64 protein-coding genes and 4 tRNA genes (1 of these 68 running past the window's edge) are annotated in these 57,671 nt (G+C 26.0%); 41 read left to right on the top strand and 27 right to left on the bottom strand.

Going from position 1 to position 57,671, the window contains the following annotated elements:
• The 5 genes from WC356_01365 to WC356_01345 all read right to left on the bottom strand — a co-directional run.
• A protein-coding gene (locus WC356_01365) for an RtcB family protein (GenBank protein MFA5381784.1) crosses the window boundary here: on the bottom strand, positions 1-981 show its start. Its footprint begins 1,827 nt before the window's first position; the window shows 981 of its 2,808 coding nt (coding positions 1-981); its start codon is at positions 979-981; the stop codon falls past the left edge of the window.
• A gap of 82 nt (positions 982-1,063) precedes the next feature.
• On the bottom strand, positions 1,064-2,209 hold the full coding sequence (locus tag WC356_01360) for a type II secretion system F family protein (GenBank protein ID MFA5381783.1): 1,146 nt from the start codon (positions 2,207-2,209) through the stop codon (positions 1,064-1,066).
• 9 nt (positions 2,210-2,218) lie between these two features.
• A complete protein-coding gene (locus WC356_01355; protein MFA5381782.1) occupies positions 2,219-3,091 on the bottom strand; it encodes a type II secretion system F family protein in 873 nt (290 codons plus the stop codon).
• A 4-nt stretch (positions 3,092-3,095) separates the two neighbouring features.
• Entirely contained in the window at positions 3,096-4,646 is a 1,551-nt protein-coding gene (locus WC356_01350) for an ATPase, T2SS/T4P/T4SS family (protein ID MFA5381781.1), read from the bottom strand.
• Position 4,647: 1 nt separating this feature from the next.
• A complete protein-coding gene (locus WC356_01345; GenBank protein ID MFA5381780.1) occupies positions 4,648-5,157 on the bottom strand; it encodes a hypothetical protein in 510 nt (169 codons plus the stop codon).
• A 110-nt stretch (positions 5,158-5,267) separates the two neighbouring features.
• Between WC356_01345 and WC356_01340 the strand changes: the two genes are divergently transcribed.
• The 6 genes from WC356_01340 to WC356_01315 are packed head-to-tail and all read left to right on the top strand — an operon-like array spanning position 5,268 to position 8,430.
• Positions 5,268-5,678, top strand: coding sequence for a hypothetical protein (locus tag WC356_01340; protein MFA5381779.1), 411 nt, complete (start codon positions 5,268-5,270; stop codon positions 5,676-5,678).
• Positions 5,665-6,117: a hypothetical protein gene (locus tag WC356_01335; GenBank protein ID MFA5381778.1), complete on the top strand. Its 453-nt coding sequence runs from the start codon at positions 5,665-5,667 to the stop codon at positions 6,115-6,117. The genes WC356_01340 and WC356_01335 overlap by 14 nt, the downstream gene beginning before the upstream one ends.
• Positions 6,104-6,601, top strand: a complete 498-nt coding sequence (locus WC356_01330; protein MFA5381777.1) for a hypothetical protein — start codon at positions 6,104-6,106, stop codon at positions 6,599-6,601. Before WC356_01335 ends, WC356_01330 begins: the two co-directional genes overlap by 14 nt.
• Entirely contained in the window at positions 6,592-7,017 is a 426-nt protein-coding gene (locus WC356_01325) for a hypothetical protein (GenBank protein MFA5381776.1), read from the top strand. The genes WC356_01330 and WC356_01325 overlap by 10 nt, the downstream gene beginning before the upstream one ends.
• Positions 7,014-7,967, top strand: coding sequence for a hypothetical protein (locus WC356_01320; protein ID MFA5381775.1), 954 nt, complete (start codon positions 7,014-7,016; stop codon positions 7,965-7,967). The genes WC356_01325 and WC356_01320 overlap by 4 nt, the downstream gene beginning before the upstream one ends.
• Positions 7,968-7,971: 4 nt before the next feature.
• Positions 7,972-8,430 (top strand): hypothetical protein, encoded by a 459-nt coding sequence (locus WC356_01315; protein MFA5381774.1) that lies wholly within the window; start codon positions 7,972-7,974, stop codon positions 8,428-8,430.
• Between the two features lies 1 nt (position 8,431).
• Here WC356_01315 and WC356_01310 read toward each other — a convergent pair whose 3' ends face one another.
• On the bottom strand, positions 8,432-8,788 hold the full coding sequence (locus WC356_01310; protein ID MFA5381773.1) for a hypothetical protein: 357 nt from the start codon (positions 8,786-8,788) through the stop codon (positions 8,432-8,434).
• Between the two features lie 33 nt (positions 8,789-8,821).
• On the opposite strand from WC356_01310, the gene WC356_01305 reads away from it, so the two are divergent.
• The 5 genes from WC356_01305 to WC356_01285 all read left to right on the top strand — a co-directional run bounded on the left by WC356_01305 (position 8,822) and on the right by WC356_01285 (position 12,480).
• On the top strand, positions 8,822-9,349 hold the full coding sequence (locus WC356_01305; protein ID MFA5381772.1) for a CDP-2,3-bis-(O-geranylgeranyl)-sn-glycerol synthase: 528 nt from the start codon (positions 8,822-8,824) through the stop codon (positions 9,347-9,349).
• 4 nt (positions 9,350-9,353) lie between these two features.
• Positions 9,354-10,001, top strand: a complete 648-nt coding sequence (locus WC356_01300) for an HAD family phosphatase (protein MFA5381771.1) — start codon at positions 9,354-9,356, stop codon at positions 9,999-10,001.
• A gap of 43 nt (positions 10,002-10,044) precedes the next feature.
• A complete protein-coding gene (gene queA, locus WC356_01295) occupies positions 10,045-11,049 on the top strand; it encodes a tRNA preQ1(34) S-adenosylmethionine ribosyltransferase-isomerase QueA (GenBank protein ID MFA5381770.1) in 1,005 nt (334 codons plus the stop codon).
• A 161-nt stretch (positions 11,050-11,210) separates the two neighbouring features.
• On the top strand, positions 11,211-11,792 hold the full coding sequence (locus tag WC356_01290; protein ID MFA5381769.1) for a helix-turn-helix domain-containing protein: 582 nt from the start codon (positions 11,211-11,213) through the stop codon (positions 11,790-11,792).
• A gap of 67 nt (positions 11,793-11,859) precedes the next feature.
• Positions 11,860-12,480, top strand: a complete 621-nt coding sequence (locus WC356_01285; protein MFA5381768.1) for a DUF6036 family nucleotidyltransferase — start codon at positions 11,860-11,862, stop codon at positions 12,478-12,480.
• A 13-nt stretch (positions 12,481-12,493) separates the two neighbouring features.
• On the opposite strand, the gene WC356_01280 is transcribed toward WC356_01285, so the two are convergent.
• The 3 genes from WC356_01280 to WC356_01270 are packed head-to-tail and all read right to left on the bottom strand — an operon-like array spanning position 12,494 to position 14,377.
• A complete protein-coding gene (locus WC356_01280; protein ID MFA5381767.1) occupies positions 12,494-13,111 on the bottom strand; it encodes an ERCC4 domain-containing protein in 618 nt (205 codons plus the stop codon).
• Positions 13,112-13,137: 26 nt separating this feature from the next.
• Positions 13,138-13,824 carry a hypothetical protein gene (locus WC356_01275; protein ID MFA5381766.1) on the bottom strand — a complete coding sequence of 229 codons (687 nt, stop codon included), beginning with the start codon at positions 13,822-13,824 and terminating at the stop codon, positions 13,138-13,140.
• A 4-nt stretch (positions 13,825-13,828) separates the two neighbouring features.
• Positions 13,829-14,377, bottom strand: a complete 549-nt coding sequence (locus WC356_01270) for a hypothetical protein (protein ID MFA5381765.1) — start codon at positions 14,375-14,377, stop codon at positions 13,829-13,831.
• Positions 14,378-14,583: 206 nt separating this feature from the next.
• Between WC356_01270 and WC356_01265 the strand changes: the two genes are divergently transcribed.
• The 3 genes from WC356_01265 (at position 14,584) to WC356_01255 (ending at position 16,307) form a co-directional block, all read left to right on the top strand.
• Positions 14,584-15,009: a hypothetical protein gene (locus WC356_01265; GenBank protein MFA5381764.1), complete on the top strand. Its 426-nt coding sequence runs from the start codon at positions 14,584-14,586 to the stop codon at positions 15,007-15,009.
• 209 nt (positions 15,010-15,218) lie between these two features.
• Positions 15,219-16,139: a hypothetical protein gene (locus WC356_01260; protein MFA5381763.1), complete on the top strand. Its 921-nt coding sequence runs from the start codon at positions 15,219-15,221 to the stop codon at positions 16,137-16,139.
• A gap of 60 nt (positions 16,140-16,199) precedes the next feature.
• Positions 16,200-16,307 (top strand) — tRNA-Ile (locus tag WC356_01255).
• A 31-nt stretch (positions 16,308-16,338) separates the two neighbouring features.
• On the opposite strand, the gene WC356_01250 is transcribed toward WC356_01255, so the two are convergent.
• Complete coding sequence (locus WC356_01250; protein MFA5381762.1) at positions 16,339-17,028, bottom strand: hypothetical protein; 690 nt, start codon at positions 17,026-17,028, stop codon at positions 16,339-16,341.
• A gap of 69 nt (positions 17,029-17,097) precedes the next feature.
• On the opposite strand from WC356_01250, the gene WC356_01245 reads away from it, so the two are divergent.
• The 5 genes from WC356_01245 to WC356_01225 are packed head-to-tail and all read left to right on the top strand — an operon-like array spanning position 17,098 to position 21,740.
• Entirely contained in the window at positions 17,098-18,432 is a 1,335-nt protein-coding gene (locus WC356_01245) for an APC family permease (GenBank protein ID MFA5381761.1), read from the top strand.
• 27 nt (positions 18,433-18,459) lie between these two features.
• Positions 18,460-19,776 carry an amino acid permease gene (locus WC356_01240; GenBank protein MFA5381760.1) on the top strand — a complete coding sequence of 439 codons (1,317 nt, stop codon included), beginning with the start codon at positions 18,460-18,462 and terminating at the stop codon, positions 19,774-19,776.
• Between the two features lie 33 nt (positions 19,777-19,809).
• Positions 19,810-20,394 carry a hypothetical protein gene (locus tag WC356_01235; GenBank protein MFA5381759.1) on the top strand — a complete coding sequence of 195 codons (585 nt, stop codon included), beginning with the start codon at positions 19,810-19,812 and terminating at the stop codon, positions 20,392-20,394.
• 12 nt (positions 20,395-20,406) lie between these two features.
• Positions 20,407-20,931, top strand: a complete 525-nt coding sequence (locus WC356_01230) for a VTT domain-containing protein (GenBank protein MFA5381758.1) — start codon at positions 20,407-20,409, stop codon at positions 20,929-20,931.
• A gap of 41 nt (positions 20,932-20,972) precedes the next feature.
• Positions 20,973-21,740 carry a hypothetical protein gene (locus WC356_01225; protein MFA5381757.1) on the top strand — a complete coding sequence of 256 codons (768 nt, stop codon included), beginning with the start codon at positions 20,973-20,975 and terminating at the stop codon, positions 21,738-21,740.
• Between the two features lies 1 nt (position 21,741).
• Here the strand turns inward: WC356_01225 and alaS are convergent, their stop codons facing one another.
• Positions 21,742-24,405, bottom strand: coding sequence for an alanine--tRNA ligase (gene alaS / locus WC356_01220; protein MFA5381756.1), 2,664 nt, complete (start codon positions 24,403-24,405; stop codon positions 21,742-21,744).
• A 110-nt stretch (positions 24,406-24,515) separates the two neighbouring features.
• On the opposite strand from alaS, the gene WC356_01215 reads away from it, so the two are divergent.
• Positions 24,516-24,627: transfer RNA gene (locus tag WC356_01215), tRNA-Val, on the top strand.
• A 1-nt stretch (position 24,628) separates the two neighbouring features.
• On the opposite strand, the gene WC356_01210 is transcribed toward WC356_01215, so the two are convergent.
• Complete coding sequence (locus WC356_01210; GenBank protein MFA5381755.1) at positions 24,629-25,939, bottom strand: 2'-deoxycytidine 5'-triphosphate deaminase; 1,311 nt, start codon at positions 25,937-25,939, stop codon at positions 24,629-24,631.
• A 71-nt stretch (positions 25,940-26,010) separates the two neighbouring features.
• On the opposite strand from WC356_01210, the gene WC356_01205 reads away from it, so the two are divergent.
• On the top strand, positions 26,011-26,718 hold the full coding sequence (locus WC356_01205; GenBank protein ID MFA5381754.1) for an alanyl-tRNA editing protein: 708 nt from the start codon (positions 26,011-26,013) through the stop codon (positions 26,716-26,718).
• Positions 26,719-26,734: 16 nt separating this feature from the next.
• Here WC356_01205 and WC356_01200 read toward each other — a convergent pair whose 3' ends face one another.
• Positions 26,735-27,415 (bottom strand): DUF4013 domain-containing protein, encoded by a 681-nt coding sequence (locus WC356_01200; protein ID MFA5381753.1) that lies wholly within the window; start codon positions 27,413-27,415, stop codon positions 26,735-26,737.
• 267 nt (positions 27,416-27,682) lie between these two features.
• On the opposite strand from WC356_01200, the gene WC356_01195 reads away from it, so the two are divergent.
• From WC356_01195 to WC356_01185, 3 genes are all read left to right on the top strand, one after another.
• Positions 27,683-27,925, top strand: a tRNA-Glu gene (locus WC356_01195).
• A 13-nt stretch (positions 27,926-27,938) separates the two neighbouring features.
• On the top strand, positions 27,939-28,073 hold the full coding sequence (locus WC356_01190; protein MFA5381752.1) for a hypothetical protein: 135 nt from the start codon (positions 27,939-27,941) through the stop codon (positions 28,071-28,073).
• A gap of 40 nt (positions 28,074-28,113) precedes the next feature.
• Positions 28,114-29,016: a hypothetical protein gene (locus WC356_01185; protein ID MFA5381751.1), complete on the top strand. Its 903-nt coding sequence runs from the start codon at positions 28,114-28,116 to the stop codon at positions 29,014-29,016.
• Positions 29,017-29,163: 147 nt separating this feature from the next.
• Here WC356_01185 and WC356_01180 read toward each other — a convergent pair whose 3' ends face one another.
• Positions 29,164-30,081 (bottom strand): nucleotidyl transferase AbiEii/AbiGii toxin family protein, encoded by a 918-nt coding sequence (locus WC356_01180; GenBank protein MFA5381750.1) that lies wholly within the window; start codon positions 30,079-30,081, stop codon positions 29,164-29,166.
• A complete protein-coding gene (locus WC356_01175; GenBank protein ID MFA5381749.1) occupies positions 30,060-30,656 on the bottom strand; it encodes a hypothetical protein in 597 nt (198 codons plus the stop codon). The genes WC356_01180 and WC356_01175 overlap by 22 nt, the downstream gene beginning before the upstream one ends.
• 263 nt (positions 30,657-30,919) lie before the next feature.
• Here WC356_01175 and WC356_01170 point away from each other — a divergent pair, with 263 nt between their 5' ends.
• Positions 30,920-31,783 carry a hypothetical protein gene (locus WC356_01170; protein ID MFA5381748.1) on the top strand — a complete coding sequence of 288 codons (864 nt, stop codon included), beginning with the start codon at positions 30,920-30,922 and terminating at the stop codon, positions 31,781-31,783.
• Positions 31,784-31,831: 48 nt separating this feature from the next.
• On the top strand, positions 31,832-33,946 hold the full coding sequence (locus tag WC356_01165) for a hypothetical protein (protein MFA5381747.1): 2,115 nt from the start codon (positions 31,832-31,834) through the stop codon (positions 33,944-33,946).
• Between the two features lie 9 nt (positions 33,947-33,955).
• On the opposite strand, the gene WC356_01160 is transcribed toward WC356_01165, so the two are convergent.
• Together WC356_01160 and WC356_01155 are read right to left on the bottom strand one after the other, a co-directional pair.
• A complete protein-coding gene (locus tag WC356_01160; protein ID MFA5381746.1) occupies positions 33,956-34,282 on the bottom strand; it encodes a type II toxin-antitoxin system PemK/MazF family toxin in 327 nt (108 codons plus the stop codon).
• Positions 34,251-34,466, bottom strand: a complete 216-nt coding sequence (locus tag WC356_01155) for a hypothetical protein (GenBank protein ID MFA5381745.1) — start codon at positions 34,464-34,466, stop codon at positions 34,251-34,253. Before WC356_01155 ends, WC356_01160 begins: the two co-directional genes overlap by 32 nt.
• Positions 34,467-34,556: 90 nt before the next feature.
• Between WC356_01155 and polX the strand changes: the two genes are divergently transcribed.
• Positions 34,557-36,263, top strand: a complete 1,707-nt coding sequence (polX, locus tag WC356_01150) for a DNA polymerase/3'-5' exonuclease PolX (protein ID MFA5381744.1) — start codon at positions 34,557-34,559, stop codon at positions 36,261-36,263.
• Here polX and WC356_01145 read toward each other — a convergent pair.
• Positions 36,260-37,477: a Glu/Leu/Phe/Val dehydrogenase gene (locus WC356_01145; GenBank protein MFA5381743.1), complete on the bottom strand. Its 1,218-nt coding sequence runs from the start codon at positions 37,475-37,477 to the stop codon at positions 36,260-36,262. The two genes, polX and WC356_01145, sit on opposite strands and share 4 nt — an antisense overlap.
• Before the next feature lie 329 nt (positions 37,478-37,806).
• On the opposite strand from WC356_01145, the gene WC356_01140 reads away from it, so the two are divergent.
• Entirely contained in the window at positions 37,807-38,343 is a 537-nt protein-coding gene (locus WC356_01140; protein ID MFA5381742.1) for a hypothetical protein, read from the top strand.
• Positions 38,344-38,355: 12 nt separating this feature from the next.
• Here the strand turns inward: WC356_01140 and WC356_01135 are convergent, their stop codons facing one another.
• Both WC356_01135 and WC356_01130 read right to left on the bottom strand, forming a co-directional pair.
• A complete protein-coding gene (locus WC356_01135; protein ID MFA5381741.1) occupies positions 38,356-38,865 on the bottom strand; it encodes a hypothetical protein in 510 nt (169 codons plus the stop codon).
• 8 nt (positions 38,866-38,873) lie between these two features.
• Positions 38,874-39,518, bottom strand: coding sequence for a nucleotidyl transferase AbiEii/AbiGii toxin family protein (locus WC356_01130; protein ID MFA5381740.1), 645 nt, complete (start codon positions 39,516-39,518; stop codon positions 38,874-38,876).
• Between the two features lie 238 nt (positions 39,519-39,756).
• Between WC356_01130 and WC356_01125 the strand changes: the two genes are divergently transcribed.
• Positions 39,757-40,500, top strand: a complete 744-nt coding sequence (locus WC356_01125) for a ZIP family metal transporter (protein MFA5381739.1) — start codon at positions 39,757-39,759, stop codon at positions 40,498-40,500.
• On the opposite strand, the gene WC356_01120 is transcribed toward WC356_01125, so the two are convergent.
• The 4 genes from WC356_01120 to WC356_01105 all read right to left on the bottom strand — a co-directional run bounded on the left by WC356_01120 (position 40,497) and on the right by WC356_01105 (position 42,128).
• Positions 40,497-41,162, bottom strand: coding sequence for a fibrillarin-like rRNA/tRNA 2'-O-methyltransferase (locus WC356_01120; protein ID MFA5381738.1), 666 nt, complete (start codon positions 41,160-41,162; stop codon positions 40,497-40,499). The genes WC356_01125 and WC356_01120 overlap by 4 nt on opposite strands.
• An 11-nt stretch (positions 41,163-41,173) precedes the next feature.
• Entirely contained in the window at positions 41,174-41,359 is a 186-nt protein-coding gene (locus WC356_01115; protein MFA5381737.1) for a hypothetical protein, read from the bottom strand.
• A complete protein-coding gene (locus WC356_01110) occupies positions 41,343-41,942 on the bottom strand; it encodes a hypothetical protein (protein ID MFA5381736.1) in 600 nt (199 codons plus the stop codon). The genes WC356_01115 and WC356_01110 overlap by 17 nt, the downstream gene beginning before the upstream one ends.
• Before the next feature lie 48 nt (positions 41,943-41,990).
• Positions 41,991-42,128: transfer RNA gene (locus tag WC356_01105), tRNA-Lys, on the bottom strand.
• Between the two features lie 125 nt (positions 42,129-42,253).
• Between WC356_01105 and ppsA the strand changes: the two genes are divergently transcribed.
• The 11 genes from ppsA to WC356_01050 all read left to right on the top strand — a co-directional run bounded on the left by ppsA (position 42,254) and on the right by WC356_01050 (position 53,659).
• On the top strand, positions 42,254-46,213 hold the full coding sequence (gene ppsA / locus WC356_01100) for a phosphoenolpyruvate synthase (protein ID MFA5381735.1): 3,960 nt from the start codon (positions 42,254-42,256) through the stop codon (positions 46,211-46,213).
• 34 nt (positions 46,214-46,247) lie between these two features.
• Positions 46,248-46,907 carry a hypothetical protein gene (locus tag WC356_01095; GenBank protein MFA5381734.1) on the top strand — a complete coding sequence of 220 codons (660 nt, stop codon included), beginning with the start codon at positions 46,248-46,250 and terminating at the stop codon, positions 46,905-46,907.
• A 73-nt stretch (positions 46,908-46,980) separates the two neighbouring features.
• Complete coding sequence (locus tag WC356_01090; GenBank protein ID MFA5381733.1) at positions 46,981-47,292, top strand: hypothetical protein; 312 nt, start codon at positions 46,981-46,983, stop codon at positions 47,290-47,292.
• Positions 47,293-47,346: 54 nt separating this feature from the next.
• On the top strand, positions 47,347-47,472 hold the full coding sequence (locus WC356_01085) for a hypothetical protein (protein ID MFA5381732.1): 126 nt from the start codon (positions 47,347-47,349) through the stop codon (positions 47,470-47,472).
• A 295-nt stretch (positions 47,473-47,767) separates the two neighbouring features.
• Positions 47,768-48,025: a hypothetical protein gene (locus WC356_01080; protein ID MFA5381731.1), complete on the top strand. Its 258-nt coding sequence runs from the start codon at positions 47,768-47,770 to the stop codon at positions 48,023-48,025.
• Positions 48,022-48,144 carry a hypothetical protein gene (locus WC356_01075; GenBank protein MFA5381730.1) on the top strand — a complete coding sequence of 41 codons (123 nt, stop codon included), beginning with the start codon at positions 48,022-48,024 and terminating at the stop codon, positions 48,142-48,144. Before WC356_01080 ends, WC356_01075 begins: the two co-directional genes overlap by 4 nt.
• A gap of 200 nt (positions 48,145-48,344) precedes the next feature.
• The gene (locus WC356_01070) at positions 48,345-48,500 is read left to right on the top strand and encodes a hypothetical protein (GenBank protein ID MFA5381729.1); all 156 of its coding nucleotides are present in this window, start codon (positions 48,345-48,347) and stop codon (positions 48,498-48,500) included.
• Positions 48,501-48,557: 57 nt separating this feature from the next.
• Positions 48,558-49,955 carry an N-6 DNA methylase gene (locus WC356_01065; GenBank protein ID MFA5381728.1) on the top strand — a complete coding sequence of 466 codons (1,398 nt, stop codon included), beginning with the start codon at positions 48,558-48,560 and terminating at the stop codon, positions 49,953-49,955.
• On the top strand, positions 49,946-50,881 hold the full coding sequence (locus WC356_01060) for a hypothetical protein (protein MFA5381727.1): 936 nt from the start codon (positions 49,946-49,948) through the stop codon (positions 50,879-50,881). The genes WC356_01065 and WC356_01060 overlap by 10 nt, the downstream gene beginning before the upstream one ends.
• 54 nt (positions 50,882-50,935) lie before the next feature.
• Positions 50,936-51,829 carry a diphthamide biosynthesis enzyme Dph2 gene (gene dph2 / locus WC356_01055; protein ID MFA5381726.1) on the top strand — a complete coding sequence of 298 codons (894 nt, stop codon included), beginning with the start codon at positions 50,936-50,938 and terminating at the stop codon, positions 51,827-51,829.
• A gap of 12 nt (positions 51,830-51,841) precedes the next feature.
• Positions 51,842-53,659 carry an ATP-dependent DNA helicase gene (locus WC356_01050; protein ID MFA5381725.1) on the top strand — a complete coding sequence of 606 codons (1,818 nt, stop codon included), beginning with the start codon at positions 51,842-51,844 and terminating at the stop codon, positions 53,657-53,659.
• Here WC356_01050 and WC356_01045 read toward each other — a convergent pair.
• From WC356_01045 to WC356_01035, 3 genes are all read right to left on the bottom strand, one after another.
• Positions 53,656-54,870: a DEAD/DEAH box helicase gene (locus WC356_01045; GenBank protein ID MFA5381724.1), complete on the bottom strand. Its 1,215-nt coding sequence runs from the start codon at positions 54,868-54,870 to the stop codon at positions 53,656-53,658. The two genes, WC356_01050 and WC356_01045, sit on opposite strands and share 4 nt — an antisense overlap.
• A 74-nt stretch (positions 54,871-54,944) precedes the next feature.
• Positions 54,945-55,466, bottom strand: a complete 522-nt coding sequence (idi, locus tag WC356_01040) for an isopentenyl-diphosphate Delta-isomerase (protein MFA5381723.1) — start codon at positions 55,464-55,466, stop codon at positions 54,945-54,947.
• A 35-nt stretch (positions 55,467-55,501) separates the two neighbouring features.
• Complete coding sequence (locus tag WC356_01035) at positions 55,502-56,080, bottom strand: L-threonylcarbamoyladenylate synthase (GenBank protein ID MFA5381722.1); 579 nt, start codon at positions 56,078-56,080, stop codon at positions 55,502-55,504.
• A 132-nt stretch (positions 56,081-56,212) separates the two neighbouring features.
• Here WC356_01035 and WC356_01030 point away from each other — a divergent pair.
• Positions 56,213-57,671: hypothetical protein (locus WC356_01030; GenBank protein MFA5381721.1), on the top strand; the 1,459-nt coding region annotated here is incomplete at its 3' end.

Below are 57,671 nucleotides of genomic sequence, written 5' to 3'. Positions count from 1 at the left end.
TATCCATTTAGGTCCTTTTATTATCCAATTAGGTATTTCAAATTTTGTTTTAGTTTTATTTCCTAAAGGCATTCCAAGTTTAATTAGTTTTTCAATAAATTCCTTTGAATAAATATGTAATTCCCAATTATCTGCTTTGAAACTTTTTCCTTTTATACAGTGGTCTCTTAATCTGTGATATGTTTTTGAAGAATAACCAATTGATTTTAAATCAATTGACATTTTTTTAAGGTCTTCTTCTGTTCCATAAGCTACTGCATAAAATTTGTTTTTAGTTTTATAAATTGTTCCGTCTCCAAGAAGATATCCAAAAATTTTACTAAATATAGATAATTTTTTATCTTCTTCAATTCCTTTGTATTTTTTATATTCTACCCCTAAATGTGGGTTGCATAAAATCATATCTTTTATTGTTAAAATATCTATTGATTTTTTTCCATTTATAGTAAATATAGGGTGTTCTTCCGTACATTTTAGTATTCCAGCAGTTGTTTTTATTTTATATATTTCACCTTTATATTCTTTATACATAAAATTTTTAACTTTTGATTGGCCTTGTTTTGAAGAAACAAAATAATTTTGAAGAGTATTGAATAGATATGTATTTCCATTTGTTACTAATGAAATATCAGATAGAAAATTATAATCTTTTATTTTTAGATACCATCCATATGGTGTTGGAATTTTTGTATCTCCAGTTAAACAATTAATATCATATCCGACCCCTCCTGGAGGTATAACTCCTGTTTCTAAATCAAATGCAGCAACCCCCCCAATAGGAAAACCATATCCTTCATGGCCGTCAGGCATCACTAATGCATGTTTAATAATCCCTGGTAATGTTGATACATTTTTTATTTGATTAAATGTTCTGTCTCTTTTCATTTGTTCAATTAATTTTTCAGTTCCAATAATTTTTATTGGTACATTCATATTGCCTTCTTTTGGAATTTCCCATTCTGCTTCATTTATTTTTTTCATATTTTCACCTTTCAATGTTTTAGAAGTGTAATTTAATATTATAAAATAATATTATGAAATGCTTTCTTTTTAATATTATTGTTTAAAAAAATCCTGTCACTAAAGATCCCATTACAAAGCTTAAAGCAAATCTACTTACAAAATAAATTAAATAACTTATTCCTAAAGCAAAAGGAATATATTTAATACCAGAAATAGTTTTTTCTGCTCTTATTGTTGCTAATATAAAAGAGCTTGAAATAGAGATTACAGCTATACATATTAAAGAGAAAAGTTCTATTGTTTCTGAATTAAATGAGCTTTTTGTATCTCCTTCTTTATTTCCCATTAAAGATATTAAACCAGAAATACCCATTGAACCTCCAGTATTAAATTCATTTTGTGTTTGAACTCCAGATCCCATTTCAGTCATTGATATTTTTTCTGTAAATGTGCTGTATTCTGCACTTATTGAGAATAAAACAGGAGTAATTATAACAGCACCGAGCAAAATAAAGATTGCATATGCTGTTGTTGCACTTTTAATTTGCTCTTTTAATTCTCTTGTTTCTTTTAGATTCTTGGAAACATCATAAAGAAGTTGGGCCATTTCCCCACCAAGTTTATTACCTTCAATTAAAAGTTTAACTGATCTTTTTAAATTCTCAGATCTTATAGTTCTGCTCATTTCATCAAAAGCTTCTGAAAATGATTTTCCAGTATGTAATCTAATTTTGATTTTATTTATCTCTTTACCTAAAATACCAAATTCAGGCCAAACTGTTTCTGTAACCGCTCTTTCAACAGTCATTCCTGCTCTCATATTAGCAGATATCATTTGCAATATCTCTGGTAAATCTTTTTCTATGTCTGTTGCTCTTTGATTTGCTTTTAACATTAATCGTACAATTGCCCAAATAAAAAATAATATAAAAATAATAAATCCAAAAGAGATAGAGATTAATGTTTGAGTAAATACTTGGGAAATAATAAATACAAGAATTCCTATTGCAAGTGACTTTAAAATGCGAATTCCAAGGTACTCTCGCGTATCCGTATCTTCATCACTTTCTATTATTAATTTATCTATGTATTTAATAAAACTAGATGGAAATATTTTTGATATTGTTCTTTGTAATACATGTATTCCAGTATCTTTTTTAATTTCTTTTTTTTCAATTATTGTATTTTTTTCTTTAGGTTTTACTTTTGTAATTTGTTTTTTGTTTCTTAATTTCTTTTTTTTCATATTATCACATTAATATATCATAGGGATTCTGCTTCTAATTGAATAAATAAAAAATATATTAAATATTGCAAGGAACACAGGGACTAACCAGATGAATATCATAGGAATATTGATACTTAAAAATGAAAGAAATAAATTAATTAAACTAATTCCAAGTGCAGGTAAAACAATACCAATTACCATATATAACATAGTTAATGGGTTTAATTCTTGTGTATATTTTTTGATGTCTTCAACATGGCCTCTTCGTAATTCTTGAACTAAATCATCTAATTCTTTTACAATATCTGCACCAGTTACTAAAGTATTACCTATTTGCCATAATATTTTTCTAAATTTTTGAGAAGGAACTTTCCTTCCTGCTTCTTTTAGTGCTTTTGATTCATCCATACCAGTTTCAATTGAATCTACTATTTTTAAAAATTCTTTAGAAACTTCCCCATATTCTCTTGAAACGCTCCTCATACTTTGAAATAATGTCACTCCAGATTTCATTTCTATTAATAAATGTCTTAATGCAGGTATTAAATTTGAATCAATATCTCTAATTCTTTTTTTTGCATTTATTTTTGGATAAAGTACTAAGGAAATGAAACTGAAAATAAAAATTGTTATTGAAATGAGTATAACTAAAAAAATAATATTTAATTTAAGTGCTATATTTAATAAAGTAAGAATTAATCCTATTAATAAACTATTAATAAATGATACAATAAATATTATTGCACCATATTCTTCTGCAGTAAAATTTTCTATATTGGCTGAATCTAAATCTTTTCGTATAAATGGTAATTTTTGAATAGTCCAATATCCCAAGGAGGGCAGTTTAGATGCTAACGAACAAATTGTTTTTTCTGGTAAAACATTAAATGGAATTGCCAATATATTACCTCTTCATTTTTTCTTTTATTTCTTTAACAGTTGCTTCTTGATTATCATAATAATTTGCGACTATTTTTTCTATTTCATCAATATCAAAAATTTTGTTTTTAATCATGTATTCTAAAATCATTTCTTTTTCTTTTAATTCGTTTTCAATTCCTTTTTTATCTAATCCACTATATAGCATTAATTCATCTATTACTCTTTCTGATTTTCCAATCTTTTCTAATTTATCAGTTCTTGAATTCCAGCGATATATTACATTGACTTTGGATTTTTCTCCTTCTCCTATTGGAAGTATTTCTGCAACTTCAAATGTTCTTCTTATCCCTTTTTTTCTGTGTCTGTATTGAACTAATATTAAATGGATACTGGTTATTGTACTTTCTGGTAGACTTATTGGAGGGTTAATTAATCTTTTTCTTGTTAAATCTGCATTATCTGCATGAATTGTTCCATAAACAGAATGTCCAGTATGCATTGCTTCAAACATAACTTCTGCTTCTCTTTGTCTTCTTACTTCTCCAACAATTATTCTATCTGGTCTCATTCTTAGGGAATTGACCAGCAAATCAAGCATAGTGATTTCTCCTTTTCCTTCTAAATTCGGTTTTCTTGTAACCATTGGAACCCAATGTAAATAATCAGGTAAATATAATTCTCTTGTGTCTTCAATAGAGATTATTCTTTGATTTGGGGGAATAAAGTTAAGAAGTGCGTTTATTACTGAAGTTTTACCTGAGGCTGTTCCTCCAGCAACAATAATATTCATTTCATATTCTATGCACATCCATAATAATGCAGCTACTTCAATACTCATAGTTTTAGATTCTTCTGTGATCATTCTTGGTAAGGACCAAGGATTTTTTTCAAATTTTCTTAAAGTTATTGAATTACCTTTTGAAGCCACTGGATTTAATACTGCATTTGCTCTTTCACCACTTGGTAAATTTGCGTCTAAAATCGGAGTTAACGTTGTTATTTGTCTATTAACTTTCCTTGCAATAATATCTGCGTAATTCTTAATTTGTTGTTCGTTTGATATTTTTAAATTAGTTTTTAACCATCCATATTTTTTATGAAAAACTTGAATTGATTCTTTACTTGAATTAATTACGATTTCTTCTAAATTTGGATCTGCTAGTAATAAGTCTATTTCCCCTAATCCAAATAAATCATGTCTTATTTTTGCTGACAAAATTTCAACTTCTTTTTCATTTACTCCAATTATCTTTGTTTTTAATAAGTTTTTTATTTTATCCATAATTTCGTTTTCTATTTCTTCTTCACTGATATCTTTTTTTCCACCAATTTTTCTTTCAACTTCCCTAATCATTTCTTTTTTAATGTATTCTAATACTGCTTCTGTTGCTTTTCCAGTTTCTTTTTTTTGTATTTCATAAATTTTTATTTTTTCATCTTTGTCTTTCTTTATATGAATTGGTATATTAATACCGCAGTAATCTAATGAATAAAATTCTCCCTCTTCTTTTTGAGATATCTTTTTTTCTTCTTTTTTTATTTTTTTAATAACAGTTTTAGTCTTTTTTTTCATTTTATTTCCCCTTTTTTAAATTAATAATAAAATTTTCAAATGTTTTTAAATTTTTATCTATTTCTTTAATCTGATAATTTATCTCATCTAAATTTTGTTTAATTTTTGATATCTCTTTATTATTAAGTTTTTTTTCTTTTTTTGCTTTTTCTAATCTTTTTTTATTTTTAATTAAAATTGCGTTTGTATCTTTTTTTATGCATTTTATTCTTTCTTTTAAATTTATTATTGATCTTTCAGAACGTAACGCAAGTTGAAGATCCTCCTCTTTTTTTTCTTTTTTATTTATCTTTTTTTGTGGGTTGATTAGTTTTGTTCTGTTAAAAAATAATAATGAATAAGAAACTTCAATAAGCCCGCTTTCTTTTAGGATATCAAGAAGTTTGTGTATCTCTGAATCTGTGAATCCATATCTATTTTTTATATCTTTAACTGTTATATCCTCATTTTCTATCCATTTTAATATTTCATCAATTTTTGTTTCAATTTTACATGTGTCTTCATTTTCCATATAATTACCTTTTGATATAATACAAATCCTTCTGCAAATTAGTTTTTAATAGTTTCGTCATATTTTTTGAGGAAAGAATAATTTATAATATTTTCATTTTTAATATTGCTATGAAATTTAAAGGACAAGTGAGTATTGAATATGTTTTTATTGTTATGATTTCCTTGATAATAATTTTACCTGTTTTTTATATTGCAATGATGCAGGTGCAAGTTACCTTAGCTGTTTCAAAAGCTGAGATTGCTTGTGATAGAATAACTAGTGCTGCAGATTATTTAACTGCGAATGGGGAAGGTTCAAAAACAAAAATAACTATTGAATTACCTTATAATATTGATGTAAATAATTCTTTTTTAGAGGGTAAAGAGATAAATTATAGGATATTAACTTATACTAATGGAACAGATGTTTTTTCAATTGCAAAAAGAAATCTTACTGGATATCTTCCCACTTCTGGTGGTTCAAATATTATTTCCTTAGAATATGTTGGGGGCGAGGTGTTGATAAGTGAAGCCAATTAATCTCAATATTAAAAAAGGAACAATATCAACAGAATTTTTATTTGTTTTTATTTTTTTAATTTTAATTTTTTTAATTGTATGGGTTAAAATATATGATTTTGAATATGAAACTAAAATATATAAAGAACAAGTTGAAGTTAAAAAAGTATTAGATTCTTTTTCAAAACAATTAGATCTTGCTTCATACTCTGACGGATATTCAGTTGAGATGCCATTATTTTTTGATACTTCTTATATTATAGAAAAAAATTATTCTATATATGTAGAAAAAAATTATATTATTGCATCAATTGGTTCAAACAAATATTTTTCTGGGTTTAATAATATATATTTATTTAAAAAAGAAGGGGAGAATATTATAGAGCCCCCATTTAATTTAAATTTAGGAGAGTATAAAATTGAAAACAAAGAAGGAGTTGTATATATTGAAGAAATATAAAGGACAAACATTTTCATTTGAATTATTTATAGTTATTCCATTATTTTTTATAGTTTTATTTATTTTTTTTAATTTATATGAAGATTTGAAAAATGAAAAACTAGATAATGATATTATGGTCAAAACAATAGCAATTTTAGATACTTTAATTGAAAGTCCAGGATATCCAAAAAATTGGGGATGTGAAAATGTTAGTAGATTGGGTTTATGTGAGATTCGGGGAGAGATAAATAGCCAAAAACTTAAAGAATTTGTTAAACTTAGTGACGAACAATTATATAATTCAATTAATGCAGGAGAGTTCAATGTTTTTATAGATATTAGATATCTTAATGATACTTTACTTAATATTTCTGGTAATGAAACAAGAATAGGAACTTTTTTACCTTTGAATACTTCTAATGTTTCTCAAATAAGTATTATTAAAGAATATGCAACATATGAAAATGAGGAAGTAACTATTGAGGTTGGATTATGGAATTAAAATGCAAAAAAGGAATAAGTTTTGCAACTGATGCATTAATTTCTTTGTTAATATTAATAATTATAATTGGTGCACTTCCTCAGTTATTAAAAGAAGAGCAAAATAATACTGAAATTTTATTAATGAAAAGATACGTTGATAGTGCTTTAACGATGTTAGATAATAATGATAGGTTAGATGAAATTTTATGGTTAAATACACAGCAAGGAAAAATTTTTATTGAATCTGAATTAAATTCTCTTTTTGGGGAAGAATATGAGTATAATGCCAATATAATTATTGATACAACTGCGTATTCTACTGATTATAATGTACCTGGTGAGATTGTTGTCTCTTCAAGAAGAGTTTTTTTTGATACAAATGACTATAATGTAATAAAAAGAGGATATCTTGAGGTTGAGGTTTGGAAAAAATGAAAAAAGGATTTTTATTTTCATTGTCTATAAGTCTTCTTTTTTTAATTTTAATTAGTTTTTCTTCTTATATTCAAAAGGAGTCTTTAAATGATATTTCAGTTTTAAATAATATGGTTGCAGGAAAAAAAGTTTTATATGTTTTTGAAGATATATCAGAAGAGATTACATTAGAAAGTTTTGATTTGGAAATTATACAAAATGAAACAAACTTAACTATTAAAGATAAATTGCCTGCTGAATTTGATATATTAGGAAATTTAGAAGAATCTGCAGAATTTATTGAGGAGAATTATAATACTTCAGATATAGAAATTTTATTTTTAAATACACAAGGAGATGAATTTTCTTTTGGAGATTTAGATCCTTGGATAACTGTTGAACCTTGGAATATTAAATATGAGTATGAAGACTGGGGTAAAAGAGTTCTTATTCTTTCTTGTCCAACTCAAAATTGTTCAAAGATAACAAAATATATTCTAAATATTACTACAAATAATGTTTTTGATTATGCCCCAATTCCACAAAATAAAAATGATTATAAATGGGCCCCAGATCATTTAAGAAATTCATGTTCTGGGCAAACCAATTGTATGGAATTTGAATTGTATATAACTGATGGGATAGGGCAAGTTTATTCTTGTCCAGGTCCGGTCTGTAATGATGGGGCTTATGATTTAACAAAAACAAGTTCATTAAGAATTAAATCATCGCCCTGTTGGATTTATATTCAATTAGGAGGAACTGCTTGGGATAGAGATAATTATAGAGTGTATGAAATAAGAAGCCATGCTCCGAATAATCCTAATTTAGAATGTGAAATAGATTTTGATCTAGAAAATAAAATAGAATTTGAATCTTATGATTACACCATAAATTTACCATTAAGATTAAAAGTTAAAGAGGTTAATTATAATATTTCAAAAGAAGGAGACATCCAAAAGATAGAGTGATAAAATGGAATCTGATACAAAAAAAGCGCAAAGTGCAATAGAATATATAATGGTTTATGGTTGGACAATCTTACTAGTTTTGATTATTATTTCAGTTTTATTTTTTTCAGGGATGTTGAATTTTATTTTAAATTCTGAGAACACAGCAACAGGATTTAGTATAATTGAGGTAGATAAATTTGAAGTTTTAGGTGAGGATCAAGAATTAATTTTAGTTTTGTCAAATACTGCAGATTTAACTTTACAAATTCAAAATATTCAATTTAATAATGAAAATTTAGGTAATATTGCATATCCATATTCTATCTCTCCAGGTGAACAAGTGGTTATAAAAGGAGATATTAATTATTCTTTAAATGAAGGGGATTCATTCAAAAATATACCTTTAAAAATTTATTATGTTGTTTCTGAGGGGACTGCAGTTCATGTTGAAACAGGGATGCTTTCAGGAAAAGCTGTTTAATTTATTCACATTCTCCCCATTCTGTACCGCATTCATTACATATTTTAATTCCGGCACTGCAAGGAGTTAAAGCACAAGTAGTTGAAGAATTAGGAACACAAATTACTTTATTTTTATAACAATTTGTCCATTTTCCATTTCTACAATATATAACCCCATCACAATTATTTATAGTTATACAGTCTTTAGTTTCATTCTCAAAACATTCAATATTATTAATAGTAAGATTGTCTATTTCTTTATTTTGTTTTATTGTTTCTGTTTTTTGAATTCCTATAAATATTACAAAAAGAATAGAAACGGATATTACTAAAATAAACAGTATTTCATATAAATTCATTGATTTTATTGTTTTCATAACTAATTTAATACTTTTTATTATTATAATATTATGCTTATTCAATTATTTATATTTATTTTGCCTGCGTACGTAGCTAATTCTTTACCTGTTATACTAGGGCATGGTTCACCTATTGATTTTGGAAAGAATTTTTTTGACGGTAAAAGAATATTTGGTCCTGGTAAAACAATACGCGGATTTATTGCAGCTGTTGTTGGAGGATTTTTTATTGGAAGTGTTCTTGGTTTGCTAGTATTTAATACACCTTATAATATATTTAATTTTCAAATGAGTTATGTTTATTCTGGTATTTTATTAGGTTTTGGAGCTATTTTTGGGGATCTTTGCGGAAGTTTTCTTAAAAGAAGGTTTAATAAAAAAAGAGGGGAATCTTTGTTTTTTATTGATGAAATTGTTTTCCTTTTAATAGCACTTTTATTTGGAAGTTTAATTTTTTATGATTTAATATTTAAAATTAATTTTATAGATATACTTATTTTAATTATAATTACTTTTGTGCTTCATAAAATAGCTAATGTATTAGCTTATATTCTTAAATTAAAAAATGTACCTTGGTGAATGAATGATAAAAGCAATTATTTTTGATATGGATGGAGTTATTGTTAATTCTGAACCTCTTTGGAAAATTGTAAATTTTGAGATTTATAAAAAATATGAAATTTTTATGAATGATAAAATTTATGAAAAAGTTATAGGTAGAGTTGAAGAAGAAGTTTTTGGCCCTTTTTTTGAAGAAAAAGGTTTTTCAGGAAAAGAGTTAGAAGAAATAAATAAAAAAGCAATAAAAGAAAGAAGAGAATTGTTTATGAAAAAAGCGGAAAAAAGATTAGAACTGTTTAAAGGAGCAAAAGAAAAAATTATTGAATTAAAAAATAAAGGATATAAATTGGCAATAGCAACTTCTTCTTTTAAATCATTAATGGATTTAGTTGTTGATAAATTTGAAATCAGAGAATATTTTGATATTTTATATTCTGCTGAAGATGTTAAAAACGGAAAACCAGATCCTGAGATTTATCTAAAAACAATGAATAAATTAAATGTTAAACCTAATGAAACAGTTATTATTGAAGATTCAATAAATGGAATTAAAGCTGCTAAAGCTTCTGGTGCTTATTGTATTGCAGTAGAAACCACTAACCCTAAAGAAAAATTAATAGTGGCAGATAAAGTAATAAAAGAAATAAATAAATTAGATATACCTTTTTAAACCCCAAGAGCCCAATTTATATATACGTTTTTAAAGTGAGTTTATGGAATCAATAAATAATTATTATTATAATTTACCTACAGAATTAATTGCGCAAAAACCATTAGATAAAAGACATGAATCGCGTTTGTTAATTTATAATAAAAAAGAAGATTCAATAGAACACAGACATTTTTTTGAACTTGTTGATTATCTAAAAAAAGGAGACATTTTAGTTGTTAATGAAACCAAAGTTGTAAATACAAAATTGATTGGACAAAAAGAAACTGGGGGGCAGGCTTCAATAACCCTTATAAAAAAGAAAAATAATAAAGAATATGAAGCATTTGTTAAATGTAAAAATCCACAAATTGGGAATAAATTATTATTTCAAGATGGAGTAATTGCTGAGATTGCATCTCAAATTGATTTTCATTTTTTATTAAAATTTAATCAACCTATTGAAAAAATAATTAAACAAAAAGGAGATTTTACTTTACCTGGATATATACATAATGAAAATTATGATAGAAAAAAATATCAAACTGTTTTTGCATTAAAAGAAGGCTCTGTTGCAGCACCCACTGCAGGATTGCATTTTAGTAGTAAATTAATTGAACGTTTAGAAGCTAAAGGGATTGAGATAGTTAAAATTTGTCTTCATGTAGGATTAGGGACCTTTGCTGAGATTAGAGAAGAAGATTATAAAAAACATAAAATGCATTTTGAATGGTTTGAAATTGATAAAAAGGCAGCAGAAGTAATTAATAAAAGAAAAGGCGCTTTGTATGTTGTTGGTACAACTTCTTTAAGAACTTTAGAAAGTGCTACATTAAAAAATGGAAAAGTTAAGGCTTGCGCTAAAGAAACTAATTTATTTATTTATCCAGGTTATAAATTTAATTTAAAATTTGATGGTTTAATAACTAATTTCCATCTTCCACGCACTAGTTTACTTTTATTAATAGCAAGTTTAATAGGAGATAAATGGCATGAGCTTTATAATGAAGCTATAGAACAGCATTATAGATTTTATTCATTTGGAGATGCAATGTTCATACGATTTTGAACTCTGTTTTTTTGATAATTTTTTTGGCAATTTTTTAAGTAAGCTAAAATAGACAGTATAAAAATAATTATTTATTTAAAAAATTATTTAAAGTCAAGTAAATTTATGTGTTTCGATAAACATCGAAAGATTTATAAATAAAGAATGCGCTAAATAGAAACATGTTAAAGAAGGAATTTGTGTATTTATTCATCTTAGACTCTTATTTCAAGAATAGAACTAAGTTTACACAGAAGGAAATATCAGACTTCTTAGGAATTTCTTTAAGTACAGTAAACAATGCATTAAAACCTTTGGAAAAAATGCATGCAATTGAAATTAAATCAAGAGAATTTATTTTAAGGGATTTTGAAAAAATTCTTGTATATTGGGCTACTTTAAGAGATATACAAAAAGATATTGTATATTCAACTTTTTATCCAGATAAACCTGAAAATATTGAAGCATTGATGCCAAATGAAGTATATTTCACTGCATATTCTGGGTATAAATTAATTGAGAAAAATGCTCCTGCTGATTATGGAGAAATTTATTTATACTCAAATAATATTAAAGAAATAAAAGAAAGATTTCCTTTAAGAGAAGGCCCAAAAAATATTATTGTTTTAAAAGAAGAAAATTTATTAAACAAATTCTCAAAAAATAATGTTGTTCCCCTTCCATTAATATTTGTTGACTTATGGAATCTTCCTGAATGGTATGCAAAGGATTTTCTAAATGATATAAAGAAAAAGGTGATTTAAATGGTATTGAAAAATATAAGTTTTCAATTATTTAAATTTCCAGGAGAAGAACAGAGGTGAAATTTAAATGGTGAGAGAATTTTGGTCTGATAATATAACAAAACAAAGCTGGGAAAGACTACAAGGATTAACAAAAGAATTTGATTTTGTTTTAATAGGGGGATGGAGTTTATTTTTATATACAAAAATTAATAAGTCGAAAGATATAGACATTTTAATTGATATGGATACTTTATATACAATTAAAAATAATTATGACTTAAAAAAGAATGTTAATCTTAAAAAATATGAGATAGAAGATAAAGGATTTGATATTGATATTTATGTTCCTTATTTTTCAGAACTTCCTATACCCGTAGAGGATATTCTTAAAATGAAAAATCCTAGAATACAAGGAATAAAAATTGTTCAACCAGAAATTTTATTAATATTAAAACAGTGCGCATATTTAGATAGAAAAGATTCAATTAAAGGAAAGAAAGATTCAATAGATATTATAACTTTATTAAGATATGGAGGAATAGACTTTAAGAAATACAAGCAATTATTAAAAGAATATAAATTAAATGAATATTTTGATCATTTGATTAAATTAATTAAAACTTTTGATGATCATACATATACAGGAATGGATTTTACAGAATTTAAAAAATGGAAAAAAGAAATTCTAAATATCTTATCTAGATAATTAAATAATAAATTTATTCAACATAAACAGATTCAAAAATATTTTTTAAAAGCTGTGCTTTTTTCTTACCTAAATTATTAACTTCTGCTAATTCATCTTCATCTGCACTAATAATATTTTCAATTGTTCCAAAAGTTTCTAATAAATCAATTGCTAATTGAGGACCAACTAAAGGAAGTGCCTCAATAACAGCTCTTTGTTTTTCTCCTAATGTATGCGCTTTTTTATGTGCTTTAATACGATTTTTTTGTTTTCTGGCAATTTGTTCATGTTTAGCAATTGCATAAATCATTTCAGCAGTTTCATTTTTATCATGTGTAAATAATAATGAAGCACCATAGTCAGTCATTATTGATACTTGCGCGCCTTTCAAAGCATTATTATTAATTCTTTCAGCATTACCGTATCCTTCAACCAATAAAATAACACATTCAAAAGTTTCTTTTAATCTTTTTAATTGTTCAAATAATCTTCCATCAATTATAGATGCTTCTAAATCCTGTTTTGTTTTTCTTTCAATAACTGTTTTTTCTGAGCAAATAAAATCTCCAATACTTAAAGTTTGAATTTCAATTTCTAATTCCTTATTTATAAGTAAATCTTTTATAAATTCGTCTTCTCTTATGTCCATAAAAATTTTTATTGGCAAGAACTCACCTATTTAGGTTTTTGAACTATACTTATCAATCTTCCTATTTCTTCAAAACTAATTGAACATCCATTAAATTTTAAACTATTTAATCCAGATTCTAATGCTTGCTGTTCTAATCCTTGAAATTTATTAAATAGTCCTTTTTCATAAGCAATAGCTAATATCTCACTGCTTCTAAAAGGAAAAATATTTTTTGTCATATCTTTAAATATTTGAATATTTTTTTGATTTGGGGTGATATTAATTCTTAGTTCTCTTTCTTGATGTTTTTTCAAGTCGTTTGAATTTTCTATAAGCATTCTTGTATTTCTTTCATCTATTAAAACATTATAAATTCCTAATTTTTTAGTTAAAGCGATCATTTCTGCTTCTCCTGCATCAACTAAATGAATTGGATTTCCTCTTGCAAAAAACATATTATTAGCGATTTCCATTATTTCTATACTTTCTTTTTCAACATCAATATCTACTAAATCAATAATACCATCATTAATTGCATCCATTAATCTTATCCCATTTATCGCATATTTTTTAATTCCAAGAGGTCTTGTTATGCATTCATATTTAACTTTTTGAGGCATCATTAAAAATATATTATATCTTTTTTTAAGAGAATATAAAACCCATAAAAACCCAGTATCCGTTAATGCAATCAATGAACTTGCATCACATAATATCGCTTTTTTATCCATAAAATCACCCAAATATCTCCCTTACTTTTTTAATCCTGTCATTAATTTCTACTGGTTCTCTATTATTTTCATGTATTGTTGTTTTCCCGATATATTCCATTATATCTATTCTTTCAGCACCAGATAAATCAGATGCGACACCCAAAGTAATTCCTTTTGAATATAATGAAGATCCTATTTTTATTTTTCCACCTTCGATTAATTCATGAATATATTTTTTATCTTGAATATCTAATGAATGAACTGTTTCAATTATTTCTTGTAATATTTTAGAGATGTTTCCCTCTTCATAGTTTAAATTTAATATTGTATCCAAAGATTTTTCTATTTTTTTTGAATATACGTTTAATCCTTTTGTTTTCCAATATCTAGGTTTTGCAATCATTTTTGAAAGCATATAACAAATAATTGCTAAATTAAATATATTTTGATTAAATTCAACAGCCATATGTTCAATACATTCATATTGTACTTTTTTAAGAGAAGAAATTTTTCTTTGTATTAATGCATTTTTTATTTGTTTTGTTTTATCCAAAATAAATTTTTTATACATATAATAAAATAATAACGCAAAATATATATAGTTTCCTTTTTTCTATTTTGTGTTTGAAAAAATATTTTTGAGTTGATATTTTTGATAAATCATACGAGAGAGAAACTATAAGGTTTAAAAATGTATCATGATTATATCATGATAGTTATGTGATATTATTATGATATCACTTTTCCGGGATTTACCGGAATAAAATAGGTTTTGATATGATAAAGAAAGAGGAAATTTATAAACCTATCGCCGAAAGTTCGGCTATGCAGAATATCATTGAACAAATTGAAAAGGAAATGCCAAAATTCAAAGATCCGGTTGTTTTGGCTGGATTATTACAGTTGTTAGTTGAAGAGAGAGAAAATTCAAATAGAATGTTAAAAACAATCGTAGAAAAGCTTGATAGAATAGAAAATGGATTAATAATAGATGAAGAAGAGAACCAGCAATTATTGCCTATGGTAGATCAAAAAATTGTTGATTTTATTAGGCAAAAAAATGCAGTATGTGCTAATGATGTAAAAGTTTACTTTAAATATAAAGGAGTAAATGCAGCAAGTGCAAGATTAAACAAGCTTTGTTCAACAGGTTTACTTGTTAAACAACAAGTAGGCAGAACAGTTTATTTCAAATTGAAATAAATTTCATATAAAATCAAAAATCATACTTGCTATACACGCTGGCAAGGCGACCCAAACGGAGATTTAATCTCCATTTTTATTTTTGCCGTGCGGCAAAAAGAGCAAAGGGGAAAAAGGCAGTTTTCACCTCCCACAACACACCAAAAACACTATTCTCTTTTTGTGTTTCTGCCTTTTTTTCTCCAAATAAAAGAATAATGGTGATTAAGTTGGTAGAAATGACAATTACACATGCGGATTTGGTTGATTATAGCTCCTTGTCAAGGAGATTAGGAGAGCTTACTTTTAAAAGAGATTATTTACTTCAAAATGGGGCAGAACAAAAAGATATTCATATTTCTGCATTAAATAATTTTATAGATGAAACAAAAGTAAATCTTGTTCCTTTAGAAATGAAGATAAAATCTGCAGGTATTTTAACAGTAATTCTTCATAGATCAATTGTTGATGAATTATCAGATGAAATTAATTCCCATACTATTGGAGAAATGATGTACGCAGCAAAATCAAAACAAGGAAAATTATATGAAAACATGAAACAAAGAGGAAGATTAACAAAAGAAAATTACGAAAAAAGAGAGGAATTAGCAGAATTAACCTTACTTCTTAATTCTATGCCACAATCTGATGCAGATGAAATAAAAGATGCAATAGAATCATTTTCAGTTTCAAATGATTGGTCAGTTGATATTTCTTCAATAAAAATTGAAAAACAAAAAAAATTAATTCAACTTCTTAATAGAATTGGATTTTCTTGCTGTATTAAAAATAGTAGATTAATTAGTGGAAATCAAAAAGGAGAAAAAATTATTAATTGGAATCCAGAAACATTAAGGAAGATTAATAACAAAAATATTTGGGTTTCAAATTTATTACTTGAAAAATTTGATGAAAATGAAGACAAATTAAATGATGTTACAAGAAGTATTCAAGCAATGACTGCAAAAAGACAAGTTAAATCATTTGATCCGGAAGAAGAACATAGATTTGATAAATTACAGGAAGAGTATTTAATATGTTTAGAAATAAGAGAAAGATTGGTTCAAGGGCAAAGTGAGTATTATACACCTAAAATTGAAATGCAAAAATTAAAAAATGAAGATTTAACTAAATTAATGAGCCAGATTTGAGTTTTTAAATTAAACAAAACTTTTTTATATTCTTTTATACCATATTTCTCTGATTTTAATGGGCCCATAGCTTAGTCAGTTTATTTAGTAAGATTTAAATAAGCCTAAAATGGTTGGAGCGCTCGACTGATAATCGAGAGGCCGTGAGTTCAAATCTCACTGGGCCCATATTCTAATTAAAATAAAAAAAAGAAAGAAATTAGTTGGTAGATATTAATGAACTTAAATCTTGGCAATTAGCTATATCTGTTTCACTAATTTTATTTATTGCTCCAGAAGTTCCAAAATCATATAATGATATTAAATCTGTTTGGCTGTCTGTAATTTTTACTATGCCAAAAGGAACTTCATTTGAAACCCAATATTCTCCATTTTCTGCTTTAAATTTAGCTGAATTTACTTTTTTATTTGTTGGAGTGGTATATAATCCATATCCCATTTCTGGAGTTTTTCCAAGATATGCTTCGTCTTCTTTTGGAAGTTCTACTTGTTCTTCTTCAATCATATCAAAACAAATAACCATATCGTCAGTTTTAGATATAAATTTGATTACTTTCATAGAACTTTCATCATACCAAATTTGAGAAATAGATTCTTGGTTTTCTATTATACTTTCTGTTTGAAATTTGATAATGTTATTTTTGATTTCTACAATTGACATGACAGTACTTTCTCCTTCAATAGATCTTATATCTGCCCACATTCCTTCTTTCCAATTCATAAATCCTTGAAATGAATTATCTACTGTTTTTTCTTCAGCTGTTGGTATTTCAATTTCTTCTTTATTATCTTCTTTTAAATTTCCATTTGTTTCAGTTTCTGTTTGAGTGCACCCCATAAGTAATAGCAATCCAATTACTAAAACAAATACTATTGGTATTTTTTTCATTAAATACACCTCCATATGTTTAATTTTAAAGCGCATTTTTAAAAACTTATCTTTTATAACATTGAAAATATGAAAAGATTAAAAAGAGCTTTAGGATTTTGGGAATTAACATTGACTGGAATAGGAATTATTCTAGGTGCAGGTATCTATGTTTTAATAGGCCAGGCTGCAGGATTATCTGGAAATATGGTTTGGTTATCTTTTGTTATAGCAGGAATAGTTGCAGCATTGACTGGTTTAAGTTATGCAGAATTAGCATCTTTATTTCCTAAAGCAGGTGCAGAATTTGTTTTTACTGAAAAAGCATTTAATAAAAGATTAGCATTTGTTATTGGATGGTTATTAATAATTGCTTGTATTATTTCTGCTGCCGCAGTTGCATTAGGTTTTGCTGGATATTTTGCTATTTTTTTTAATACACCTATAATTTTAACTGCAATTGGAAGTTTAATAGTTTTTTCAATTATCTTATTTTTTGGTATAAAAGCATCAGCAAGATTTGCGATCATATGTGCTATAATTACTATTTTAGGTTTACTTATGATTATATTTTTAGGTATACCAAATTTTGATTCAATTGATTATTTTGAAATGGTTCCAGAGTATGGGTTATCTGGAGTTTTATCTGCTGCAGCTTTGGTATTTTTTGCATATATAGGTTTTGATACAATTATTAATATGGGTGAAGAAACAAAAAATCCAAAGGTTGTTGTTCCTGAAGCAACTCTTGTTGCATTATTAGTTTCAACAATTTTATATGTTTTAGTAGCTATTTCTTCTGTGAGTGTTATAAATTGGCAGGACCTTGCAAATTCAAAAGCACCATTAGCAGATGTTGCTTCTGTTTCATTAGGAAATAATGCTTATTTAATTTTAGGAGCAATAGCATTATTTGCAACTGCAAGTACAATTTTGTTGATTTTATTAGCAGCATCAAGATTGACTTTTGGTATGGCTGAAGGTAAGGGATTACCCTCTATTTTAGCAAAAATTCATGAAAAATATAGATCCCCTTGGGTTGCCATAATTTTATTATGTATATTATCTTCAATATTTGTTTTAATTGGTAAAATAGGAATAATCGCAAATATGACTAATATTGCAATTTTAACTTCATTTTTTATTGTTAATGTTTCTGCTATTGTTTTAAGATATAAAATGTCAGATATAAAAAGAAGTTTTAAAACCCCGTTTAATATTGGGAAATTTCCATTAATTCCTTTTTTTGGTGCTTTAACTTGTGTTTTATTAATTTTACAAATGAAATTTGAAGTAATCCTATTTGGTTCTTCAATTATTATTTTAGGATTTTTAGTTTCCTATATATTTGTTAAAGATAAGATTTTGCCAAAAAAGAGTCAAAAGAAAATTGAAAAAAGACATTTTCACAATACAAGAAAATAATTTAAAGGTTTATGTTTTAATGAAGTTATGGTTGAATTAAAGAGAGCTTTAGGATTTTGGGAATTAACATTGACTGGAATAGGAATTATTTTGGGTGCAGGGATATATGTTTTAATTGGAGAAGCAGCAGGAGTAGCAGGAAATACAGTTTGGTTATCTTTTTTAATTGCCGCAGGAGTAGCAGCATTAAGCGGGTTAAGTTATGCAGAATTAGCATCTTTATTTCCTAAAGCAGGTGCAGAATTTGTTTTTACTGAAAAAGCATTTAATAAAAGATTAGCATTTGTTATCGGGTGGTTATTACTTATTTCTCCAATTATATCAGTAGCAGCAGTTTCTTTAGGTTTTGCTGGTTATTTTAATGCATTTTTTAATACACCCATAATTTTAACTGCAGTTGGGAGTTTAGCAGTACTATCAATTATTTTATTTTATGGGATAAAAGAATCTGCATGGTTTGCTATTATATGTTCTATAGTAGAGATTTTAGGTTTAATTGCAGTTGTATTTTTAGCAATTCCCTACTTAGGTTCAGTTGATTATTTTGAATTTCCAGCAGAATTTGGTATGGCTGGAGTATTTTCTGCTGCTGCATTAATATTTTTTGCTTATATTGGTTTTGATGAAATAGTAAATATGGCAGAAGAAGTTAAAGATCCTACAAAAATAGTTCCAAAGGCAACTTTATTTGCAATTGTTATTTCAACTATATTATATATTCTTGTTGCTATTTCTGCAATAAGTGTAATGAATTGGGAGGTTTTAGGAGAATCTACTGCTCCTTTAGCAGATGTAGTATCTCATTCATTTTTAGGAAATGATGCATTTTTTATAATGGGGATTATAGCATTATTTGCAACTGCGAATACTATTTTATTAATTTTATTAGCAGCATCAAGAATGATTTATGGAATGGCAAGAGGAAAAGTTTTACCTGAAATACTAGGAAGATTACATAAAAAAAGACAAACTCCATGGGTTGCCATAATTTTATTATTTATTTTATCTTCATTATTTGTATTATTAGGAAATATAAATCTTGTAGCAAATATGACTAATATCACAATTTTAATTCCGTTTTTTATTGTTAATGTTTCTGCAATTGTTTTGAGATATAAAATGCCTAATATAAAAAGAAATTTTAAAATCCCTTTAAATATTGGTAAGTTTCCTGTTTTAGCTTTTTTTGGTGCATTATCTTGTTTATTACTTATAGCACAAATAGAAATTGAAGTCATTTTCTTTGGGTTATTGATAGTATTACTTGGATTTTTGATTTCTTATATTTTTGTTAAAAAAGACTTTAATGCAGAAAAATTACAGAGAGCAATTTCAAAAAAGTAAACATATATAAATATCTCTGTTGAATATGAAAGTATGAAACAAACCTTTGATAAAGTTGAAAATATTGAAACTCAAGAATTACTTCATAGGTACAAAGAAAAATTACCCCCTGGTTTTAAAGAGAATTTATCTGAATTATCTTGGGGTACTATAGCTAATTTAGCTATGGAATTTCAAATGAAAATTAAAGATGAATCGAAAGAATTAAGGAAAATTCATAAAGAGATATCATTAACTAATTTAATATTAAGCGAAAAATTAAAACAAGCATCTAAAAAAGAAGAAGAATCTGTTGAATTAGATGCAGCATTTTTAAGAAATTTAATTGCATTATTGGGAAAATCTTATAAAATTTCAATTCAATATGAAGTTGATTTAGAAGAATTTATGATTATTTTATCTTTAATAATAGAAAAATTAAAAAAGGAAAAATTATTAGTGTATGATTTAGAAGGAAAATCCTTTGGTTTGATTGATGGAAAAATAAAACCAAAAGAATTTGGAAAAGAGCGTGCATTGGAAGATAATAATAAATATTTAAAGTGTCCTGAATGTGGTGCAACAAATCCAGCAAGCGCTAAAAAATGCGCCGAATGTGGATGTGAATTTAAAAAATAAAAAAGTGATTTGTTGAATAATAAAATAAGTTCAATTTTAACTGTAATTATTACTTTACTTATAATTTGTATTGCTTTTTTAATGCTGGATTATCTTACTTATTTTGAATCTTTAGGGTATATAGGTGCTTTTTTAATATCATTAATTGGAAGTGCTACTATTATTGTTCCTATTCCCTCTTGGGCAATAGTTTTTTTGATGGCTAAAACCTTAGATCCAATTTTATTGGGCGTACTTGCAGGTACAGGAAGCGCAATAGGAGAATTAACAGGATATTATTTAGGAAAAGGAGGAACAAAAATTTTAAATAAAGAAAAACATATTAAAAAATATACGGACGAAGTTGATAAATATGGTGCTTTTGCAATTTTTGTATTTGCATTTATACCAAACCCCTTTTTTGATATTGCAGGAATAACAGCAGGAGCAATGCATATGAAAATGTGGAAATTTTTATTAGCTTCAATGTGTGGTAAAATATTAAGATTTATACTTTTTGCTTATTTAGGAAATTATGCTTTTCATATGGTTTTTTAAATACATTTAATATCAATAGTATCTTTTAATGAGGTTATCTTATGATACATAAAGAATTAGTATTTTCAAAAGAAAGAGTTTTATTTTCTGGAACACCAAATGCAAAATTAGTTAGAACCTTAGAAACTAAAATGGATTTTTTTGAATTGCATGAGTTATGTAGAAATTTTCCAAATGAATTTGCTATTATTGGAAAATCAAAAATTTTTAAAGGAAAACCGTTGCCAATAAAAGATTTAGAAACTGCATTAGTATTTGATAAAGAATTTATTCCTAAGTTATGTAGGGATAATAGAATTAGAAATCAAGAATATTATAATTTTTTTCCAAACCCAAAATATATATTAATTCCTAAACTATTTGCCATACCTCCAATAGGAAAAACAATAGGTGAATATTTTGAAGTTTTTATTCCTCATTTTGATTCTCATGTTGTCATAGAAGTTCCTAAAGGAAAAAGAGATTTACCTAATATGGCTTTAATAATAAATGCTTGTTGTTTTAATTTTGAAAAAAAAGATAATGTTTTTGTTTTAACTTTGGATAAAGTTAATGATATTATATGTCATCCAGTTCCTGAAGAAGAATATGGTGAATGCCATATTGATATTAGAACTGGATTACCAAATCCAGAAGTTTTAGATAGATATAAAGGCCCCAAAAGATTTTTTTTAAGAGATAAAAATAAAGAGCCAAAAGTATATGCGCTGCAAAGAGATACTGGTTGTCAGTTTGATTTAGTGGATATGACTTATGATTTATCAGAAGAAAATTTAAAAAAATATAAATCTATTTGGGTTTTTGAGTAATTTAATCCTTTTTGACAATTTTTAATGTTTTTCCAAATGCAATTTTTATACTTCCGCCACCTGAACCGCCGTATTTTTTACATGTTTTTTCTAAAATTTCCTTAGCATTTTGTTCAGATTTTTTTCCAACTGCGCATACTATATTGTTAGATGAGTTTACTAAAATAACTGCCATAGCGCTTTCTCTTTTTGTTATTTCATCTCCTATTTGTTTTAAAGTTTCAATATTAGCATTTATTGGTCTTATGATAATTTTTTTATTTTTTTCATATATTTTTTCTAATCTATCTATCTCTCTTTTAGCAAATTCTTGTCTTAAAGAAATTAATATTTTACCTCTTTGTTTCCAATCTTCAAATATTTTTTCAACTCCTTCATATAATTTTTCTTCTGGTATTGAAATTATATTTGCAGTTTTTCTTATTATTTCTTCTTTGTTTTGAATATATTCTATTGCTGAATCACCGCATTTAAATGAAATTCTTTCAATTCCATCTTTTATTCCTTCTCTTTTTATTATTTTGAATATCCCAAGTTCCCCTGTTTTTTTAAATGTAGTATGTGTTCCACCGCATGCTTCATGATCTATATCTCCAATCGAAACAATTCTTAATTTATTTCCTGGTACTGCTCCTCCTTGATATATTCTCATTCCATATTTTTCTTCTGCTTTATCTCTATCTAATTCAACTGTTTTAATATCCAAATTTTCTCTTATATATTTATTTACTTGTTTTTCTATTTGATTTAATTCTTCTTGAGTTATTTTTTTATAATGTGTTAAATCTAACTGGCCTTTATATTCATCTTTGTAGGAACCTGCCTGCCAAACATGTCTTCCTAAAATTTTTCTTGCTGCTGCATTAAGTAAGTGAGCACCAGTATGATGCATTGAAATCTGTCTTCTTCTATCCATATTTATTTTTAAAATAACAGTTTGTCCTTTTTTAAAGTTTTTTATATTTTCAACTTTATGCATTATAACTCCTTTTTGTTTTATTGTTTCTAAAACTTTTTCATTATTAATTGTACCAATATCTCCAATTTGTCCCCCGCTTTCTGGATAAAAACAAGACTTATTTGTTATTATAAAATGATCTAAGATTCCAATTATTTTAGCTTTACATTCTGTTTTTTCATAATATTCACTTTTTGTTTTACAAAATTCATCCACACAATATTTTTGTTTTTCTTCAACTTCTTCATCTTTCTTTTTAATATAATCATAAAAATTATCTGGGATATTTAATTCAATTCCATTCTTTTTTGATATTTCTTGTATTAATTCAATAGGTATCCCATCACTTTCATATAATTGGATTAATTCATTTAATTGAATTCCACCCTGTTTTTTAGCTTTATCAACTACATTAGTTAATTTTCCTAACGCCTTTTCCTTTGTGATTTTATATTTTATTAATTCTTCTTTTACGACTTCTTGTGCTGTTTCAATTCCTTCTGAGTAATGAGGGTATAATGGTTTTAATAATTTAGCATGGTTTTCAAATATTTTATCATAATTTAAATTTAAATTAAATTCTTCATTAAATCCAAATGTTCTTCTTAATATCATTCGTAAATTATATCCTCCACCCGTGTTGCTAGGAAGCATCCCATCTGTTGAGGTAAATAAAATTGTTTTCAAATGATCTGCGCAAGCAAAAGAAGCTTGCAAAGGTTTGATTTTGTTAAATAATTCTTTTTCAGTCATTCCTAATTCTTTTGCTATTCTTGATTTTTCTTCTGATACTTTTCCTTCTTCAATATCTAATCCTCCTGCCTTTGACCAAAATTCTAATTTTAATTTATTATCCACTTTTATATTTGTATCTTTTATTATTTCATCAAGAACAAAAGAATATGTTGGTTCATATATAGTTGCAGTACCTTGTGTGATCCAAGCGAATCTTTCTAATCCAGCACCCATATCTATTACTTTTGTATCTAATTCTTTTATTTGTCCATTTGGGAGAAATTGATACTGCATAAAAACACAATTTCCTATTTCCATTCCTTTTACAAAATATTCTATACATGGGCCAAAGTTTCCTCCTCCCATCCATACATCTTCAATAAAAGAAATTTCTTCTTCTTTAATTCCAAATGATTTTAATAAATTAATATCATGTTCTATTGCTTGATCTTTCCAGTAAAATAATCCTGTTTTTTTAGTGTTAAATGCGTGTTGTCCAACCATAGTAAATGAAGTCATATGTCTCCCAGTCACTCCTACATTTGATAAATCCCCAAATCTAATACAAGCTTGAGGTATTACTAAGGGGTTTCCAGGGGGTTTAACTTCTCCAGTGACAACATATGGCTGGAAATCAGATATAGATGCTATTGTAAAATATAAATCGTCTCTCCATCTTGCTACTGAGGGGTAGGTATAAATAGATTTATGTTTATTTTTTGTGAAATATTTTTCAATTGTTTTCCAAGCTTCGATATACGAATGTTTTTTTCCTGAGGGATTTCCAATGAATTGATAACCTACACATGAGGGATCACCACAAAAATCTTGTTTTAATTTAGACCAAAAGTTTTTTCCGCATTTTTTACATTGCTGTCTTTCGAATCCATATTTTTTAAAGATTTTTAAGTCATAATGTGTTTTCCAATCTTTTGTAAATTGTAATCTAAGTTCATTTTTTGTAGGAACCATATACATTTTAATAAGCGAATGTTTTTATATATTTATAATATTGAGAAGATTAAAAAATTCTTAAGAGCCTGTGGTTTGTTTTGAACTTTGTTCAAAAGCCCACAGTCTATGGGCCTGTGGTCTAGTGGTATGATGTTGTCCTCACACGACAAAGATCGTGAGTTCAATTGATTTTACTGGCGCAAAATATTGCCAGAAAGTCTGACAATCTCACCAGGCCCATTTATTTATATTTTTCTTCCCAATTCTTTTTGAAATATTTAGATAATTTTAAACCTTGATTTTGATAATTAGAATTCATATTAGATCCATATAATATTTCTGGAATTTGAGAATTTTTGTAAAAATGAAGTTTAACAAATTTACTTTGACTATTTCCATTTTTATCATGAAAAACTGCAACACTTGGGCCATTAATTCTTACTTCATATACTACATAACTTCCTTTTATACTTCTATTTCCATTTTCATCTATTGCCCAACCAAAACCAGGATCAAAAAAGCCCGCATAATGACTTCTGTGTTCTCCATATCCTTCATTATAACTTTCTAATTCAGCGCAATATTGCGGAGGTATACCTATTTTTAGATCTGAAGCAAGTAAATAAAATTCTCCCTGATTCAATACTAAAGGTTTTTCTTTAATTTGCTCTTCAAATATCGGGTCAAAAAAATCTTCTGGGTCATAATTATTTATTTTTGTTAAATCCATTGAATCAATAATATCTTTTTTTGTTTTAAATCCAATTGTTTTTAATCCATTTATACCTTTTAGATTAATACCTAATCTAATTGAACCATCCTTTTTACTAAAATGTTTTTCACCAACTGCTAATTCCTCACCCTCATATGCTATCCCCATTTTTCTACTTATTTGTTCTATCATTCTATCTTGTACAATATTTTCATCTAATTTTTCTTTGCAAAAACGGATTTGATTTAATGAAATTCCTTCAGTAACCATAACATCAAATGATTGAGGAATTATTATTAAATACAATTTTCCTTTATATCCAGCAGGAATCGTGTCAAATTCTAAACCTTTATCAGTAATAGTTCTTACAAATAAATCTATTCTTCCAGTTGAACTTTTTGGATTGCATCTCGCATATATATCATGATTTAGATCTAGTTCTTCATTTAAAGGAACAATATAAGTTTGATTTTTGTGTAAAAGTGCTTTATTATTATTTGATATATCAAATTTAATATCTGAATATTTTTCGATAATATCTTGTACTTTTCTTCTATAATCTAAAAAAGTGAAAGGTATATGATAGATTGTATCTCCCAAAGTTAAGTCTAATGAAGCAGGTTGTATTTGTTTTTGATCAAAAATTAATTCTTTTTCTTTTTTTATTCTTATTTTAGATGCTTCGTCTTGTGTTTTATGTAAAAAATCCCCAACACTTTCGTTTTCTCTTATTCGATGATTTATTTGTATGTTATTTTTTACTTTTATCATTTCTCCCCCTATTGCACTAGCTATTTGTTGTTTTACTAATACGCCCATAGGGAAATTAAAGTCTTTCAATAAATCACCAAAAGTATTTATGCTAGAACATTTTTAAGTATATTTGAATAAATTGTTATTAGGTGATTTTTATGACTAAATTATTATATATGGATGATTCTTATCTTAAACAATGTGAAGCTATTGTTGAAGAAGTTGATAATTGTAAAATTATTTTAAATCAGACTATTTTTTATCCGCAAGGAGGAGGAGTTCCTTGTGATATTGGAAAAATTATAAGGGGAAATGAGGAGTTTATTGTTATTAAAGTTATGAAAGAAGAAGGGAAAGTTATTCATTATGTTGATAGGGAAGGTTTGAAAAAAGAAGATTCTATAAATTGTATTTTAGATTGGGATAGAAGGTATCTCTTAATGAGTTATCATACTGCTGCACATGTATTGGCAGGAACGTTAAATACAGATACTGGTGCTTTAATTACAGGAAATCAAATTGAATTAGATAAAACTCGTTTTGATTTTGATTTGGAAAATTTTGATAGGTCTATTTTAGAGAATCAAGTTGAAAAAGTAAATTCTTATTTTGGTTCAGATATTCCAGTAAGTATTTTTTATATGCTTCGTGAAGAAGCGCTTAAAATACCAGGCATGGTAAAATTAACAAGTGTTTTGCCTCCAGAAGTCAATGAATTACGAATCGTTAAAATAGGAGAGATTGATACACAAGCAGATGGTGGCTGCCATGTTAAAAATTTAAAGGAAATTCCAAAAATAGAGATTATTGAATTAAAAAATAAAGGAAAAAATAATAGAAGAGTTTATTTTAAATTTAAAAAATAAAAAAAGGAGAAAGAACTTAATCTTTCCATTTTATTTGTCCAAACATTGTATATCCACTTACTGCTATTAGATATGTACCTAATCCAGATATTAACATTCCTAATATAAATCCTATTGCTGGTACCATCATTAATATTCCTGAAATTATAGATAATATTACTGATAATACTATTGCATAGATTATATATACTATCCAAGTAATAATATATTCTCCAGTTAAAGCTCTTTTTATTATTTTTCCGAATGCAAATGCTTCACCGAATTTATCTTTTAATACATATCTTGTTAATGCTAAGGGAATTAAAAATACAGCTAATAAGGCTAGGATAACAAATAATATTACACCAATAATCCCGCCAGTAAGAACTGAATTTATTAAAGCCATAGGATCAGTTACTCCACTTGTTGCTGAAGTTAATACACTCATTAAAATTGTTGCCATAAATATAGCACCAACTATTATTGCTGGAAGTAAGTATACAAAACTAGCTATTGCTCCCATAATACTTTTTGTTATATGATCTACAATATTTTCCCATTTTGGTAATGTTTTTTTCTCTGCGTGTTTTGCACAGTTTAATCCAAATCCGTTTATTGTTAACATATTTACAATAGGTATTGCCCCTAATACTATTCCTATACCTAAACTTTTCATATCTGAAAAGGGTTTAGTTATTGCGTTTACAAAATCTGTCATGTGTTTTTCACCTCTTTTTATTAGTTCATGATTTGATTTTATACTTTAATAAACAACCACAACATTTATAAAAATATTCTAACTTTTGCTTTTTTTGTTTTTAGGTATTTTTTTAAATTATCCTTTATATAATTAAATAAAATTGTATTTTTTGCTCCGGTCTGTTTTGACTTTGTCAAAAAGACCTCACAAACTCACTAACGTTCGTTTGCTCCGGTCTGTTTTGCTGTTGCAAAAAGACCTCGCTTTACTCATTACATTCGTAAAGCTCCGGTCGTCTAGTCCGGTCAAGGATACCAGGCTCTCAAAGCCTTTCTTTTTCTTTTTTGAAAAGAAAAAGAAACCCTTGGGAAAGAAAAAGAAAATTTGGAGATCCCTGGCGACCCGGGTGGCCTTTCTTTTCTTGTAAGAAAAGAAACCCCAGGGAAAGAAAAGAACCCTGTAGGCTCGAGAATTCAAAACCTTGGCTGGCGCAAAAAAGCCAACTGGGAGAAAATCCCGGCCGGAGCATTTTTATATTTTTATGTTAAATAAATTAATTGGTGATAATATGATTTTTTGGGATGGAACAGATTCTGAAGGAGAAAAAAAACAAGATACAAAAAAGGAAAAATTAGGAAGAAGATCTTATTTTAAAGATATTAATCCAAAAAAGTAATACGCTATTTTTTATTTATTTCTACTATTTAATAATAAGTATGAGATTATTAACACATAGAGATTTTGATGGGGTTGTATGTGCTGTTTTATTGAAAGATGTTGAAGATATTGATAAAATAGTTTTTACTACTCCAAATTCAGTAATTAGAAATAAAGTGTTCGTTACTAAATATGATGTGATTTCTGATTTGCCTTATCATAAAAAATGTGGGATGTGGTTTGATCACCATACAACAAATAGAATAAGTTTAAAATTTGAAGGATCTTTTGCTCTAGAAAAAAGCTGTGCCCAAGTGATTTATAATTATTATGAAAATCCTTATTTAGATAAATATAGAGAATTAATAGAGATTACAAATAAAATTGATAGTGCAGAATATGAAATTGAAGATGTGTTAGAACCAAAAGGGTATATATTAATTGCATTTTCAAGTATTGTTTATGATAAACCTTGGGAAACTGATAAGTATTTATTAAAAATGGTTAATTGGCTTTCTTTTAAAAAACCAGAAGAAATTTTAGAAATTCCTGAAGTTAAAGATAATGCTGAAATAATATTAAAGGATATTGAATTTTATAAAGATATAATAGAAGCTTGGTCTGAAGTTGAAGATAATAAATTTTTTGTTTTAGATATGAGAGGAGGGAGACAAGCTCCAAAAATTGGAAAATTTTTAGTTCATGCGTTACATTCTAAAATTCCTTTTGGGATTATAATTTATCAAAGTCAAAAAAATCCAAATTTAATAAAAATAAATGTTTCTTATAATATGTTTAGAAAAGATGTTGATACTGATTTTAATGCGGGCGCTTATGCAGAACAATATGGTGGAGGAGGCCATAAGCGTGTAGGAGTTTTTACAGTAAAAGGAGAAGAAAAAGCACAGAATTTAATAGAAAAAACAAAAGAAGTTTTAAGAGAAATAAAATTAAATCAATAGGTAATATTTATAAAGGGAAAAAGCATAAATATAATTGTCTATGATATTATGCGCAGAAATGTTCGTATATTATAGACAAAGCCGATGATGACATGAACAACCGTTTAGCAGAAATGCGATGAGAAGGCTGACAGAGTCTGAGGCAGGCTATTTACTTAAAAATGTCTTGCAAATTTCTATTAGTTTTGGTTTTATTTTTTCCTTAAATTTTTCAAATTTCTTTTTATCATAATTAGCGATTGCTAGGTATTCCATATTTTCATCACTCTCAAAAAAATTGTTTTTTTCAAGTAAAGTAAGTTTTTTTTCTATTAGTTTATTAAGATCCCGTTTTATTAATGATGAAGCACTTATTTTTTGTATTATTTCAGATTTTTTTATTGAAAGAGAATTTGGAATAAAAAATAAATCAAACAAATCCCTTTCTTTTAAGTCTTTTCTTGTTAAAATTGCCCTGTATTTTTCAATGAGTATTTCATTTATAGAATAGCTTTTTATATTAAAGTTTTGAATATCAAGCCCAAGACTGAACACAAGTTCTTTTGAATCAAAAAGATCAGTTATTGTTTTTATTGAAATTTTTACTGGTTTGTGAATAATTTTTTCTATAAAATTAATCTCAATTTTTATAAATCTAGAGTTAGAATAATACATTCTGAAAATATATACTGTCCTTCCATGAAGAATAGTACAGAATTTTGTATCACTTCTATTTTTACTAAATATAAGTTCAAGGTTTTCAGCTAATGTATATATTTTTGGAACAAATGAATCTATGAATTTTTTAATTTCCTTTTCTCTTGTTCTTCTTTTCATTTTTCTTAATTTATTGGATTTATGATGAACAAAATCCAAATCTTCAGAAAATCGATGGTAATTCAAATAATTTCTCGATAAAAGAGTTCCTCCTTTAAAAATAAGTTCTTTTCCAAGCCCGAGCTTTTCAAACTCCCCTAAAATAATAGTCAGAAGCAGGTCTTTTTCAATTATTTCATCTGAAACTTTTATTCCAAGATTCCTTTTGACCTCTGCAATGTATTTATTTATATTAATTTTTTGAGCCATTTTGGATACCTCTTAAGATAATTTTTAGTTTTTTCCTTTAAAATAATTTTTTTAGATTGTTTGAAATATACTAAATCTAAATAAGTTTTTGAGGGATTAGAGTAATAAAATTTAATTTTATTTTTAGTTTTTTTTGTCTTAAGGCCGAAAATTAAAGATTCTTTTATTTTGAAGAATCTAACAGTAATTCCAAGTATTGATTTTTTTCCACTTATTTTGTTGTTTACTATTGTCAATATGTTTGGTATTTGCCAAATTTCTCCAGAAATGTATAAAGCAGAGTTAAGTCCAACATACCATTTAATATCGAGTTTGTTTAATACAGAAAATAATAATTCTCTATCTTCAAATAAACAAAATTTACGCTCCTTTTCATCTAATGAATTTATATAATAGAACTTTTTGAATACTCGTATAGTATATTTATGTCTTGAAAGATATTTTAGCGTGTTTTTAATGTTTACTTTCCCAAATTTTTTATTATATTCTTTGATTATATCAATAATTTCTTTTCTATGACATATTTTTGATTTTCGATTAATCAGTGCTTCATAAATTTTAATTATATTTTTCATAGATATGTTTATTACTTACTAATATAAAAACCTTTCTATTTCTTTTTAAAAAGTGTCATTAAATGACACTTTTTGAACTAATTTTATGAAGGAAAAGATATTATTACAAAATTAAGTTAAATAAACAATGTAGGTTAGTCTATTCACACATAATTCAAACAGAGTCTGAGGCAGGCTATTTACTTTTTTTTACACAAAGCAAAACATTTATAAAGAAGAAGATATAAAATAAAAATATCAAATAAGGTTTGGGGCGTTTAAATATGAAAACAAAAAATAATGGAGATATAGTTTTTGATGATATTTCAGCAGCAGTTTCTTTTAGAAGATGGTGGCATGGTATTGTATATTTAATAAGTTTTGTATTTATTCTTTATTATTTAGTTAATTTTACTTTAGAAGAAAATGTTATATTAATAGTGTTAACTTCTTTAGTGAGTGCAGTATTTTTATTATTTTTATTTACTTTTTCAATACTTTTATTTTGTTTTATTTTAGAAAAATTTTTAGCCTTTTTAAATATCCAAATAGGAAGACCTTCATTAAAACTATTTCTTTCTTATTTTAAAAAGAATTATGGATTTTCATATAGTGATTATTTAAAATATTTAATAATCAAAACAAAAAAGAAGTTAGATGATCCTTTAAATAGGGGAGTTTATCTTGATGAAGTTAAAAAATCAGTTAAAGAATTAAAATTAGAATTTATTAAAATAAAAAATACTTTAAATGATGCAAATATGCCTGATTTAAATCCATCTTTAATGGCCGAAATAAAATCTGTTATTTTTTCATTAGAAGAGATATTGCAGTTAAAAGCAATAACTATGGATAATAAAGAGGAAATATTTGAATATTTTGATAAATTAGAAAAAACTATATTTGCAGAGAATTTTCAAGGTTTAACTAATATCTCTTTAAATTTTGAAGAAGCACATAAAAATTCTTATTTAGATAAAGTTGAAATTCTTTTTAAATTAGTTCCTAAAAAATATTTTTATGGTTTAATTTTCTTATTATTATTCCTTCTTTTATTAATTTATTTACCTGAGACATACAAGAATTATATATTAATTATATATACTGGAATAATGATTTTTGTATTATGTTTCATTAAAAAAGAGTAAACACTATATTTAAATATTTTAGTATAATATTTAAATTGGTGATTTTATATGAAACAATATATTCTAGGATTATTATTAATATCAATGCTGTTTTTTGGATGTTTAGGACCGGAAGGTTGTCCAAGTGAATGTCCAGAAGGATTTATTCAACAAGAAGATTGTACTTGTGTTCCAATTGATACTTCAACAAGTTTAAAAGAAGGAGAAAATACAACTTTAGAAGGGTGGAATTTATTAGTAAAAAGCATATCTGAAGATGCAGAATATGATAATGGAACATGTATTATATCAGATGAAAAAATAAAAATAGAAGCAGTTAAAGATAATGAATCCAAAACATTTACTTTAATAGAACAAGGACAAGAAGTTCTATCTGATAATTTAGCTTTATTTATTGAAGATATAAATCAAATTTTTAGTGTTGAGAAAAAAGGATGTGAAGTAAAAAATAAGGAAATAAAACTTAATGTTCAATCTTCAGATGTTTCATCAAAGAAAGTAGTAGTTCCAGTTACTGATTCAACTACTTTATCAACAGGAACAGATGTTGAAGTTGAAACAATAGGAGCAACAACAGAATTTGTTGAAGCATTTTCTAATTCAGATATTTATGATGAACAAGAAACTAAGGAATTAGAAAATGATATTAAAATAAAAGTAAAATCAATAACAGAAGATGTATCTATCGGAGATATGGCAGATGTAACAATAACGAAAGATGAAGGGGAACAAGCTTCATTAACCGGAGATTATACAATTAGAATAACAGATGTTACTCAAGAAATTGGTGCTCCAGATACTGATGTTGAAACTCAAACATTTGAAGAAGGAGAAGATATAACTTTAGATGAAGATACTGAAATAGAAATATATAGAATAGATACTGAAACTGAAAATTGCACTGAAGATTGTGAAATTATTTCAGAATCTGTGATATTAAAAGTTAGTCCAGAAGGTTCTGGAACAGATACATTTGAATTAAATGAAGGAGCTTCAAGTTTTGTAAGTAATAGAGTAAGAGTTCAAGTAACAGACATAAGCCAAGAAATTGAATGTATTGAAGAAGAATGTGAAATTACAAATGAAAATGTAACTTTAAGAATAACTACTTATGATGAAGAATGTACAATAACAAACAGAGAAGTTGATTTACAATTATTATTCCCAGATTTAACAACAGAAACATTTACTTTAGGTTATGGTGATGAAAAAGTTTTCATAACTGGAGAAAGAGTAAAAGTTATGGAAATAACTGAAGATATGGAAGATTCAGTTAATGGAACGTGTGAAATAGATAATGAAGAAGTGACTTTAAAATTAACTTTACCTTCAAGTGATTGTACTGCCTCAAATATGAAAGTAGTTTTAGAAATCGAGGATGGAGAGGACGATTATAAATTAACTTTAGGTGATGAAGATAGTGAAACAACAGGAAGAAAAGATAATATCATTATCTTAGTAAAAGAATTTGATATTGATGTTGAATATGATGAAGATCAAGAAAAATGTGTAATCAATAGTGAAAAAGTTTCATTAGATGTTGAAGTTGAAGCAGCTTGTTTCTTAATTAAAGAAGATGCAACTTTAAAATATGGCAAATCTAAATCTGATGTTTTGTTAGGAGATTCAATAAAAGTTGATAATATAGAAATAGAATTAGAAGATATTATAGCAGATGTTGAATTAAATGACGATGAAGATGGATGTGATATATCAAATAAAAAAGCAGAATTAAAAATAATGGAACCTATATCTGAAGAATTTACATTTGAAGAAGGAGAAGATGAAGATTTTGGTGATTTAAAATTAGGTTTAAACACAATAACCTTCAAAACACAAGAAGCAAATGACAAATGTGAAATTTCAGACAAAGAAGCAGAATTATTTTTTGAGGAAGGCGGCAGTGAAACAACAAGAGCAGTAGAAGAAGGAGAAACATTTACAATAGGACAATATACAATCAAAATCTTAGAAATAAATGGTGAAACTTCTGATGATGCATTATACACTTGTGTAATTACAGATAGGCAGGCAAAATTAAAACTCATTGAAATAACTGCAGAAGAAATACTAGAAGACGCAATAGGAGAAAACACAAATGAAACAGAAGCAGAAAATGAAACAATAGAAGAAGAAACACAAAATGAAACACAAGAGGAATAACATCCTCTTTTATTTTATTTTTTTAATAAATTCTCTAGAAATTAAATCTTTTTTATTTTTAGATAAAGAAAAGAGTTTTTTAATAATTTTATTTTTATCAATTGTAAATATATAATTTAATTTAATAATGCTGTTTGTTAAAGCACCCTCTTTTTTAGTTATTTGAATTCCTTTCATTAGTGGATTGCTTGTTATGCCCATTAAAATTACATTATTATGTTCTTCGAATAGGACCAAAGCAGGTCTTTTTTTAACTTCATTAATTTCAACAAAAGGTATTTCAGCTAATATTATATCTCCAAATTTAAGCTGTGTTCCAGATTTCATCCCATTCATTATCCCAAAGCTCCTTTATTTTTTCTTTTTGTGCTTCATCTACAAAATTTTTCAATTTTTTTTCATCTAAATAAAAATTAATAAGTTTTTCAATAATTTCTTTATATGATTCTCTATGATGTATTTTAAGAGAATCCAATGCAGATTTTATTTCTAAATCAATCATAATTGTTGTATTTGTCATAATGTTATATTATTCTATATGTTTATATAGCTTTCTATAGATTTGAAATATTTATAAAATTAATTTAAACATTACGTATGTTAGTTTTATATGAAAAATCAAGAAATAGCTAATATATTTTATAAAATTGCTGATTTATTAGAATTAAAAGGAGTTGATTGGAGCCCAAGAGCATATAGAAATGCTGCAACTTCAATAGAAATGCTCCAAGAAGATATTGAAATATTATATAAAGAAAAAAGATTAGATTCAATTTCAGGAGTTGGAAAATCAACAAAAGAGAAAATAATAGAATATTTAGAAACAGGAAAAATAGGAACATATGAAAGATTAAAAAAAGAAATTCCTGTTGATTTTGATTCTTTAAAAAGAATTCCTTCATTAGGTCCTAAAAAAATAAAGATTTTATATGAAAAATTAAATATAACAAATTTAAATGAATTAGAAAAAGCAGTTAAAAATAATAAAATAAAAGAATTAGATGGTTTTGGAGAAAAATCAGAAGAAGAAATATTAAATGGGATACAAATGCTTTCAAGAATAAAAGGAAGGCAGTTATTAGGTTATGTTTTACCTATAGCAAATGAAATAAAAAGTGAGTTAAAAAAAGAAAAATCAATAAAACAAATAGAACTTGTAGGTTCATTAAGAAGAATGAAAGAAACTATTGGAGATATAGATATTTTGGTTGTTTCAGATAATCCACAAAAAGCAATGGATAAATTTACATCTTTAAAATATATTGAAAAAATAAAATCAAAAGGAAAATTAAAAAGCACTGCTTTTTTGAATATAGGAATTGATTGTGATTTTAGAATATTTAATGAAAATGAATTTGGTTCAGCAATGATGTATTTTACGGGTTCAAAAGAACATAATATTGCTTTAAGAAGAATAGCAATGAAAAATAAATTGAAATTAAATGAATACGGACTTTTTAAAGATAAAAAACAAGAAGCAGGAAAAACAGAAAAAGAAGTTTATTCAAAATTAAATTTACAATATGTTCCCCCAGAATTAAGAGAAAATAATGGAGAAATTGAATTAGCTGAAAAAAATAAAATACCTAATTTAATTTCAAAAGTATATGGAGATTTACAAATGCATTCTACTTGGAGTGATGGTTCAAATTCAATTAAAGAAATGGCTCTAGCAGCTAAAAAATTAGGCCATAAATATATTCTTATAACAGACCATTCATTAGCTGATTTAGTAATTGCTCAAGGATTAAAAGAAATTGATTTTGAAAAACAAGCAAAAGAAATAGATAAAGTAAATAAAGAAGTAAATGGAATAACAGTATTAAAAGGAGTTGAAGCAAACATAAGAAAAGATGGTTCAATTGATGTTCCTGATAATATTTTAAAAGAATTAGATATTGTTTTAGGTGCAGTTCACTCCAATTTTAAAATGTCTGAAAAAGACATGACTAAAAGAATAATGAATGCTATGGAAAATGAAAATGTTGATATAATAGCACATCCAACAGGAAGAGTTATAGGTAAAAGAGATGGATATAATTTAAATTTAGATGAGATATTTGAAAAAGCAAAACAAACAAATACCACATTAGAAATAGATTGTTATATGGATAGATTAGATTTAAGCGCAGATAATATAAGGCGCGCAATACAAAAAGGAGTACAATTATCAATAGGAACAGATTCACATTCAATTGATCATCTAAGATTTATTGAATTAGGAATAGGAACAGCGCGAAAAGGCTGGGCGCAGGATAAGGATATAATAAATAGCGCTAAAACAGTTAAAGATTTAATAAAAAAAATAAAAAATTAGCAGTTGCCTCTTAGTTTTTCTGCATCTAAAATTCTTTTTATAGCAAGCGCATAAGCAACTGTTCTTAAATTATATTTGTCTTTTAATTCTTGATTAAATACTTTATCTGTTGTTTTGTTTAATATACATTCTAATTTTCTTTCTAAATCTTCCATTTCAAAGAAATTACCTAATTTATTTTGAACCCATTCAAAATAACTTACAATAACCCCTCCTGAATTTGCTAAAATATCAGGTATAATTAAAATATCATTTTTATTTAAAATTTCATCTGCTTCTGAAGTTATTGGGCCATTTGCCATTTCCAAAATTATCTTTGCCTTTACTTTATCTGCGTTTTCTTTTGTTATTTGATTTTCTAAAGCAGAAGGCGCTAAAACATCGCATTCTAAATATAATAATTCTTCTTTATCTTTTATTTCCATTCCGCAGTCTTTTAGATATTCTTTTCCTTTCATATCATTGATTAAATTATTTATGTTTAAACCTTCTTTATCATAGACCATTCCAGAAATATCACTAATTGCAATTATCTTATACTCTCGTTCAAATAAAAATTTAGCTAGATATAATCCAACATTTCCAAAGCCTTGAATAGCAACGGTAGTTTCATCTGGATTTTTTCCCAATTTTTTTATTATATTATCTAAAACAATTGCTCCTCCTTGTCCTGTTGCTCCTGCTCTTAATTCACACCCACCTAATTCAATAGGTTTTCCAGTTATCATTGAGAATTCATGTTTATTTTTAATTTTTTCATATTCATCAAGCATCCAAGCCATTATTTGAGAATTAGTATTAACATCTGGTGCAGGAATATCTTTATTTTGTCCAAAGTTTTCATAAAATAATTGCATATATTGTCTGCTTACTTCTTCTAATTCTTTTTGTGTTAATTGTTTAGGATCAATATTTACTCCTCCTTTAGCTCCGCCATAAGGTAATCCAACTAATGAGTTTTTTAAAGCCATCCAAAAAGCCAATGAGTTTACCTCATCTTCATTTACTTTTGGATGAAACCTTATTCCACCTTTTCCAGGACCTAATGAATCATTAAATATTATTCTATACGCTTCGTATTCTTTGTCCTTTATTTTTATCTTTCCTTTAAGCACTTTTTTAGGATTAGTTAAAATTTCCATTTCTTTTTTTGTTATTGGTATTATATCTTTTAAATTTTCTAATCTTTTTATATTATTTTCAAAAACACTCATTTAATCACCTTTCAGATTTTAATAGAATTTTTTAGGGGATAATTAATAAAGAAGGATATTATTACACACAAAAGATTTATACACCTATGTTTTTAGAAGCAATGTATGTATTATTTGTAAGTTTAGTAGTTATATTGAATTAGGAATAGGAACAGCGCGAAAAGGCTGGGCGCAGGATAAGGATATAATAAATAGCGCTAAAACAGTTAAAGATTTAAAAAGGCAGTTAAAATAATATAGTAGTATTAACATAGTCATACATTAATAGAAACATTTATAAAGAAAAAACACATAAAATAATATATAAAATAAAGGGGAGGAGAGGTATAATGTTAAAATTTAAAGAACATATAATTAAAGGAGATTCTAATACAGAAGCTAAAGGAGGAAGCGACAGCATAGGAAGAAACTTTCCAATTTCAGGTTTATCTGAAAAAACTCCAAAAATAACGTTGTTAGGTACATTTCTAGATTCAATTCAAGACATGGATTATAATAAAAGAAAAAAAGCAGTGGAATTTATAATTTCAAAATTTTTAGAAAACAACTCACCAGATTTTGTTATTAAAATCAAAGGTCGCCCATTTGATATACATATAGATTTAAATGAAATAAGTGATTTAAACTCAACATATATTGAAAAAAAAGATATTAATGTAAATAATTTATTAAAATATTTAGTCAAAAAACTAAGTTCTAGAAATAAAAAAGAAGTGTTAGAATTTTTAATTTCGTTATATCCAATGCCGGGATCTGATGAACATGTTATGGTGGTGGCACATGCAAGTCAAAGAGAATTATTAGATTTGGTAATAAAGAACCAGTTGGTTGCGTTGTTAGATGGTATTAAGAAACAACAAGATTGAACTTCTTTTTTCTTATTTTTTAAGTTTATTTTTTTTAATTAGTTTTTTTAATTTCCTCATAGTTTTTGGATCTATTTTTTCATTAAAATATTTGATATCTTCATAAGTTTTTTCTAAAGTTGAAACAGGAAGCCAAAACCCATAATAATTAATGGTTGTGTAATCTGTAAATAAAGAGGGTGCTATTCTTTTAACAACATAATTTGTATTATTAAATTTTCTTATTCCCTGTCTAACGTTTTTTTGTGTTATAATCACAGGAACAGTTTTTTGATCCCAAACCTTATGTATACTTAATGCTGATTCTAATCCTAGATATGCTGGTTCATATGCAAATACTACAATCATTGGATCTTCGTGAAAAGTATAATACCCTTTTTTAATTCTTTTTACTTCTCCTCTTTTTATTTTATTATACATAAGTTGTTTTGCATAGTTTTTAGGTATTTTTAATTGTTTAATATCTTTAAACGTAAAAACAGGATATTTTTTTGATTTGAATATTTCTAACGAATATTTCATAATTTCACCTATTTAAACCAATTTAATAATTTTAGTTTTATTTCATTAAATGTTGGAACTTTTCCTGTTAAAATTAATGATTTTAAAACATCTTCATCTTTTGGGAAAGGGATATTTTTTATAAATTCTTTACCTGTTTTTTCTATTTTTTTAAAATCGCACTGATGGAATAAGAAATATATATCATAAATATCTCTTATCAATCTTCTATTTAAATATGTTTTTGTTTTTTCTTTGAATAAATCTTCTGCTGATAATGTACTAATAGGAAGATAACTTCCATTTGTTTTTTCATATTCTCCTAACATTTCTTTAAATTTCCAGTGTTTTTTAGAAGCTTCTACTTTTACAATTACATTGTTTTTTTCAATTACTGAAAAAACAGTATTTTTTGTTTTTTTAAATTTTTTGAGTTTCATTTCAAAAATTTCTAATTCTTTTAAAGTTTCTTTTATTTTATCAGGTTCCCATTTTTCCATATAAAAATCTAAATCTTCAGAAAACCGATTTCCTTTATATACTCGCCATATAGAAGTTCCTCCATGAAGAACTAAGTCTAAGGAATAAACGAGTTTTTCCATTATTATATCTTGTAAAATAGCAGTTTCTAAATGTACTTGTTTTTTTAATTTTTTCTCAATTGGTAATTCCATAGAAGATATTATATTACGAAAGTTATATAAAAGTATAACTTTGGTAAAAAAAGTAATGGAGTATAAAATATTAAAAAATATAATAATGGGCTCAGTAGCTACTCCGGTAATCATCGTTAATCTCATACTGGGACGGTGACTTCATTGCCTATAATATTATACGTGTTTTTCGTTTATAAAGCTATGTTTTATAAATTTATTCTGAGATAATTTTATATTAAATTTTAATGTGATAAAAATGAATGAAGTTTTAATATATTCAATAAGTGCTGCATTTATTGTAAGTTTACTTTCTTTTATAGGAGTAATTACTTTAAGTTTAAATGAAGATAAATTAAAAAAAATTCTTATTTTATTAGTTGCTTTTTCAGCAGGCGCTTTAATGGGCGGAGCTTTTTTACATTTATTACCAGAAGCGTTAGAAGTATCTTCTTGTGATCCATTTTTTTGTGTATTAATTGGTTTTTCATTATTTTTTTTAATTGAGAAATTTTTATTTTGGCACCATTGTCATGAACATGAATGTGAAGTTCATTCATTTACATATATGAGTTTAATAGGAGACGGAGTTCATAATTTTATTGATGGTTTAATAATAGTTGCTGGATTTATTGTAAGCGTTCCTTTTGGTATAACAACAACAATAGCGATTATAGCGCATGAAATACCTCAAGAAATAGGAGATTTTGCTATTTTATTATATGGGGGATGGAAAAAGAAAAAAGCATTATTATTTAATTTTGCTTCTGGATTAACCGCAGTGTTAGGTGCATTAATCGGTGCCTTAACTTATATTTATATTCCAAATTTTACTTCCTTTTTACTTCCATTTGCAGCAGGAGGTTTTATTTATATCGCATCTTCAGATTTAATTCCAGAATTACATAAACAAAAAGATACGAAACGTTCTATATTAGTATTTTTAATGTTTTTAATAGGAATAGGTTTTATGTATGCAGTAAAATTATATTTTGGTCATTAAATTTTTTGAGCTACAATAAACAGGTGGTCTTTTTCATATGGATCTAAGATAATTGTTTCAACAATTTTTAGTTCTTTTTCTAATTTTTTTATAGTTTCTTCATATGTTTGTTTTGGATCTTTAGTAACATCAATACTTTGTGATTTAACAGCAAGCATTGCATATCCTCCTTTTTTTAAGAAATATCTGCAATTTGTTAATAGTATTTCTGCTAAATCTGGTTGTGCTACATCCTCATAAACAATATCTACTTCTCCAACTTCAGTATACATATCTGGTTTCCTTGCATCTCCCATTATTGGGATCATATTTGTTCTATTTTCGCATACATGAATAAGTTTCCTAAATGAAATAGGTGCAAATTCAACACAGTAAGCTACTCCTTTAGGGCCTATAATATCTGCAACATGAGAAGATGTTGTTCCAGTTGCTGCCCCTAAATATAATACTTTATCTCCTTCTTTAATATAAATATCTTTTATTCCTCTTTTAATTGCAGCACATAATTTACTTCTATGAGGGTCCCAAAACCTATATTCATCATTATCTATTTTTTTTATAATTTCTCCATAAACAGGATTACCTTTAATTAAATTCTTTGTAGCAATTCTTCTTTCAATTTCAAATACTCCTGGGAATATTTTTATTATTTTTTTATTCATAATTACACCAATTAATTTTGAGTATTTATTTTATGTGTTTTAAAATAAATTTCTTTATCTTGAAGAGTAGATTTCATTATGCTATTAATAAACATCACATATTGTTTTGACCAAATAGAGTTTGGGGTGTTTTTAATATATTCTGCCCAAGTTTTGACAAATTCTATTCTTTGTTTTTTTTCATTGTAATCTCTCATTTAATACACCCAAATCCACTTTTAGCATTTTTGCTATTTCCTTCATTTTTTGCATATCTAAATATTTTTCAAATAAAACATATAAATGTGTTGCATCTTCTAAATCTTTTTCAGAACCTAATTTTAATTTATAAGGTATTTGCATTTCTAGTAAAGAAGTATATAATTCTTCTTTATTAAGTATTACTTTTATTTTATTATCCAAAGAGTATTTTGAATATATATCTTTTATAAATTTTATTTCAAAATTCGGGATAACTGTATCTTTTTTTGCAAATCTTATTGCTAGATTATCTTCTAATAAATCAAACATTTTTCTTTTATTACTTCCGTTTATACACCACATATTATTTTCAAGTAAATCATCAAACATCTTTTCAAAAGTTTTGAAATCAATTCTTTCAATAAACATATCTATATCCTCTGTTCCTCTTGCTCGACCAAAAAGAATTGCAATATATCCACTAATTATTACATATTTTGTATGTTTTTTTACTATTTTTACTGTTTCAAATACAAATTTATCTAATTCGGAGGTATCTCTTTTAAGATGTATTTCTTTATTTTTGAATTCTATTTCCATATATTAGTCTCTCCAAAGAGTTTTATAACAATTCCTATAAGTAAAAAACGGGCCCGAAGGGATTTATTCTTCCAGTTTCTTTCTTTTTGGTTAAGCTTTTACTTTCTTGCAAGAAAGAAAAAGGTTATTGAACCCTTGGCTTACTGGTTAAAAGCCAGCCACTCTACCAAGCTGAGTTACGAGCCCTAAAAATTATAAAATATTAAGATAGGATTACTTATTTAAAGGTTATCCTAACTATCAATTTCATAAGTATTTATTAAGCATTAATATTTTAAATGTACTCTCTGTTATAATGTTTGGTGTTTATAATGAAAAATATCTATTGGTTTAAAGAATTGAGTAAAAATAATTTAGCAGAAGTTGGGGGAAAAGGGGCTAATCTAGGTGAAATGATTAATTCAGATTTTCCAATTCCAGATGGTTTTTGTGTTTCAAGTGGAGCTTATTATGATTTTATTAGATTAAATAATATTACTTCTTTAATAAAAGAATATTCCAGTGATTTAGATGTTCATAATATTAAAAATTTAAATGAAGCTTCTTTATTTATTAAAAATGCAATTTTAGCAGGTAAAATTCCAGATTATTTAAAAAATGAAATAATGGATGCGTATAATAAATTATGTCAAAAATATGGTGATCAAACCTATGTTGCAGTAAGATCTTCAGCCACAGCAGAAGATTTGCCAAGTATATCAGAAGAAGATCATGTTTTAGTAAAGATAAATAATAATACCAAATTTTGTACAATGGGGGAATTATATAAATTAATTGGGGATGGACAAAATGTGAATTTAGAAGTTCCTTCTATGAAAAACAATAAATTAATATGGACTAGCGCTAGTTCAATATATAGACACCCCGCAAATGAAAGAGTATATAAAATAAAAACTGCTTCAGGAAAAGAGATTACTGTATCTAAAAATCATTCTTTAATAGTTTTAGATGAAGATACTTTAGAATGGAAAACAGAAACAATTGATAATTTAAAAGGAGGAGAAATGGTTCCTACTGTTGGTACACTTCCATTTGTAAATAAAAAAATGGAATATTTAGAGGTAACAGATTATATAAAAGGAAAAAATGTTGTTGAAGAAAATGGATACCTTATGATTAAAAATAATTCTAATAATTGGAATATCCAAAATTCTTTACCTTCAAAAATTCCATTAACAAAGGATTTTATGTATTTTTTAGGTGTTTATGTTGCTGAAGGTTCAACATATGAAGATAATAATGTTATCATAACTTCATCAACAAAAGAAATCATGAATAGAGTAATAAAATTTGTTGATTCGCTTGGTTTATATAATAATCAAAAAATAAATAAGTATTCGTTAAGGATATATTGTAAAACACTCGTTAAATTATTGCATGAATTAACTGGTAAACCTTTAGATATGAAAGGTAAAGGCAAATCCTGTGAAATAAAACGGATACCAGATTTTATTTTTAGTTTAGAAAAGCAATTTATATCTGAATTTTTAAAAGGTTATTTTGATGGAGATGGATATGTAAGTAAAGATACAATAAGTTGTACCTCTTCTTCATACTTACTTATAAGTGGTTTAGCAAAATTATTAGAACTTTTTGGTTTTGGTATTACTTTTAATAAAAAGAAAAAATATAGGGTGCTTAGTATTTGGGGGGGAGATGTTGATTTATTTAAAAAAGAGATAGGATTTGAACATCCAAAGAAGCAAGAAAGATTAAATAAATTAATAAAAATAAAAAATAATTCTCCAAGATATATAGCGAATATAAAAATTTCAAAAAAATTATCAGATATTATAAAAAACAAAGTAGATGCAAAATTATCAAAAGACATCATTGAAATAAATAAATGTCCTATTTGTAAAGAAAAAATAAATAAATCAAGCAAATATAAAACAAAAACAAGATATTATTGTCCAAATTGTAAAAAGTCTTTTTATGATAAAGATGTAATTAAAGAAAAGGAAGAAGCATATGTTTATTATGATGAATTTGGGAAATTTAAAAGAGAATCAACTCCTTGGAATAAAGGAGTATTAAATGGAGAATATACACAAAAAAGATTCAAAGAATTAATGAAAGAGTATAATTCAGAAGATCTTTCATCTATTTTTGATGGTGATGTGAATTGGGAAAAAATAAAAGAAGTAAAGCCATTAGATTATGAAGGGTGGGTTTATGATTTTACTGTTCCAGGAATTGAAAATTTTGTTGCTGGAACTGGGGGAATAATTACCCATAACACATTTTCATTTGCTGGGCAGCAGTCAACATTTCTTAATATTCAAGGACCTGAAAACGTAGTTCAATCTGTTAAAGAATGTTGGGCTTCTTTATTTGAATCCAGGGCTATTTTTTATAGAACTGAAAATGGATTTGATCATTTAAAAGTCGGACTTTCAGCTGTAGTCCAAAAAATGGTTCAATCAGAAACAGCAGGTGTAGCTTTTACTGTTGATCCTATTACCCAAGATAAAAATAGAATAGAAATTGAAGGTGCATATGGATTAGGAGAAGTTGTAGTGTCTGGTGCGTTGACTCCAGATAGATATTCAGTTAAAAAAGATGATTTACAAATAATAAATAAATTTATTTCTACACAGACTTGGAAATTGATTTTATCTGAAGGTAAAAATGAACATATTGATATTTCATTAAGTTCTCAAAATCTACAAAAATTATCTGATGATAAGATAGTAGAACTCGCAAAAATATGCAGAAAAATAGAAAAACATTATGGTGTTCCTCAAGATATAGAATGGGCTTATGAAAATGGAAAAATGTATATAGTACAATCTAGACCTATTACTACTTTAGATCAAGAGAATACAGAAGAAAAAGATGAAGTTAATAATTTACTTGATTCATTAGCAGAAAAAAAAGACATTAATGAAAGATATTCTTTATCTTATGAAGAAGATTCTCCTTCATATTATTCTTCTGATGAAGAACAAGGAGAAGTTTTATTAAAAGGATTAGGTGCATCACCAGGAGTTGTTTCTGGCAGAGTAAGAATTATCCCTACAAAAAATGAAATTGATAAAATACAAAAAGGCGAAATTTTAGTTACCTCTATGACTTCTCCAGATTTTGTTCCAGCAATGAAAAAAGCAGGTGCAATTGTAACTGATTATGGGGGTTCAACTTCACATGCGGCCATAGTTTCTAGAGAATTAGGCATACCATGTATTGTTGGTACTAACGATGCTACTAAAAAATTATCTACTGGGATGAATGTAACTGTTGATGCAGTTAGGGGAGTGGTATATGAAGGAATAATTAAAATGAAAAATAAAGAAACTAAACAAATTTCTCAAACAGAAAAATATTCTCCTATAACTGGAACTAAAATTTATGTTAATTTAGCTAGTTCTTCAAGAGTTGAAGAAATAGCAGATATGGATGTAGATGGTATCGGATTATTAAGAGCAGAGTTTATTATTGCTGAAATTGGAGAACACCCAAGAGTTTTTGTTGATGAAAATAGAAAAGAAGAATTTATAAATAAATTATCAAATGAATTAAGAAAATTTGCTTCTGCTTTTTATCCAAGGCCTGTTGTTTATAGAGCAACTGATTTCAAAACAAATGAATATAAATCATTAAAAGGCGGAGAAAAATATGAGCATGAAGAAGAAAATCCAATGATGGGTTTTAGAGGAGCTTCAAGATATATTTCAGATCCAAATGTTTTCAAAATGGAATTAGAAGCAATAAAAAAAGTTCGTAATGAATTTAATCTTAAAAATCTTTGGTTAATGATTCCTTTTGTAAGGAGAGTTGGAGAGCTTAAACAAGTTAAAACAATACTTCATGAAGTAGGGTTGTACAGAACTAAAGATTTTAAACTTTGGATGATGGTAGAAGTTCCTTCCAATGTTATTTTATTAAATGAATTTATAGATGTAGGAATAGATGGAGTATCTGTAGGTACAAATGATTTAACTCAATTAACTTTGGGTGTTGACAGAGATAATGCTAAATTAGCGCATGATTTTGATGAAAGAAACAGTGCTGTGTTAAAATCCTTGAAATATATAGGTAAAACTTGTAATAAAAAAGGAATTACATGTTCAGTATGTGGTCAAGCGCCTTCTGTGTATCCAGATTTTGCAAGGCGCTTAGTTGAATATGGATTTACATCAATGTCTGTTAATCCAGATGCAATTGAGCGCACAAGAAGAATTGTAGCAAGCGCTGAAAAAGCGCTTTTATTACAAAATGCGCGTATGAATTTAATGCGCGATGAAGACGACTGGCTAGATGAAGCCTAAAATAATAGTATTGAATATAATCAAAAGGGATTAAATGCAAGAAATTGATGAAAGCATAAAGAAGATAATAACTTCACTTTGGGAGTTAAATGATTTATTAAAAAATAATTCTAAGAAAACCTTTGATTTTGAGGTAGAAGGAGAAGATCAAAAACATGAAACAACTATCTTAAAAATTCAAGATATTTTAAATAGATTAAAAAGAGGACAAGAAGAGAATTATATTTGTGCCTTTGACACACCAATCCCAAATTTTTTACATTGGGAGATTAAAAATGAGTTTATTAAATATTTCAATAAAACACATAATATAAATAAATTATTTATAGAAAAACGCCCAAGACTTAGATCAAAAGGTCCAAGACCAGATTTATTTTTTATAACAGATGAAGATAAGGATTATTGGGTGGAGATACAGACTACTGCAACAATGGTTGCATTAAAAAACAAGATTAAACAAGCCATTCAGTATAGAGATAAATATAAGTATAATTATTTTGAGTATATTATAATTATTCCAATAGATAAACTTTCATTTTTTTCATCAAAAAATATAAATCTCTCTTTAATTATAGATGGGAATAAATATACAGATAGAGTTAGAATTATGACATATAATAAAGGAACATTTGAAACTGTAATAGAACCAGAAGAAAGGGGAAAACCAAACATTTTTGGGCAAGATTTACAATAAAAGCACAAAATTAAACATTACATCATAAAAAATCAACAAATTCATTTAAATATTTCTATATATAATAGTATTGGTGATAGATATAATAATAAAATCAATTTCATTTTTAAGTGGAGATTTAGGAAAAATTACATTTAAAATTTTAGATACAAAAGAGAAGGGTAAACAAATAGAAAAAACATGTAAATTAGATTTAATTCAAACTCCAGAAGTTTATAAACAGTTTATATATTTATTTAAAATAATGTTGTCATCTAAAAAAAGAATTTTTGGCATTGCCGCTGAAAAAAATCAAGAGAATTTAGAAATTTATATAAAAGATGAAGATATAACAGAGTTTAACAAAAGGAAAGAAGATCTACTAAAACGTATTAAAAATAGATAAATAAAATTTCATATTAAAATAAAGGAGAAACATTAATATAAAAAAGGTGATTAAATGAATCCAATAGATGGTCAAAGAATTTTTTTAGAACTATTTGATATGAGAAAAGAAACTAGAGTAATTAATATTATTACTATATTCTTATTAATAGTAAATATTATAGTAGCTCTAATAAAATAATTAATAACTTATTTTAAAATAAAAAACATATTTATTTTTTTAACTTTTTATTAGAGTTAAATAGAAATAGTTTTAATAATCTTATTTGATTTTATATTTATATTTGTTTTTTCATAAATCAACTGCATTTTATAAATTTAAAATAAAGTTTTAAACATTAGATAATTGATTTACAATAATTAGTCCGGAAATGTACTCTCTTTAATGTTATTTATAAACTTTATTTACAAAATAGAATTAAAACAGTACATTTATAAATATTTACTACATAAAAACTACATAGGGGGTAGTAAAAATGTTGATAAATGCTACGTTTAAAGGTATGGTTGAAAAAGTTGTTAATAAAATGTTAAAAAAAGGAATTGTTAATTCAAAAGCAGAAGCAATACGGGTAATGGCAATGGAATATTATAAGAATAATCAAAATATTTTAATTGAAAACAAAGAAGATAAATGGGAAGATGATTATGTTGAGTATATTGATAAAAAAAGAGCAAAAACACATAAAGAATTAATAGAAAATAAAATAGTTTCTGAGGCAGATTTTATATGAGTTTATATATAGATAAAAATATTTTTTTTGATTATGTTAATTATACCTTATTTAATGAAAAAACATTAAGTGATTCAGTTAAATTAGTAGACTTAATAAAAAGAAATAAATTGAAATAATTATACATGAAGGAACTATTTTTTCTTTATCTAATTATTTATCTTTTAAATTACAAAGACCGGTATATAAACATGGACAAGAATTATCTGAAAAAGAAGCAGATAAAAAATCCAGAGAATTTTGTCTTACTATTTTTAAAAATACAAATTGGAAAGTTATTTCCTTAAATACTGAAGAGATATTATTAGCACTTAAAGATATGAATTTTAATTATGAAGATTCGGTGCAATATTATGCTTTTATTAAAAGTGAAGCAGATTATTTTATAACTTGGAATAAAAAATATTTTCAAAAATTAAAAAATAAATTATTAAATCCTAAAGATTTTTTTAATACAAAATATAAACAAGTATAAACACCCGGAAATGTACTCTCTAAAAGCCTTTTTAAATTTAAACTTTTTAATAAATATATGGATAAAGGAAAGAGAAGGGATCTTGGAGTACATTTAACTTCAGTAAATATTTTCAAAAAATTTATTTTTCCTAAAATTAAAAATAAATTAAATGATTATATTTGGGTTGATCTTTTTGCAGGTGAAGGTAATTTAATTCTTCCAATTCTTGAACAAATTGAAAAAGATAAAAGAATTGAATTTTTTAAAGCAAATATATATCTTTTTGATATTCAATCGGAAATGGTGGATAAATCAATCCAAAATGCAGTTTCTTACGGGATACCTAAAGAAATTGCTGAAAAAAACATTCTACAATTAGATACACTTAAAAATTATCCAAAATTTTTGCTTAATTCCAAAAAACCAGTGTTTCATATTACTAATCCGCCTTATTTATATTTAGGTTATATTTCTAAACATGAAAAAAATAAAGAACAGCAAAAACTTTTCACAGGTGTAAATAAAGGATATCAAGATTTATATCAAATTGCATTAATTAATGATCTTAGAAATAATTTAAAAAATATGATTTATATTATCCCGTCTAATTTTTTATTTGGTGCTGTTGTTTCAAATAAAATAAGGGATGATTTTCTTAGTAGATATAATATAAATGAAGCAGTAATTTTTGAAAAAAAAATATTTGATTTTACAGGAACAAATGTAATAATTTGTTTTTTTGAAAAAACTGATAAGATTAATACCAAATTAGAATTTGATGCAATAAAAATTAATTGTGAGACTAAAAAAAGACATTATAAACTTTCAAATAAAAATCATTTTAGAGCAGGATTCGAATTTTATGAATATACTAAAAAAATAAAAAAAACCAATTCTTTTTCAATATCATTTTATCTTACTGAAAATGAGATAAATGAAAATTTAGGAAAAAATAAAGTTGTTTTGTTAGATTCAAAGAAATACACATCTAGAGGTTATTTAAAAAAGGAGTTTTTTGTAAATGATTATTTATATAAAAAGATTTTATCTAATCCTTTTTTTATTAGAACGGTTGATACAGGTTCAATAGATGGAAAAGCAGGAATTTATAATATTCAAGAGGTATTTGGAGTTGATGGTATTTTTATAAGTGGTGCTACTTATAGAACTTGTCCTATTCAAATGTTTTTAACTCCAACTTTAACAGACGTCAATTCTAAAAAACTAATCAAAGAATTTAATAATTTACTTAATAAATTAAGAGAAAACACAGATAGTGAATTTATGACAACCTATAAATATTCTAATGGAACTTATATAAGAAAATATTTAGGTCTTTCTCAAGTTAAAAACCTTATGCAAACTTTTTCATTATCTGATCTTTCTACATATATAGAAGATTCTACACAAATAGAAGAATATGCAACAATCGAAGAGCCACAAATAAAAAGAGGTCTTGAACAATGGTTTTAAAAAACAATTTATTTTATTGGAATTTATCTTTAAAAAATACAGAACCAGTTATTGATGAATTTTATTGTCAAGATAAATTAATTGTTGAGGATAGAGAGTTTTTAATTAAAGTTGAAAGATTAAGAGAATTAATAATAAGTTATTGTGTGGTGTGTGAAAAAGACAAAAAAGCCGCCATTAAAATATCTGATGAGATATATAAAATAATTCTTTCAATGAATAAAGTACAATATACAGAATTTGTTGCTTTTTGGAAGGTTTTAGATATTTCTTACTCTATTTTTTTAAAACTTTCTAATAAGAGGGAAATTTTAGAAAAAATTCTTAATGAATATTGTCAAAAAAGAAGGAAAATTTATGATTCATTAGGTTATTCGAATATTACTATTCAAGCACTTTATGATTCTGGTTCTTCACGTAAAAATAGTGTTTTAGGTATAAAAAAGATTAAAGAAATTTTAAATAAACAAATGAAAGTTGAATATTCACGAAATATTAAAAAATTTGAAGAAAATAAAATTAGTTATTTTTTACCAGATAAAGGAGATAAAAAATTATTTAATGAATTTTGTAAAAAATATAAAATATGTTATAAATTTGGAAAAGGAAAACAATCTAAAGAACCGGACATGGTTCTTAAAATAAAGAGTCACTTCTTTATAATTGAAGCAAAACACATAAAAGAAGGTGGTGGTGCTCAAGATAAACAAATAAGTGAATTAATCTCATTTATTAAAAATTCTGAAAAAAATAAATGTGTTCATTATGTTTCTTTTATAGATGGAATTTATTTTAATTATTTTATTGAAGATTCATTTAATAATAAAATTTCAAGACAAAAAGAGGATATTAAATCCCATTTAAATAATAAAAATAATTTTTTTGTAAACACCGTAGGATTAAAAAGATTATTTAAAGATATTTAACCGGAAATGTACTCTCTAAAAGCCTTTTTAAATAAAACCCTCTAAATTCTTAACATGCGCATATTATTACAGTTTCCAGAAGGGCTTAAATCAAAAGCGCTTGAGGAGCAGAAAATATTAGAAAATCAAGGTAATGAAGTATTTATATCCAGTGCAAGCTGTTATGGTGCTTGTGATTTAGCTATTGAAGAAGCTGAAAAAGTAAAAGCAGATAAAATAATTCATTATGGCCATGCGCCTTTTGTAGGTATAAAAACAAAGATACAAGTTGAATATAAAGAGTATCACCAAGATATAGATTTAGAAATTATAAAAAAACATTTAGGTAGAATAAAAAATTTCAAAAAAATAGGTTTAATAACAACTGTTCAGCATATTCACCAATTAGATGAAATAAAACAATTATTAAAAAAAAATCATAAGGAAGTTTTTATGGGAAAAGGACCAAAATGTTTTTATAAAGGACAAATTTTAGGATGTGATACTGGAGCAGTAGGTGAAATATTAGATAAAATAGAGTGTGTTTTATATATTGGAGGAGGAAAATTTCATTATTTAACTTTAAATTATGAAATTCCTGTTTTTATTATAAATCCAATAAATGGAGAGTTCAAAAAAGTAAATGATGAAATACAAGTATATAATAAAAAATTACAAGGTGCTTTATTAAAATCAAGTGAAGCTAAAACCTTTGGTATTTTAGTTTCAACAAAAATAGGGCAATTTAATTTACAAGGCGCAGAAGAAGCTAAAAAGAAATTAGAAGAAAAAGGAAAACAAGCAGTAATTCTAATATGTAATGAAATTAATTCAATTGCTTTACAGAATTTTAATATTTTTGATGCATATATAAATACAGCATGCCCTAGATTAATAGAAGATTACGAAAGATTTCAAAAACCGATTATTAATCTAAGTAGAATAGATGAATTATTAGAAATATTATAAAATGGTGTAGATATGTTTTTTCCTTTTGATGAGATAAGACCAGTTCAAAAACAATTTTATGAAGACTGTAAAGAAGCGTGTTATAAAGGAACTAATTTATTGGCATATGCGCCAACTGGTATAGGAAAAACAGCAGCTGTTTTAAGTGCAGTTTTAGAATATGCAAAAGAATTTAATAAAAAAGTTATTTTTACAACTTCAAGACATTCTCAACATACCATAGCAATAAATACTTTAAAATTAATAAAAGAAAAACACAATGTTGAATTAGTTGTTGCAGATATAATAAATAAACAACAGATGTGTTTATTGCAAGAATCAAAAGATATGAAAAGAAATGATTTTGATTCTTTTTGTTATCATCAAATAAAATCTAAAAAATGTCCTTATGCATATGTAAAAGGTTTTGCTTTAATGGCATTAAAGGAAGATATTTATCATGTAGAAGAAGCAAAACAAATTTGTAAACAATTTTCTGCATGTCCACATTCAGCAGAATCAAAATTAATTGCAGATGCAGATGTATTAGTTTGTGATTATAATTATATTTTTGATTCAATGATAAAAAATATTGTTTTGTCTAAAATGAATATTGGTTTGGAAGATATAATTTTAATTGTTGATGAAGCGCATAATCTTCCAGAAAGAGCTAGAGAATTAATGACATTTACTTTATCTAAAAATTTAATCTCAAATTGTAAAAAAGAATTAAAAGAATATGCTCCAGATCCTGTTTTATCTAGGGCATTTGATTCTTTAAAGAATATTTTTAATTTATTGGGGAGTAGACAAGAAAAAATTATAGAAAAACAAGAGTTGTTGGATGAAATAAATGAGTTATTTAAAAACTCATTTGTTTCTGAATTTGATTTTAATAGTTTTATAAGTAGACTTGAACAAACAGAAGTATATGCAAGTTCTAAAAAAGAAAATGAATTTGAGTTTTTATCTTTAACAAGCATGTTGAATTTTTTCTATTCTTGGAAAGAAGATAATGAACATGTATTAAGAATAATAAAAGAAGATGAAATCTCTTTATTTCCACTTGATCCTTCAGATATTACGCAACCTATTTTTTCTTCTGTTCATGCATCAATATTAATGAGTGGAACTTTGTATCCCCCAGAAGTTTATGCAGACATTTTAGGTATTGAAAATAGAGAACTTAAAGAGTATATCTCGCCTTTTCCAAAAGAGAATAGGCTTATTTTATCTTCTAATATTTTATCAACTGTATATCATAAGAGAAATGAAGAAGAATTTAAAAAAATGGGAAATGCAATTGCAGAAGTAATTGAATGTATACCTCATAATACCGCAGTTTTTTTTCCTTCATATAAATTAATGGAGAATGTTTCTAAATATATAGATTCAACTAAAGAGTTAATTTTAGAATCTTCAGAATGGAAAAAAGAGGACAAAAAAATAGTTTTAGAAAATATGCATAAAAAGAATAATTTAACCTTGTTAGGTGTACAAAAAGGGTCTTTTTCAGAAGGTATTGATTTTGAAAATAATTCTCTTCAAGGAATTGTTATAGTAGGAATTCCATTAGCTCCTCCTTCTTTAGAAAAAAAGAATTTAGTATCTTATTTTGATATTAAATTTGGTCAAGGAAAAGGAAATGAATATACTTATATGATTCCTGCAGTAAATAAAGTTTTACAATCTGCAGGCAGGGGAATAAGAAGCGAAACAGATAAATGTGCTATCGTATTATTAGATGAAAGATTTAATTGGGAAAAATATAAGCAATATTTCCCAAAGGATTTTCAATACTTCCCTTCAGATTATATAATTAAACATTTAGATGATTTTTTTAATTTTTAATCTCTATAATTTGGATCGCCGTATTGTCTTGTAAACTCTCTTTTTTTATTATTTTTTTTTCTATTATCTTTATTATCATAAACTGGCCTATTTTTTCTGTTTTCTTTATTTTCTCCTCTGCTTTCATATGAATACGTTTCGCTTTGTACAGGAGGCAGGTATCCAATATATTCACGTCTTATTTCATTTGTTGTATTAAAAGATATTGCACAACCTTTTTGATTCATTCTTCCAGTTCTTCCTATTCTATGTAAGTGAGTCTTAGCAGTTTTAGCTAAGTCAAAATTAATAACTAGATCTACATTATCTATATGTATTCCTCTTGCTGCTACATCTGTTGCTATTAAAATATCTATTTTATTTTGTTTAAATTCTCTTAAAACAAATTCTCTTTTATTTTGAGACATATTTCCATGTAAAGTTCCTACTCTGAATCTTTTTTGTTCTATTTTTTCTGCAATTCTTTCAACTCCGCGTTTAGTATTTAAAAATATCAAAGTTTTTCTATTTTTATCCTCGAATATAATATCTAATAATGCACCAAATTTTTCCTTTTGAGTAACATCTATTATTTTTTCAGTGATTTCTATTGGTTTTCCCATATCTGACATTTCTATAAATTCATAATCTTTCATATATTTTTCTGCAATATTCAGAATTTCTTTATCTACTGTTGCTGAAAATAATTCAATTAATGGTTTTGGTTTAATTTTACTCAGAACTTTATCAATATCATCAATAAATCCCATATCAAGCATTATATCTGCTTCATCTAAAATTACTACATCAAATTCTTTTGGTTCAATTTCTCGCCTATTAATTAAATCTAATAATCTACCTGGTGTTGCGACTACAATTTCAGGTCTTCTTTTTAAATCATTTATTTGATTTTCAATACTTACGCCACCATAAATAGTGATTACATTTATTCTATTTCCTTTACCTATTTTATATACTTCTTTTGCTACTTGCACTGCTAGTTCTCTTGTTGGAGTAATAACTAATCCTTTTTTTGATTTTTTTTCTACTATTCTTTCAATTAGCCCAATACCAAAAGCAGCTGTTTTTCCAGTGCCTGTTTTACTTCTGCAAATAACTTCTTTTCCTTCAATAATTCTAGGAATAACTTTTTTTTGCACTTCTGTTAAATTTTCATAACCCATTTCTTTTAATGAATGGACTGTTTTTTTACTCAATAATTCCATTGTCATATTTTTCACCATTTTAAAACAAAATAAGCATTATTTATTCACTAATTTTTGTTTCTCTTTATTTTATTATTCATTTATGAGTTTATAAAGGTATTTATTTCTTTTTCATAATCTTTTATAATTATTTTAAACCAAAAAGTGTATTTATTTGGATTAATTTTCATATCTTTTTTTAAATCTTCTAGTGATAAATACATATAATCTTCAATTTCTTTTGGATCTGGATTTGGTTTTTTATCCGAAAAACCTAAAAATACATAATCTAATTCGTGTTCTGTTAAGTCTTTTATTTTTGTTTTATAAATAAATTGTCCTATCTCTTTAAGTTCTGTATCAAATCCCATTTCTTCTTTTAATCTTCTATGAACTGCATCTTCTATTTTCTCTTTTGGTTTTGGATGACTGCATACTGTATTTGTCCATAATCCTCCTGAATGATATTTGCTGCTTTCTCTTTTGTGGATTAATAGTTCTTTTTTACTGTTAAAAACCAAAATAGAAAAAGCTCTATGAAGTTTTCCTTCTAAATGTGCTTTTTGCTTTTCTTCTTCTCCTATTTCATTATTATTTTTATCTACTAATATTACCTTTTTCATAAGTTTATTTTAAAAGCATTATTTTTATTACTTTCTTAAAATTTAAACTCTGCTTTTCCCTGTCTTATTATTTTGTTATTTATTAGATCTACTATAGTTGAAGATTCTTTTTCATTACATTCTCCTTGGTCAATTATTAGATCCACTTTCTTTTTTATAGTAACCTCTGATATGTTTATTGGTGGTTTTTCACCTGTTAAATTCGCACTTGTTGAAGCTATAGGAATTTTTAATAATTTTCCTAAATCTATACAAAATTTATTATTTGGTATTCGTATTCCCAAAGTGTTATTATTAGATAGGGGAATTGCTTTTTTTAAAGGTAAAATAAAAGTATATGGCCCGGGTAGATATTTTTTTAAAATTTTTTCCTGTTCTTCGTTTATATTACAGTATTGTTTTGCTATTTCTATATGCCCAAATAAAGCAGATATAGGTTTAAATTCAGTTATTTGTTTTATTTTATTAATTTTTTCAACAGCTTTTAAATTTAATCCATTACATCCTAATCCATAAACTGTATCTGTTGGATATAAAATAATACCTCCATTGAGTATTATATTTGATGCTAATTCTAATGCTGTTTTATAGTCATCATTATTTTTTATTTGCATACTAATCCCGATTTTGTGTGTTTTTACATATTTTGGTATTTATCTAATTACATAAATACCCACTAGATTTAAAAGCATTTTGTAATATTATTATAAGAATAGTATAAAAATTAGTTTGTGGGGGGGAATAATATGAAAAATTTACTAGATGTAAATAAGTTTTTTTGTTTTAAATCAATATACATATCAATTTTTATATTTATATTATTGACTGGGGTTTTAATTAGTTTTCAAGAGGCCTCATTTATGGGCATAAAAGAGCCTAATAGTTTCTCTTCGTCAATTGATAATTCTAGAGGGATAAAAATAGTTTCTGTTGAAAGTAATGGTTATCAAAATGATAAAAGAAAAACAGAAGATCGTTCTGTAGGGATTAATATTAAGATTTCAGATTTAAAAACAGAGATATCAGAGTCAAATCTTGAAAAAATTAGTGTTAGTGATCCTGTTGTTCTTTTAGTTAATCCCATAAATAATTCACAAATTGAATTTCCAAATAATATCTATTTTGATGTAGAAGAAGTATTTGTTTATCATTATACCTGGGAAGGGTATGTTGGGGGAGGAAGAGCGAGTGAAATTGAATTCTCTAAATTAACTATTCCTGTTCCTGACTTAACTCCTGGAGAACACTGGTTAACATTAACATTAAAAAATCAATTTGGTACTGAAAAAATATTTGAATATAGATATATTTTTGGGTTTGAATGTTTAACAAATGAAGACTGTAATTCATATGATGCAGATTATTGTGTAGGAGATTTAGTCATGCATGATGAAGGCAGATGTGTAGCATATGCATGCGAAGCTGAAACAACAGAAACACAAAATTGTAATTTATTAGATAATAATTATTGTGAAGAAACAAACATTATACAAGATATTTACACATGTGAAGCAGCATCATGTGTAATTGATGAAACAAATTTAATTGAAAATTGTAATGATGATTTATATTGTAACGGAGCAGAAACATGTGAAGCAGCTGCTTGCGTTGCAGGAACACCAATAAATTGTGAAGCTAACAACCTGGCAGGAATTGCAACATGCTTAAACAATCCTGATGCAAACTCATTTACATGGGATTATTTTGCAGGATTTACTTCTATGTGTAATGAAGATATAGATTCATGTACATTAGGAACAATTGATTTAACACATGAATGTTCAGTTGATGATTGTTCAGCAGAATGTGATGCAGAACACAATTGTGAAAACACAATTTGTACTGATTTAAGTGGATGTGTAGGTAATGATTGGTATGAATATTCAGATGTTTCTAATACATGTGAAGATGATTGTACATGTACTGATAATGAATGTATTGAATACACAATAAGTACAAATGATGAAAGATGTGTAGAATGTATGATTGATGAAGATTGTAATGAATATGATGCAAATTATTGTTTAGAAGATTCAATAATGCATGACGAAGGTGTTTGTGTTGATTATGAATGTTCTATTGAAACAACTGAAACTCAAAATTGTAATTTATTGGATAATAATTATTGTGAAGGAGCAAATATTATGCAAGATATTTACACATGTGAAGCAGCATTATGTGTAATTGATGAAACAAATTTAATTG

It is taken from the genome of Candidatus Micrarchaeia archaeon (genome assembly GCA_041653315.1).
In the GTDB taxonomy this organism is placed as follows: domain Archaea; phylum Micrarchaeota; class Micrarchaeia; order Anstonellales; family JAHKLY01; genus JAHKLY01.
Note: the sequence above shows the minus strand (reverse complement) of the source record. Positions and strands in the feature narration are given on the sequence as shown.

Coding starts and splice junctions, on each gene's coding strand:
- WC356_01035 (MFA5381722.1), bottom strand. CDS start 56,080: ATGCAAATAAAAAATAATGATGACTATAAAACAGCATTAGAATTAGCA.
- WC356_01235 (MFA5381759.1), top strand. CDS start 19,810: ATGAAACAAACCTTTGATAAAGTTGAAAATATTGAAACTCAAGAATTA.
- WC356_01345 (MFA5381780.1), bottom strand. CDS start 5,157: ATGGAAAATGAAGACACATGTAAAATTGAAACAAAAATTGATGAAATA.
- WC356_01350 (MFA5381781.1), bottom strand. CDS start 4,646: ATGAAAAAAAAGACTAAAACTGTTATTAAAAAAATAAAAAAAGAAGAA.
- WC356_01200 (MFA5381753.1), bottom strand. CDS start 27,415: ATGACAGATTTTGTAAACGCAATAACTAAACCCTTTTCAGATATGAAA.
- WC356_01265 (MFA5381764.1), top strand. CDS start 14,584: ATGATAAAGAAAGAGGAAATTTATAAACCTATCGCCGAAAGTTCGGCT.
- WC356_01140 (MFA5381742.1), top strand. CDS start 37,807: ATGTTAAAATTTAAAGAACATATAATTAAAGGAGATTCTAATACAGAA.
- WC356_01065 (MFA5381728.1), top strand. CDS start 48,558: ATGGATAAAGGAAAGAGAAGGGATCTTGGAGTACATTTAACTTCAGTA.
- WC356_01205 (MFA5381754.1), top strand. CDS start 26,011: ATGACTAAATTATTATATATGGATGATTCTTATCTTAAACAATGTGAA.
- WC356_01250 (MFA5381762.1), bottom strand. CDS start 17,028: ATGAAAAAAATACCAATAGTATTTGTTTTAGTAATTGGATTGCTATTA.
- WC356_01145 (MFA5381743.1), bottom strand. CDS start 37,477: ATGAGTGTTTTTGAAAATAATATAAAAAGATTAGAAAATTTAAAAGAT.
- WC356_01300 (MFA5381771.1), top strand. CDS start 9,354: ATGATAAAAGCAATTATTTTTGATATGGATGGAGTTATTGTTAATTCT.
- WC356_01180 (MFA5381750.1), bottom strand. CDS start 30,081: ATGGCTCAAAAAATTAATATAAATAAATACATTGCAGAGGTCAAAAGG.
- WC356_01340 (MFA5381779.1), top strand. CDS start 5,268: ATGAAATTTAAAGGACAAGTGAGTATTGAATATGTTTTTATTGTTATG.
- WC356_01290 (MFA5381769.1), top strand. CDS start 11,211: ATGTTAAAGAAGGAATTTGTGTATTTATTCATCTTAGACTCTTATTTC.
- WC356_01280 (MFA5381767.1), bottom strand. CDS start 13,111: ATGGACATAAGAGAAGACGAATTTATAAAAGATTTACTTATAAATAAG.
- WC356_01155 (MFA5381745.1), bottom strand. CDS start 34,466: ATGACAAATACAACAATTATGATTGATTTAGAAATAAAATCTGCATTG.
- WC356_01070 (MFA5381729.1), top strand. CDS start 48,345: ATGAATTTTAATTATGAAGATTCGGTGCAATATTATGCTTTTATTAAA.
- WC356_01305 (MFA5381772.1), top strand. CDS start 8,822: ATGCTTATTCAATTATTTATATTTATTTTGCCTGCGTACGTAGCTAAT.
- WC356_01275 (MFA5381766.1), bottom strand. CDS start 13,824: ATGGATAAAAAAGCGATATTATGTGATGCAAGTTCATTGATTGCATTA.
- WC356_01245 (MFA5381761.1), top strand. CDS start 17,098: ATGAAAAGATTAAAAAGAGCTTTAGGATTTTGGGAATTAACATTGACT.
- WC356_01325 (MFA5381776.1), top strand. CDS start 6,592: ATGGAATTAAAATGCAAAAAAGGAATAAGTTTTGCAACTGATGCATTA.
- ppsA (MFA5381735.1), top strand. CDS start 42,254: ATGAAAAATATCTATTGGTTTAAAGAATTGAGTAAAAATAATTTAGCA.
- WC356_01075 (MFA5381730.1), top strand. CDS start 48,022: ATGAGTTTATATATAGATAAAAATATTTTTTTTGATTATGTTAATTAT.
- WC356_01175 (MFA5381749.1), bottom strand. CDS start 30,656: ATGAAAAATATAATTAAAATTTATGAAGCACTGATTAATCGAAAATCA.
- WC356_01085 (MFA5381732.1), top strand. CDS start 47,347: ATGAATCCAATAGATGGTCAAAGAATTTTTTTAGAACTATTTGATATG.
- WC356_01130 (MFA5381740.1), bottom strand. CDS start 39,518: ATGGAATTACCAATTGAGAAAAAATTAAAAAAACAAGTACATTTAGAA.
- polX (MFA5381744.1), top strand. CDS start 34,557: ATGAAAAATCAAGAAATAGCTAATATATTTTATAAAATTGCTGATTTA.
- dph2 (MFA5381726.1), top strand. CDS start 50,936: ATGCGCATATTATTACAGTTTCCAGAAGGGCTTAAATCAAAAGCGCTT.
- WC356_01240 (MFA5381760.1), top strand. CDS start 18,460: ATGGTTGAATTAAAGAGAGCTTTAGGATTTTGGGAATTAACATTGACT.
- WC356_01225 (MFA5381757.1), top strand. CDS start 20,973: ATGATACATAAAGAATTAGTATTTTCAAAAGAAAGAGTTTTATTTTCT.
- queA (MFA5381770.1), top strand. CDS start 10,045: ATGGAATCAATAAATAATTATTATTATAATTTACCTACAGAATTAATT.
- WC356_01270 (MFA5381765.1), bottom strand. CDS start 14,377: ATGTATAAAAAATTTATTTTGGATAAAACAAAACAAATAAAAAATGCA.
- WC356_01360 (MFA5381783.1), bottom strand. CDS start 2,209: ATGAAAAAAAAGAAATTAAGAAACAAAAAACAAATTACAAAAGTAAAA.
- WC356_01315 (MFA5381774.1), top strand. CDS start 7,972: ATGGAATCTGATACAAAAAAAGCGCAAAGTGCAATAGAATATATAATG.
- WC356_01310 (MFA5381773.1), bottom strand. CDS start 8,788: ATGAAAACAATAAAATCAATGAATTTATATGAAATACTGTTTATTTTA.
- WC356_01320 (MFA5381775.1), top strand. CDS start 7,014: ATGAAAAAAGGATTTTTATTTTCATTGTCTATAAGTCTTCTTTTTTTA.
- WC356_01125 (MFA5381739.1), top strand. CDS start 39,757: ATGAATGAAGTTTTAATATATTCAATAAGTGCTGCATTTATTGTAAGT.
- WC356_01050 (MFA5381725.1), top strand. CDS start 51,842: ATGTTTTTTCCTTTTGATGAGATAAGACCAGTTCAAAAACAATTTTAT.
- WC356_01060 (MFA5381727.1), top strand. CDS start 49,946: ATGGTTTTAAAAAACAATTTATTTTATTGGAATTTATCTTTAAAAAAT.
- WC356_01190 (MFA5381752.1), top strand. CDS start 27,939: ATGTTAAATAAATTAATTGGTGATAATATGATTTTTTGGGATGGAACA.
- WC356_01095 (MFA5381734.1), top strand. CDS start 46,248: ATGCAAGAAATTGATGAAAGCATAAAGAAGATAATAACTTCACTTTGG.
- WC356_01120 (MFA5381738.1), bottom strand. CDS start 41,162: ATGAATAAAAAAATAATAAAAATATTCCCAGGAGTATTTGAAATTGAA.
- WC356_01165 (MFA5381747.1), top strand. CDS start 31,832: ATGAAACAATATATTCTAGGATTATTATTAATATCAATGCTGTTTTTT.
- WC356_01110 (MFA5381736.1), bottom strand. CDS start 41,942: ATGGAAATAGAATTCAAAAATAAAGAAATACATCTTAAAAGAGATACC.
- idi (MFA5381723.1), bottom strand. CDS start 55,466: ATGAAAAAGGTAATATTAGTAGATAAAAATAATAATGAAATAGGAGAA.
- WC356_01045 (MFA5381724.1), bottom strand. CDS start 54,870: ATGACAATGGAATTATTGAGTAAAAAAACAGTCCATTCATTAAAAGAA.
- WC356_01185 (MFA5381751.1), top strand. CDS start 28,114: ATGAGATTATTAACACATAGAGATTTTGATGGGGTTGTATGTGCTGTT.
- WC356_01170 (MFA5381748.1), top strand. CDS start 30,920: ATGAAAACAAAAAATAATGGAGATATAGTTTTTGATGATATTTCAGCA.
- WC356_01285 (MFA5381768.1), top strand. CDS start 11,860: ATGGTGAGAGAATTTTGGTCTGATAATATAACAAAACAAAGCTGGGAA.
- WC356_01080 (MFA5381731.1), top strand. CDS start 47,768: ATGTTGATAAATGCTACGTTTAAAGGTATGGTTGAAAAAGTTGTTAAT.
- WC356_01115 (MFA5381737.1), bottom strand. CDS start 41,359: ATGAGAGATTACAATGAAAAAAAACAAAGAATAGAATTTGTCAAAACT.
- WC356_01160 (MFA5381746.1), bottom strand. CDS start 34,282: ATGAATGGGATGAAATCTGGAACACAGCTTAAATTTGGAGATATAATA.
- WC356_01135 (MFA5381741.1), bottom strand. CDS start 38,865: ATGAAATATTCGTTAGAAATATTCAAATCAAAAAAATATCCTGTTTTT.
- alaS (MFA5381756.1), bottom strand. CDS start 24,405: ATGGTTCCTACAAAAAATGAACTTAGATTACAATTTACAAAAGATTGG.